The organism is Bacillus sp. FJAT-27001 (assembly GCF_019039175.1).
Classification (GTDB): Bacteria; Bacillota; Bacilli; order Bacillales; family Bacillaceae; genus Bacillus; species Bacillus velezensis.
In genome coordinates, this window is the sequence record NZ_JAHOAA010000002.1 from 948,319 (window position 1) to 1,004,350 (window position 56,032).

Genomic DNA, 56,032 nt, shown 5'->3' on the forward strand with positions numbered 1-56,032 from the left:
TGGAAAAGTATCTGATGCCGGATTGGCCGATTCGTTTGTGGAAGAGTCATTTTTAGAACACGAGCTGATTCATGCGAAGAATAAATCACAAGCCATCATGCAGGAGCAGCGCAATGAACTCAAGGACATCATAAATGAAATCAGCGATATCATTCATCTTGATGTTTTCTCTACAGAAGATGTCGATCAAAATCTGGAATCAGCAGACAAAAAACGGGATGATACCGTAAATAGGCTCGGCAAGCTTGATCACGATCTAACAAAAGAATACGCCGAAACAGAAGCGAACGAACAGTTCATCCAGGCCGACTTTCAGCAGCTCCAAAATGCCACGGGCAAAGGAAAAAACGCCACTCCGCTTCACTATAACGCCAAGGCGTACAGGGAAAGTGACATACATAAGAAAAAAGGCGAGATTGCAAGACATTCAGACACATATTTAACGTTTAAGAAGGAAGAAGCAAAAGAGCGGGAAATCAAGGATCTGAAGAAAAAGCTCGCTGACGGTGTGACCGATCCGGATGAATACTTGGAAATTGCGAAGAAGATCGGCTATGAAAACCTTGAACCTTCCCAGCAGCAATATGTCATTCAGCTTGAACAAGCAAAACAGCTTGAAGAAGTCGGAGAAGTGACTTGGGATATTTTAAAAGGAGCTGGCGTTGGTTTATATGATGTCGGGAAAGACACGGTAACCGGTTTATGGGACTTCATAACCGATCCGGGAGAAACCTTGTCAGCACTGGGTAATGCAGTACTTCATCCAGTTAAAACATATGATGCTGTTTCAGCAGCAATTGAGGAATCATATCAAAAAGATATGGTGAACGGAGATGCTTACTCCAGATCAAGATGGGTGACATATGCGATAGGTACAGTAGTTACCTCTGTGGTAGGCACAAAGGGAGCCGGTTCTCTTACAAAAGCTGACGTAGCAGGAAAAGTCACCTCTAAAGTCAATAAAGCAGGCCAAAAACTGAAAGATGTCTCAATTGCTGATTTATTGCCTTATAATCCCCGTTACGATGTTGTTCCGGCTGGAGGAGTTCCTTATAATGTAGTTAACAGTGAAAATTTAAAGGATCGGTTACTTAGATTAATTGAATCAGCAAATCCTAGAACGGTATTACCAAGGAATAAAGGTCGATGGGAAGGCGCACCTGGTGACGGAAAATGGTATTCCGACATACCTGAAGTAAAAGCAGCGACTAAGGGAGAACCGATTACTTTTAAAAATGGACGTCCTGATTTTACTCCATGGACTGTTGCAAACATTAAGTTTAAGTCTGGTGAATTAAATGGAACGAAAAAAGATTTTAGGCTTGTTTATAAAAAAATTAAAGAGATCAAGGGTTTTAAATCTCAAGCGCAGGCGAAAAAATGGCTGTCACAACAGGGACTTACCCCACACCATTTGGATAGTGTCACAATACAACTAGTGCCTAGTGTGATTAATAACAAAATACCTCATATTGGAGGAGCTTCTGATTTAAGGGGAGGGTATTAGAATGAGTTTCAATAAAATTGAACAAAAGTTAAAAGAATTTACGATAGATACTGAAACAGAATCCAACATTAATACAAACGAGCAGCTCAAAGAAATTGAAAGAAATATAGGTAATCAATTGCCTTCCGACTATAAGGATTTTTTGAAGGGATATGGAGGCTGTTATTTAGAAAGTAAAAAAACAACAGATGAAGTTGAGTACGACGTTTGCTATAAACCTATAGAGAAAGATCCTTGGATGGGTAAGGAAGATGATACACAATTACTAGAGAGCTTCTATGGTTTAGCTAACGATCATAACAGTCTCCAAGAAGCAATCAATACTTATTCTGATCGCTTTCCTAGGAATATTATTCCTATAGCAAGCTCGGCAGGTGGTAATGAAATATGTATGGACATCGACAATGAAAAAGTTTTGTTTTGGGATCACGAATTAAGTCAGCCTGATAAAGACTTTTTCCTAATTGCCAATTCGTTTGAGGAGTTTATCCTAAGTTTAGTAGACGAACCAATTGAAACGGATGATAGTGACAGTGATGTGGAAATTGAGATTTTAGACAATGACTTTGGAAAATTGCTCTTTGGTAAGGACAATTAGCTTTTATTTTTAGGAAAAGTATTGCAAAGTTAAGCTCTCAGAAAGAGAGCTTTTTTATTTTCGATAGAAACTAATTATAAAAAGGGAGAGAGGTTATGGATTCGTACCAAATAAAGAAATTAAAACCCGAAGAATACAATAAGTGTAATAATATTTGGGACATGGAAAAGAAAATGGCTAAGGTGTTTTATGACGAATTAGTAAGCGGCAACAGAATTACTTTTATTTACTCAGTGAATGACGAGTTTATAGGAGAAGGATTGTTAGTTTTTCAAAACAATGACCCGGATTATACCATTCCGGATAAACGCATTTATCTATCTCGTATGATTGTTAAAGAAGGATATCGAAATCGTGGGATAGGTGGCATTATTGTTGATTATTTGATTGATTATGCTAAACAACTAGGATATGAGTTTGACAGGTGGTCACAAATCATAAAATAAAAAGCCCACTCATATGAGTAGGGCTAAATTAATTTTTAACCTCCGACTGGCCTTTCAGCTACCTGGATGTTAGATGGTGAATCTGTACTCAATTGCGTTAAAGCTACCCCACTTAAAATTACAGTTAAAATAGATACGCAAAGCACAATTTTTTTCATAAGATTCCCTCCACCTGATTCATTTTCTGTTCAGCCCAAATTTTTTCATTGAAAAAGCTTGTTGCTTCTTCAAAAGCACCTATTGATTCAAACCTTTTTGCAGCTATGTAGGACAATTCATCTACACTTTCAAGGTCATTTTGTTGTTTTAAAAACTCAATATAACGGATGCAATTATTGAAGTTGTTTTTTAATTCACCGCAATATAGGTTGTATAGGATGCTAATTTTGGCTTCGTATATCTTATTCTCCATTAATATGAGTCTTTCCTGTGCTTTATTGTAAAAATTAATGGCTTTCATTTTTTCGTCAATTTTAAATAGTTCCTTAATCATCATGAATAAAGAATTTATATAATAATTTGAATTCATCCAAGATTCATTTCCAATAGCTTTTTCGAGAGATTTAATGCACTTATCAGGTTTGTCCCAATCAGAATACACGATACTAAGGTTGTGATATAACTGAGCTTCCAAATATTCATCCTGTGTTTCTTGTGCAATGTCTATTGCTTCTAAATAATATGTTTCTGACTCTTCAAACCGTTTCATATCGGAATAGTTTGCAGCCGCAATCATTGTTGAAGTTGCCAGTTTGCATTTATAGTCAGGGTGTCGCTTATATATTGCAATTGCATTCTTGATATAGTGTTGTGCCACAATGCTTTGTTTAACAAGAGTGTATAAGTAGGAGACCTTGGAGTAGAATTCAGCTGCTTCAATTTCATCCGGAATTTCTGCAAGCTTTTTCTCCGCTAATCCATATAAGTTAATTGCTCGATCATAATTTTTGTTGTATGCCTCGTACATTGCTTCGAATAAATAAAAGTTATATTCCAATTTATCGTTCGTTCTTTTTATGAAATTTTCATTCTCTTCAGTGAAACAAGTGTGCTTTTGTAAAGGCTCTCCGCGTGAAGAGTGTAGCAACATTTTGTGTCTTTCTTCTAATAAACTGTAATATGCAAGAACTTCTTGATCCTCTTCCATATCATCGAACAGGCTTTTAATCTCTGAGTAATATTTTATTGACTCATGTACCTTTTGTTTCTTTATAGCAATGTACCAATCATTCAGTGTAGTAGCAACAACTTCTGAAGCGATCTTGCTCATCCAAACCCCTCTTTCTGAAAATTTCAAAAATCCCTCGGGAATAATCATAACATAGTCATTGAAAAAATTGTAAAAGGATGTAGAGATTTAGGGATTTTCCAATTTGAAAAAACGAAAAAAATACCCTCCTCGTTAGAGAAGGGTACGTGTTTAGTTTGCTGTTGCTTTCAGTGAGGCAAGCCACTCATCTAATGTTCCAGAGAAACCTTGTTGAACGGCTAATTCATATGCTGATTTTCCATCTTTACCGGCAGCACCAGTAGCTCCTTTAGCTCCAGTACTGCCTTTTTCACCTTTTAATGAAGCTAACCATTCAAAAGTGATGAATATTCAAGGCGGGAGTAAGGGAAATTAACAAAAAAATGTGAGGGAATGTAGATGAAACGATTTATCTTGGTTATACCTTTATTGGCTGCTGTTATTGTCTCTCCAACTCAAATGAAAGCAAGTCCAATGCCTTGTAGTGCAGTACTCGAACCGGTGAATCAAAAACTGAAAAATGCGAAGGGTGCGGCACTAATCTATAAAGTGCAGTTATACCCGCCAAGTGCTTCAAGAACGAATATGAGTATTCTTGCTGTCCACCTTCCTCAGCCATCTTCTTATGGAAGCTACGACGGTTATGAAGGATTTGCCGCCAAAACAGGGGAGATCAGTTGGCGATTTAAACTATATCCAACTCCCGAGGAAGAGAGCCCTAATTGGGCTGGAAGGATTGATTCCATATCGGCTGAAATGACAAATGTTAAAGTGCAAGTACGCCTTTCAAATTCTAAGACGCAAAAGTTGGGACCGAGTGTATTAACAAACAATGTTCAATCTTGCTATTAGAAATGTAGAGCTCTTATCAAAGAGAGCAATGCGACTGGATCTTTTGTAAATTGTCAAAAAGGTAATTGATCGAGAAATTCTGGTGAAAAATGAAGAAGAGTCCATTAAGATGGAATGTCTGGAGTCAATTCATCATTTGATAGAAGAGAGCCGGCAAAAATCGATATTGCGTTTGATTTTGTACATAGAAAGACGGCATAAAAAGAAATGGTTAGCTAAAAAAAGGCAAAGAGTCAACGCTCTTTACCATCAGGTGTTTTCCTTAAGCGGTCTGCAATATGCTTAATTAAATTCAGCGCAGCAGTCACTAATCCAATAACTAAAACAATTTCAAGTAAGAGGATAAATCCAAAATTTAAACCGCGACTTTCAAAGTAATCATCGGTAAAAAAGAGCAATTGATAAATTCCAAGCATTAGCACAATAAAGGAAGCGCCTATAATCGCCAGAGACTTTTTAGAGAACTCCTTAGTATGGTTGAAATTATAAACCAATAGGAACAAAAATAGACAAGCCATGGCGATCTTATGAGTCAATGAATCACTTGCTGAAAACCCTTGCACAAGTAAGGAGATAATTAATCCGGTCATTCCGATTATTTTATTCAATATATCACCTGCTTTGTATAAGTATGACCTTAGATGTCAGCTTACCAATTAAAGGTGATATTCTCAACATAATGCAGTTTAAACTTAACTTAAAATCGTAATTTTAAGAACAAATTTAGAGTGGATCATGACATGCTGTTTATTATGCTGTAAACAAACGCAACAATAAATAATGGATAAGAGATAACAGCAATTAGTTTTGAAGATTTGCTCTTTTTTTCAAATGTGTATATCAGTGCAAATCCTAAAAAGAATATTGTGACAAACCAAGAAGAATAGGATGGGTACAATGCAATAAGTAAGACAATAAGAGTGGATAACGCAAAAGAAGAGTCAAGTGTTATTTTCTGATCGTTTTTCAAATAAACCGCCTCCTTACACATATTCCCCCATATAAAAACACTTAAACATTATATTAAGTCAGCATGATTAAATGATAAACATTTTACGTCAAGAACAAGATAAAGCAATCCGGCATTTCAAGGACAAGCTGAACATGTCTGAAAAACTGTACATATCCTTAGTTAATGTAAACTGCTTATAGATAAGCAAAATGATTAAGCGGAAAGGCTGTATAGACTTATAGGATCTTATATAAACATTAGATCGCTTAAAGAAGGTGATGTGGTTGATCAGCCAATTGAATATTTCATGATGCAATTGTGCGGTTCTATAATGGTGAAGACCTCGCCATGTTCCATTTGTCTAGGGGGAATTTGTCTAAATTCATAAACATGAAGCGTTTTAGTCTGTTATTTCCTAAAACAGTGTTTTATTCTTGTTACAAATATGCAAGAAGGGCGGTTTGAACTTGTATAGAGTGTTTATAATGCTGTTAATTTTGTTATGTATAACATTAGGGTGTCAAAACCAACATAACAAACATTTTATGGAAGCTGAGCAAACCATGGTCGGCTATGTCATTTTTAAAGGAGAGAATCAAGCAATTCTCACACCTAATGAAAAAGCTGATGTTAAAGACTATGAAAATCTTAGTGAAAAAGAGATTATTGAAAAGTATAGATCGGATATAGTTTTACTGGGACTTAGTCAACTTAACAATAAAGATGACTTGAGCAAAGGGCAAAAAATTCGTATTTGGTATAAAAAATTAAATGAATCTTCACCGCCAAAAACAAACATCTCAAAGTTTGAAAGGATTTAGTACATATTCTGTAATTCCTAGGAATACCGCTGCAAAACTGAAGCGGCATTTTAAACAGAAATAATGTCTTCAAACCTCATCTCATTCTTTATTCGCGGTGGCTTATTCCTGCCCCGAGATTTATTTGACGATTGTTGACTCAGGTGCAGAGAAGGCATATGTCAAGAACACATTTTGAATTACTGGGCACCTTGAATAAAGCCAGCATTCCCATATTCATATGCGAAGAAATCGGTACTGAACGCTGGATAAAGAAAAAAGTTAACCATACATTTGAACAAGCTTGCGAGGCTTTGATAAAGAAAGAACAGTCAAGAGACGAACCATTACATACATATAATACTCCTGTGAAAGCGGGGGTGTAGTTTTGGAACCTTACCAGCGTTATGAGGAATTAAAGAAGAAAACAATAAAGATTGTCCATAAAGATAATTACAGTATCCGCTATATAGATCAGGATGAAGCGAGTAATGACTTAGATGAATTTTATAAACAATTTGCTCAGCATTTATTGGAGGCTGCTTTGGAAAGGAGTGCAGAGTAAGCTTCTTTTTTTGATTTATTTGTAGTAAGTATCTTAATAAACGGCTTTATCGGTACTGATATTAATCACATGTGTCACTTCTTGCAGCAAAGCGGCTTCTGCGACATTTTGTCCGCCGATAAGGTTGGTTTGAATGGCTTCAAAGGGATTATCCTCACATGTCGGAACCTGCTTCAGCGCAGCTGTGTGAAAGACAATATCAACACCTTTCATCACTTGGTTGACTCTTCTGTAGTCACGAACATCGCCGAGCACAAACGACAGTCTTTGTTCATCCGCATATTTTTGTTTCATCACATATTGTTTACTGTCATCTTTGCTGAACACAATGACTTCTTTAGGGGTTAAGAGCAAAAGGCGTTTTACTATTTGGCTTCCGATTGATCCTGTCCCGCCTGTGACGAGAACAGTTTTATCGTGAAAAAACGGTTGTAGCTCTACTGCTTGCTGTTTAGGCATGGCTTATCCTCCAACTCTCGTTTCTCTACCATGCATCATATGTTGAACAATTTCAGCGAGTTAATGAAAGAAACCAATAAATCAAAAATTAGAGAAAAACATTAACCTGATGCGCTTTCATATCGCTTTACCCGATTAATAGACTAGAAATCACAAATAAAACATTGTACTAAATGTTCATTTTAAATATTTGCTCACGTCAATTCTTTCTCTTCATAAATTCTCACATGCGGACAATCTTCACAAAAACTTAACACTGAACTTCCTGTATGTATTTTACAATTAAAGTACACTTTCATAAAAGGAGGAAGGAAAATGAATCATTCAAAAACACTTTTGTTAACCGCGGCAGCCGGATTGATGCTCACATGCGGTGCGGTTTCTTCCCAGGCCAAGCATAAGCTGTCTGATCCTTATCATTTTACCGTGAATGCGGCGGCGGAAACGGAGCCGGTTGATACAGCAGGTGATGCAGCTGATGATCCTGCGATTTGGCTGGATCCCAAGAATCCTCAGAACAGCAAATTGATCACAACCAATAAAAAATCAGGTTTAGTCGTGTACAGCCTAGAGGGAAAGATGCTTCATTCCTATCCTACCGGGAAGCTGAACAATGTTGATATCCGCTATGATTTTCCGTTGAACGGAAAAAAAGTTGATATTGCGGCGGCATCCAATCGGTCTGAAGGAAAGAATACCATTGAGATTTACGCCATCGACGGAAAAAACGGCACATTACAAAGCATTACGGATCCAGACCGCCCGATTGCATCAGCAATTGATGAAGTATACGGTTTCAGCTTGTACCACAGTCAAAAAACAGGAAAATATTACGCGATGGTGACAGGGAAAGAAGGCGAATTTGAACAATACGAATTAAATGCTGATAAAAATGGATACATATCCGGCAAAAAGGTAAGGGCGTTTAAAATGAATTCTCAGACAGAAGGGATGGCAACAGACGACGAATACGGCAGTCTTTATATCGCAGAAGAAGATGAGGCCATCTGGAAGTTCAGCGCTGAGCCGGACGGCGGCAGTAACGGAACGGTTATCGATCGTGCCGACGGCAGGCATTTAACCCCTGATATTGAAGGACTGACGATTTACTACGCTGCTGACGGGAAAGGTTATTTGCTTGCATCAAGCCAGGGTAACAGCAGCTACGCGATTTATGAAAGACAGGGACAGAACAAATATGTTGCGGACTTTCAGATAACAGACGGGCCTGAGACAGACGGCACAAGCGATACAGACGGAATTGACGTTCTGGGTTTCGGGCTGGGACCTGAATATCCGTTCGGCCTTTTTGTCGCACAGGACGGAGAAAATATAGATCACGGCCAAAAGGCCAATCAAAATTTTAAAATGGTGCCATGGGAAAGAATCGCTGATAAAATCGGCTTTCACCCGCAGGTCAATAAACAGGTTGACCCGAGAAAACTGACTGACAGAAGCGGAAAATAAACATGAAAAAAGCAGCTTATCCAAGCTGCTTTTTGATGTGAAGAGCGTTTCATGAGAAAGTCTTGGAACGGATAGCCGCAAGCACAGCCGGAATCTGGTCATACGTGTACGCCGGGACTGTCTCTTGATAATTAAGCGCCGCGGTTTGTTTACGTTCACCCGGGTTTGTCATATAAAAATGGATCTTATCCGCAAAATCCGCAAGCCCGCTGTAAGAAACAAAGGATGAAAACGGGGGCGCGGGAGAAAGGTCTGTCAGCTGAAAGGCCTGACAAGCCGCAATGTCTAAGCTTCTCGTATTTAAACTGATATTTTCGATGCCGCGTCCGTTCTGATTGAGCGCAAACCGATAAGAACGGTGAGGGTTTAAGACCACGTCTGCGCTGTTGTAATATAATGCGGCACGTTCGGGTGCAATCCATTCATCCATTACGAGCACATTTTGCTGCCTGGCGATTTTTTTAGGCAGATGTCTGCGCCATCCCTTCCCGATGATACGAAGCGTATACGGAAGCTTCGCCGCTGCTTTCACCAGTTCAACGCGGTTCGGGTACGGGTATCCGATCAGAAGCAGATTTGTGTGAAGAGAAGCTTCAGCAGGTTGTTTCTTAAAAAGCCGCTGATTAACGGGGATCGGGACATAATATACGTGCTGTAAGCCCATTTGCCGGTAAGCATCAAGCGCGTTTTGTTCTATCGTTAAAACGGCATCGGCAAGCGGGGCGATTGTCATGCTCACATCGAAATAAAAAGGATCCTCCGTCATCCATAGATAAACGGGAATCTGTTCTGTCTTCAGCCATTGAAGCCATTCAGACGGAATACGGTCTCCCGTCATCATCAGACTGATGTCTGGTTTGAATGCCCGTATACTGCGGATGGTATCTTCCTCAAACTCAGAAACAGAAAAAAAGCGGACGGAAGACTGTAAAAAGCCTTCCTCAATCCAGCGGTCAAAATACGTGTATATGCCTTTATATCCTGAACGGATATATAAAACGTTCATATGCTGTTACGAAGTGAACGTGACACTTTCAACTTTGTCGACGTCAAGCAATGTTGTAGCAGAGCCTGCCGGTGTAACGGAATTTTCCTGCGTAACAAAAACGATTCCGTGAATTTCGTCAAAGGCAACAAATTGAACCGGGCCGATCATGTCTCCTGAATCCATCACAATGCTGATGACAGTGCCGGGCTGAATTCTTGCAAAAATCCATCTCGCAGCTAATGAAATACCGCTTCCCAATACAGATTGTGCGCTGAGACTGTCTTTCGCCGCTGCTTCATCTACTTTTGCATCAATTGCCGATTCCAATAATTCTTTTACTTTGTTTTCCACATTATCTCCTCCATCTGTACCGCCAGATAAAGCGCTGTTGTCAAATACAGGGGCTAAAAGAGTTTTCAATAACTCCTTTTTAAGCTCCAAACGATCCTCGCTCATGCGGACATACACCTCCTTTAACAATTTCAACCTCACGTTTATTCATATTCCTGATTGAAGAGATTGGTATAAGTCGAATGCCGTTTTGCTTGTGTTTTTTTCAATATTTAATCAAACAGCTGAATTTTCGAATCAGGCTTTGTTTGCCTATGCGGTTTGTAAGAGTATGACATACGTTGTATAGATTAAAAAATGAAGGAGAGGAATATTTTGGATTCGGAAGAAACTGTAAAACACGGGGGTTTTGAGGAGGAATTTCAGCTCGTACTGCTTCTTCTTCTTTTGTTATCCCGTCAGCCGTCCGGAGATCATTCAGATTTGCGGCGTCAGCTTGTAATGGCAAAAGAGCTTGGGGTTCCTGTATCACGCGTCAATCTGATTAACGGCAGCACACTGCAAAACGTAATTGTCAAAGAAGTGCTGTCAGATTTGGCCGTTTTTCAAAATCCGCTCAATAATACGAGATCAAACGTCGCGATTTCAAGCATCGTCAGCTGGGGTGCTTTTTAATAACGGATATCAGGCTCTGTCTCTTTCGGAGCCGTTTTTTATGTTTTTACAGAAGGGGTGATGGGATGGAAAAGAAGATCTCAATTATCTTAACGAGTTACAACAAACCGGATCTTGTGAAACAGGCGATTGAAAGTGTTTTGCATCAGACCTACAGCAATTGGGAGCTGTTTGTAATGGATGATCATTCAAATGAAGAAACCTCGGCTGCCATCAGTACGTATATAAAAGATCCTCGCATATATTATGACAACAGTTTTATCAATCCTGCCGAACGGCTGAAGTCCACCCGGTATGCCGTTTTGATTAATGATGCGCTTTCACGGGCTAAAGGCGAATACATCACTTATTTGACAGACGACACCGTATTTCATCCGGATAGGCTCAGCCGCATGGCGGAAGCGCTTAATCAATACAGCGAGTTTGATGCCGTCTATTCCAGCCAGAAGGTGATACATGTAAACGGGCGCGGAACAGAACAATTCCACTTCTATCGTTTTGCTGAAGAGGTGCTAGATCAGGCCGCTTTTCTCGTTGATCACTGTTCAGTGATGCACCGGAGATCATTGCTTGAGCGTGTGAAAGAGAAGTTCGGCAGCTTTTGGGACGAAGATGTTATGCATTGGAATCACGGAGACTCTGTTTTTTGGAGCAGGCTCAACACATTTACATCATTTCTGCCGATAAAAGAAGTGTTGGATACGACCTATAAAACACCCCACTCATTTCAGAACACGTATCAATCGCTTCCGTCTGTCCTGATCGACGGATCCTTTGTAAAGGGGACGGATCAGAAAGTATATCAGCTTGACCGAAATAAAAGGAAGCCTGTAAACGAGCGCTGGCATTCGTTATATGAAGGCCGAACCGTCGTCATTCCGGATCCGTTTTTATTTCAATATGAGGAAGAGAACTCCGTCAGTATTCCGAATTTTCAGCTCGTCAGGGATCAGTTTCATGTTTATTTTATAGAAGACGGGGAGAAAAGGCTGGTTGATCATAGCGCATTTCGCTTTTACCGATTTAAACAGCATGACATCCCGGCTTTAGAGCGGGCCGAAATACAATCGCTTCCGGACGGTCCGCCGATCAGCCGGGAGACATCGGGCTGTATTCAACATCTGCCCGGGAGAATGCTGTTTCGCATTGAACGGGAATTTTATGTTTATTTGAGAGGGGTTCTCCATCCGATCAGTCATGACGTAGCGAAACGCTTTTTTGCGAATCAGAAGGCGATACCCATTTTCTTTCAGCAAATTAAACAATTACCAATTGGAATGCCGTTCTATCCGGTGTACGATGAAATTATGAGAAATCTCAATATAACAAAAGGTTGAGAGATGCAGTTGGATGTGTAAGGAAAAGGAGAGCTTTTATGACCGATCAATTTGATAAAACCGAGAAGCAGTATATAGAGCTTACTTCCGGCATTCAGAGGTTCGAGCATTTCAGTGTATATACGGACCCTTTTTTGCCGCAGATTTTTTCGCATAACTTTGTTCAGCTGCACCGTACATTTCCGTTAGACAAACTGCTGCCGTTTTTTTCGTCCGTTCCGGGCTTGCTTCAAGCCAATTATATTCATGTGAAAGCGGCTCCGGAGCACGCGTTTCCGCTTCTTCTGAAACAAAATCTCGTAAAGCAGGGCTGCGTAGTGGAAGATGAGCTGTTTTTTGCAAGGAAACTGGAAAATAGGGACCTGCAGGCCGGACACCCGCTCACTGCTTGGGGGACGGAAAAAAGCCTCGCCGACGGGTCGTCTATTATGAACATCTATGATGCCCTTTACATTGGCGAGGCGGCGGCCGAACAAAAGCTTGAGCGGAAATATCCTTTGTATAAGGACGGAACGGTTATGCTTGTCGTGTGCTACAGCGACGCCTCGCAAACGATTCCGATCGGCTGCGGAGAGCTTTTCATCAACAAAGCAGATAAAACCGCAAAAATAGAAGAAGTCGCAATTCTGGATCAATTCCAACGAAAAGGCTACGGATCGATATTGATGAATGAGCTGATGGCGGCGGCAAAGCTGAACGGCATGGAAACCGTATACCTTGTGACGTCCGGGATGGACGGTGTAAACCGCTTTTATGAAAAACTCGGCTTCAAAAGATTTCGGCGCGTGCATACAATTTTTCATTATTTTCTTACATAGTTGGGCATTCGCATAAACCAATTGGGAGTTGGCCCGCATACAATGCCGTATATCGTAAGAAGAAAGGATGATTTGCGTATGTACGGATACGGATATGGCTACGGTTGCGGCAGTTTTGGCTATGGTTACGGGCACGGCGGCTGCGGAGGCGGAACCAGCACTTTTGTGCTGATCGTGGTATTGTTTATTTTATTAATCATCGTCGGTGCGGCTTTTATTTGTTAGACTGAAAAAAATCCTATAATGAAAATCAGCCTGCAGAGAACATCACTTTCTGCAGGCTTTTTGTTATTTCCATGCTGAAAAATCAGCTTGAAAAACATTTTAATACATACTACCTTTCTGGAGAAGGGGGCGAAAATGTGAACATAACGATTGAAGAATTACCTGAATCAAGAATTGCTTATTTCCGAAACGTCGGAGAGTATGGCGGAAAGCAAAACAAAGAACTGATGGAGTCATTTAAAAACTGGGCGCAATTGAATGGTCTGCTTGATCATTCTGTCATTTTAGGAATTCCGCAAGATCATCCGAATCGTACTCCTAAAGAGAAATGCCGCTATGATGTTTGTCTTGTTATCAATCAAGACCATGTGCCTGAACCAGCCCAGATCGGTACATTTTCCGGAGGGAAGTACGCTGTTTTCTTGCTTGATCATACAAAAGAGGCAGTCAGTGGATTTTGGAACACTATTTTTTCTGAGATCGAAAAAAATAATTTATCAATCAGAGAGAGCAGCCCATTATCGAAAGGTATACTTTACAAAAGGTGAATCATCATTTGTGTGAAATATTGATTCCCATACAGTAAAGAAGACGGGAATTTTCCGCCCTCTGCTTATACTGATTCAGATCAAAAATGATGTGATAATGAGCTGAGCAAAGAATAAAATCAACAATAGGAATAGAATTTCCAGAACGCTTTTCAGGCTGTCGGGACATCTCCGGCAGCCTGTTTTACAGAAAGGTATTTTCTGCAAAAAACTTTCTGAAGGATAAGAATGCGGTTATTCATCTGTTCATACAATGAAGCAAATGGGTTTTCGAGGTGGAAAGATATGGGGAGCTATTTAATCAAACCGGAGCTTGACGGGAATTATCCGTCAGTCAGTCATGGAAAGGGATCATATGTGTATGATCAGGAGGGGAACAAGTATCTTGACGGAGCATCGGGGGCGGTCACTTGCAATATCGGCCACGGCACGGAGGATATTATACAAGCTTTAAAAGAGCAGCTTGACTCTGTTTCGTTTGTGTATCGCTCGCAATTCACCAGTACTCCGGCAGAAGAACTGGCTTTATTTCTGGCGGATCATCTGCCGGGCGGGCTGAATTGGTCATTTTTTGTAAACAGCGGCTCAGAGGCAGTCGAAACAGCGATGAAAATGGCCGTTCAATATTGGCAGGAAAAAGGGCAATACCAAAAATCCGTCTTTCTATCAAGATGGGGCAGTTACCACGGCATTACTTTGGGAGCGCTTTCATTATCGGGGTTCTACGAACGGAGATACCGCTTCACCCAGTTGCTCGAACGGTTTCCTGCCGTTTCAGCGCCTAATATGTATCGTTCAGAGCTGCAGGGAGAGGAATTTGTGAAAGCTGCGGCGGCTGAACTGGAAACGGCTGTTCAGCGGATCGGTTCCTCATTTATCGCGGGATTTGTCGCAGAACCGATTGTCGGAGCAGCCGGGGCGGCCATCACTCCGCCGGCAGGTTATTATGAAGCGCTTGAGGATGTCTGCCGCCGGCACGGTATTTTGTTTATCGCGGATGAAGTCATGACGGGGCTCGGGAGAACAGGGCGGATGCTTGCTTCTGAGCATTGGGGGATCGCACCTGATATCGCGGTGCTCGGAAAAGGGTTAGGCGCCGGTTACGCTCCGATAGCGGCAGCCGTTGCGTCTGATGACATCATTGAAACGATCAAGCGGGGCTCCGGGGTCATTATGAGCGGACATACGTACAGTGCCAACCCATACTGTGCAAGAGCGGCGCTTGAAGTGCTTCGCTATGTTAAGAAACACGAGCTGCTTCGGCAGTCAGAGGAGAAAGGCGTAATGCTGAAGCGGAAATTAGAAGAAATCAAAGAGCGCAGCGGGGTGATTGGGGATGTCCGCGGTAAAGGCCTCCTGATCGGGGTTGAATTCGTTAAGGATAAAACGACGAAGGACGTTTTTTCGAAAAAACAGGCCTTCACCGAAAAAATCATTAAAGCGGCAAAAAAACGGGGCCTGCTTATTTACCCTGCAAAGCCCGGTATTGACAGCGGAGAAGGAGACGCCGTCATCATCGCCCCGCCGTTCACGATTTCATATGCCGAGCTGGATGAGCTGTCAGATCTATTTTCACAGGCCGCAGAAGAAGTTGAAAAAATGATGAAGAAGGATTGAGCTGATATGTCTATTTTTCATAAAAAAATCGATATTCATGAAGCAATTGCCGATGTCAAGGACGAATCTGTCATCATGTTCGGCGGTTTTGGGGGAGTGGGTTCACCTCCGTCATTAATCGAAGCGATTTTGGAAAGCGGCGTTAAAGAGCTGACCGTCATCTGCAATGATGCCGGATTTCCGGAAATCGGCATCGGCCCGCTTATCGTTCATAAGCGGGTAAAAAGGCTGATCGCTTCCCATATCGGCTCAAATCCTGTCGCGGGCAGACAAATGACTGACGGAGCGCTTGAGGTGGAATTTTCGCCGCAAGGGACGCTTGCTGAACGGATTCGCGCAGGCGGAGCGGGGCTAGGCGGTATTTTAACTGATATCGGCATTGATAACGCAACCGTTTGTGAAAACAAAAAAACCGTAACGATTGACGGAAAGTCCTATTTAGTTGAAAAAGCGCTGACGGCTGATTTCGCTTTTGTGTCGGCACATACTGCTGATGAATTCGGGAATCTGACGTTTGACAAAACGGCGCGCAACATGAACCCTCTGATGGCTGCGGCGGCCGAAAGAACATTTGCTGAGGCGGCAGAGATTGTGCCTGCCGGCGAACTTGACAGCGAGCATATTGTAACGCCGGGCGTTTTCGTGGAGGGGGTCGTGCAAAGTGAAGGAGTGAAGTGGAGATGGGCTTGGGAATAGCGGAAAGAGAGAGTATCGCGAGGCGGGCCGCCAGTGAAATTACCTCAGGTATGATTGTCAATCTGGGGATCGGCATTCCTTCTTTAGTGCCGAACTTTCTGCCGGCCGGCATGGAGGTAATGCTGCAGGCGGAAAACGGCGTCCTTGGGATCGGCGGCAGTCCGGAGCGCGGAGAGGAGGATGAGCTTTTATGCAATGCGGCCGGGTTTCCTGTCAGTACAGTTAAGGGTGCTTCCTATTTTGATTCAGCTCTGTCTTTTGCCATGATCAGAAAAGGGCTGATAGATATTACCATTTTAGGCGCGCTCCAAGTCAGCAGGACAGGTGATCTCGCCAATTGGCTCGTGCCGGGAAAAAAAGTGCCTGGAATGGGCGGGGCGATGGAGCTTGCCCAAGGCGCGAAAAAAGTGGTTGTCGTCATGAGCCACACCGATCAGAAAGGCCGGCCGAAGCTGGTCGAAAGCTGTTCATTGCCGCTTACAGCAGCGGGCTGTGCAGATCTCATCATTACAGAGAAAGCCGTCATCAGCATAGATGATGGGGCTTTTGTTCTTGAGGAACTGCTGAATGGCACGACCATAGACGATGTCATTCAAACAACGGATGCCGAGATCAGATTGGGAGAATGTTTTCTTAAAAGGGGGCCTGTCCATGGATCAATTAGAAAAGAAAGTCACTGAGTGGGCGGAAGAAAACACAGCAAAAGCGGTAAGCCTGCTGAAACGGCTGATCGGGGAAAAAAGCACGTTCGGCCATGAATTTAACGCACAGGCAGTCGTTTTAGAAAAACTGAGACAGTTTGACATGGATATTGATGTATGGGAGCCGAGTGTCAAACATTTGAAAGAGCATCCTTATTTCGTATCGGAACGCGAAGACTTCCATGAAAGCCCGAATATCACAGCTGTAAAGAAAGGGGCCGGGGGCGGAAGATCACTGATACTGAACGGACATATTGATGTTGTCCCGGAAGGAAATCCCGCCGCATGGACGTATGAACCGTTTACCGCTGTTGAAAAGGACGGCAAAGTTTACGGCCGCGGTTCAACGGATATGAAAGGCGGCAATACAGCCCTCTTGTTTGCGTTAGAAGCGCTTGAAGCCTGCGGGATTACGTTAAAAGGAGATGTCCTGTTTCAAAGTGTCGTAGATGAAGAGTGCGGCGGCGCGGGAACGCTGTCGGCTGTTATGAGGGGCTACAAGGCTGACGGGGCGCTTATTCCCGAACCGACTAATTTAAAGCTGTTTGTTAAGCAGCAAGGGTCTATGTGGTTCCGCATTACGGTAAGGGGATTGTCCGCACACGGCGGCACCCGCTATGAAGGGGTGAGCGCCATTGAAAAAAGCCTGCATGTCATCACAGCCCTTAAAGAGCTTGAACACGTCCGCAACGCCCGTATCACAGACCCGCTTTATCGGGACGTTCCGATTCCGGTTCCCATTAATATCGGCACCGTCCAAGGGGGAACGTGGCCATCATCGGTAGCTGACCGTGTGGTGATAGAAGGCAGGTGCGGAATAGCGCCGGATGAAACGCCCGAAGCAGTAAAAGAAGAGCTCGCAAGCTGGCTGAAAGATTTGGAGTACCGGGATGAGTGGTTTAAACACCACCCGGCGGAAATAGAATGGTTTGGGGCTCAGTGGCTTCCGAATGATCTCCCGGATGAGCATCCGCTGATTTCCGCTCTGGAATCTTCTTTTGAGAAAATGAAAGGGGCAAAACCGGTTCGTGAAGCGTCCCCGTGGGGAACGGACGGAGGGCTTTTGCAGCACGCGGGACAGACGCCGGTCATCGTCTTCGGGCCGGGAGAAGTCAAAGCGGCGCATCAGGCGAATGAATACATTGAAATCCGGGCGTTAATCGATGCCGTCAAAATCATTTCTCTTTTTATCATGGAATGGTGCGGGGTGGCAGATGGGGGTGACGGAGCTGATAAAGGAACTGAGGGCTGAAAAGGGAGCGGCCGAGATTGATGCAGACCGTTTCAATGAGCGGCTCAGAGTCATTCGTTATGACGGACAGATCACGGCGCTTATTCCGGCCGTTTTGGCAGAAGCAAAGCAAGAAGGAGCCCAAAAGGTAATTTTCTTTGCCAAGCGCGGCGATGAGCCGGAATTTGTCAAGCATCTTTTTATTGTTGAGGGTGTCATAGACGGGTATTACAACGGGCATGAGGCTGTTGTGATGGTGCGCTATTTAGCAGAGGAACGGAGACGGTCAGATTCATATGTATCAGAAGATTCGACTGTTGACCGTTTATATGAGACACCGCGGCGGGGACTGACTCAGGCAGAAAGCGCGCTGATGTTCAGAAAAGCGGACGAAGATGATGCAGACCTTTTAACGCACTTATATAAACATGTTTTTCTTACCTATCCGACTCCTGTCTTTAATCCCCTTTATATTAAAAAAACAATGAGAGAAAACACCATCTATTATGCCGCATTCGATCAGGATCGTCTCATTGGGGCGGCAAGCGCAGATATCAATCCGGTATTGGGGCACGCTGAAATGACCGATTGCGCGGTTCTGTCAGATTACAGGGGGAACTCCGTAACGGCACACTTGTTTAAAGCGTTGGAGCAGGAACTCGCGGGCCGGGGAATCATCCATCTTTTTTCCTTGGCCCGTGCAGCGTCTTACGGGATGAATGCCGTTTTGTACCATGCGGGATACGGCTACAGAGGCAGGCTTGTGAACAACTGCCGCATTTCAGAAGGGCTCGAAAATATGAATATATGGTGCAAGACTTTACGTTTGGCCATTCATAAGGAGGAATTCGTTTGACAAACAAATGGTTTCAGCCGAAGCGTCATTGGAAGGAGATTGAATTGTGGAAAGATGTGCCGGAAGACAAGTGGAATGATTGGCTGTGGCAGCTCACCCATACTGTAAGAACCGTCGATGACCTGAAAAAAGTCATTCATTTGACCGAAGAGGAAGAAGAAGGCGTCAGGATGTCTGTAAAAACCATTCCCCTGAACATTACGCCTTATTATGCTTCTTTAATGGATCCCGATAACCCGAGATGTCCGATCCGCATGCAGTCCGTGCCGCTGTCAGAAGAAATGCACAAAACGAAATATGACCTTGAAGATCCGCTGTTTGAAGATGAAGATTCACCGGTTCCCGGTCTTACGCACCGCTATCCCGACCGCGTTCTTTTTCTGGTGACAAATCAATGCTCGATGTATTGCCGATATTGCACCAGAAGGCGTTTTTCCGGACAGATCGGAATGGGGGTGCCGAAAAAACAGCTCGATGCGGCAATCGCTTACATCCGGGAAACGCCGGAAATCCGTGACTGCCTGATTTCCGGCGGAGACGGGCTTTTAATCAACGATCAGATTCTGGAATATATTTTGAAAAACCTGCGTGACATTCCCCATCTTGAAATTATCCGGATCGGAACGAGAGCGCCCGTTGTATTTCCGCAGCGGATAACGGATAACCTTTGTGAGATTTTGAAAAAATATCATCCGGTCTGGCTGAACACTCATTTTAATACGAGCATCGAACTGACGGAAGAATCGGTTGCGGCGTGTGAAAAGCTCGTTAACGCAGGTGTTCCGGTCGGTAACCAGGCCGTTATTTTAGCAGGCATTAACGATTCGGTGCCGATTATGAAAAAACTCATGCATGATTTAGTGAAAATCCGCGTGCGTCCGTATTATATTTATCAATGTGATTTGTCAGAGGGAATCGGCCATTTCAGAGCGCCTGTGTCAAAAGGGCTGGAAATCATTGAAGGACTGAGGGGCCACACAACGGGCTTTGCCGTGCCGACCTTTGTCGTCGACGCCCCGGGCGGAGGCGGTAAAATCGCCCTGCAGCCGAACTACTTGCTCTCCCAAAGTCCGGAGAAAGTTGTGATCAGAAACTTCGAAGGGGTGATTACATCTTATCCCGAGCCGGAAAACTATATCCCGAATCAAGCCGACGACTATTTTGAATCTGTTTTTCCTGGAACGATGGCCAAACGCGAGCCGGTCGGACTGAGCGCCATTTTCGCGGACAAAGAGGTTTCGTTCACACCGGAAAATGTATCGAGGATCGACAGAAGGAAAACGTTTACATCAAACCCTGATCATGAAACGCTGAAAGACCGCAGGGAAAAGAGAGATGAATTGAAAGAAAAGAAATTTATTGCACAGCAAAAGAAAGAGCAAAAAGCAGGATCGGAAGTCGGAGGTGAATCGCCGTGAAGCCATGCGAGTGGTGCGGCAATCAGAAGGCGTCAGCTTGTCAGGCGGCTGTGTACTGGGAGCTTCCTGACGGTACGAGGGCCATAGAAATTACAGAAACACCCTCATTCGCCTGTTCCTCCTGCGGCATGACTTATCAGGAGGAAGCGGTCATAGCGGAAATCGAAAATCAGCTTTTTTTAGTCAATGCAAAAAAATTACCGGAAACACTCACATATCAAGAGCTGATGGAGACAGAACGGATCTTGAAACGGAATTATTTTGACTTCTCCTAGTCTTCTTTTGTTGTAATTTCACACTTGAATTGTATAATAGTACAACAAAAGACAGTCATCAGGAGGGGAAACCCATGAAATCCTTTTATCACTATTTGATGAAATACAGGCATCCCAAGCCGCAGGACGCAATCAGCCAGTTTGCGAATCAGGCATACGAAGATCACGGCTTTCCGAAAACGTCAAGCGATTATCACGAGCTCAGTTCTTATTTAGAACTGAGCGCCGACTATTTAGAAACGATGGCGACATTTGATGAAGCTTGGGAAAAATATGAGACCGAGGTGCATCACGCCTGACGAAAAACCGCACATTGTGCGGTTTTTTTCTGTTGAAATGACTCGCTTATGAGGTGCCGTATGATCAAATCCCGCAACGCCGTCCGTTTTGATCAGCACGTAAACACATCTTCCTGACGGCACGTATCATAAGGCAGTAGAATGTATAGCTGCAGAGTTCACCGGATCAGGCCTGCTGCCGGCGGGGTCCCGGGTAAGGAACCGCTTTTCACGGAGAAATAATCAAACATTTAAATGAAGTGAGGGGAATCAAATGATCCATTAGGTAAGCCTGATGAGGCACTGACGTTTGGACGGAAAAGGGAATTTTATGTGACAAGGTTGAAGCGGATTGAAGTTGTGCCTTGCAAATATGCAGCCGGAATTGGATCTCCCTACACCTTCGATGATGTGTTTCACGGCAAATCTTGAACATCACGGCGGTGATATTGTCAACATGCCTTCGGGCCGGGTATTTACCTTTGCGTCATAGAGAAAAAAACAAAGACTCATAAAAAATAGAAGCTTTTTGTCTCAGCACTGTTACTGCTCAGTCGATCGAGAGCGGAATGTCATCGGACGCTTCTGTTACGGTAAGCGAAAAAACGCACAAGCATGTTGCGGTTTTTGACATTTTGAACAGGTTCAGAAATAGATATTTCCTGTGGTTTTCATGCCCATGCGAAATGATGGCGGCCGGCATACGATAGCGTATGACAGTCCGCGGCAAGGGGGAGACAGCATGAAGCCAGATAAACCGAAATTTCAAGTGGGAGACATCGTGGTCGTCGTGATGTACGGAACCGTCGGCACCATTACGAAGGTTCATCAAATTGATAAACATTATCTTTACGAAGTCAATCATAATGAAGTGCTTTATTTTGAATCGTCCATCCAGCTTTATAAAGATTATGAGGGCGTGATCGTCGATATGGAGAAATTGGATATTGAATATGAATTTCTGATCGGCGACGTAGTATATGTAAAGGACTACGGAAAGGAATTATTCCGTGTCATCGGCCACAGAACTGAAATATGGAGATATTTAGAGGATGGCTGGGAGGATATTATTTATGAGCTGACTCGGCTGAAAGACGGAGAGTGGCTTGAAACGGAGGAAGAGGATCTCACGCTGGTTCTGAGAAAATATGAAATGGATCAGTTTGTGCATCAGCTGCTGTTTGTCCACTATGTTGGGGAAGCATCTCATGAGATCGGCGAGGATACCGTCGCGTCTGCTCTTCTTCAGTTTGAAGGCGATGCTGATGATCCCGATGCCCTGCATGTGCTGGCGGTATCGATTGTAGATGAGCTGCTTGATATTTATAACGATTATAAGATTCTTTATCATTTGTTCGGTGACGAAGAATATAAAGATATGATGAATTTTGTGCTGGAAAGCCTGCGGGAGCATTTCAGCTAGCCGGCAAAAAAACGGACGGTGACATATAAAAACCAGGGCAGACAGCCGGCAAAGATGACAAACGACATTCCTTTCAGCACTTTTTTCAATACGATATCAAATCCATCTCCGTCCAATAAAGCCATCATTTTCGTCATCATCTTTTCTCCCTCCGGGGCTTGTTTTTTAAAAGTATATGAGCGGACAAAACGTTTAGAACTTTCGGGTATAATTTGAACGGTTTTTTCATAAAACATAAAAAAGGAGGCGGTGTTTGCATGAAAGAAATAGATCTTGTGATTGACACAGAAGAAATAGCTGATTATTTTTACAGTCAGCTTGCTATGCGCGGGTACATACCGAGTGAAGAGGAAATCTTCGAAATAGCCGACATCACCTTTGATTATTTATTAGAAAAATGTATGATAGACGAAGAGCTTGATGAAGACTGAAACTGCGGAACCGAAGTGAAAAAGCTTCGGTTTTTTCAATCAGCTCGGGAGAATGAAACATGGGGGGAAAACGTTGTACAAGCCAGCAAGTCTTTTCGCATTGTTTATTCTGCTCGCAGCAGCGATCCGGATAGAAGCCGTCCGGATTTTTGATGAGCGTGTCATAGAAGCGGCTGTCAGGATCAGGGCTGCCTGGCTGAATGAATTGATGTTATGGATAACGGAGCTCGGCACGACCGCGGTGCTTTTGCCGCTTCTTCTTTTGACAGGCGCGGCTCTGTATATGTACAAAAAAACGCCGGATGTTGTTTTTTTGCCGCTTCTCTTTCTCATTGAACGGATTGTAAACATAAAAATAAAAGAATTGATTGAAAGAGCCAGACCCGCTTTTGAACCGCTCGTCCATGAAACCTCATACAGTTTTCCGAGCGGCCACTCCATGAATTCGGCAGTGATGTATCCCGTCATCGCTTACTTTTTGATCAAGCATGTTCCGTTTTTCACGAAAAGAAAACGGGCCGTCACCGTCTTTACCGGGGTTCTCGTCATTCTGATCGGATTCAGCAGAATTTATTTGGGCGCGCATTTTCCGACGGATGTGCTTGCCGGATTCAGTCTCGGACTTTGCCTCGTTTCGCTTTTTGCGCTTCTTGACGAAAAGTATCACCCGTTTCGACAAAAATAGAGACAGGAAAAATGAGAAAAAACGCTAATACTATTAAGAAATAAGAGGGAGGGATCTTGATGCTGTTATCGCTGCCCGTGTTTAAAAAAAAGACTTGCGCCTATGATGTGACGATTTTTCAAACACCCCGCTACGGCGAGAAAAAGGGATACAGGGTCGTCTATCGGACAGAGCTGGCCGCTGACAATCATCAAGACGCACTGGAAAGGGCATTTTCTGTTTTTAATGTGCCTGATACGGTCCCAAACGACTATCAAGCCAGATTCATAGCGACCGGAGATGTCATACTCATAGACGAAGGAAGAAAAGGAAAGACGTATTACAGGCTTAACCCTGCGGGATGGAGCAAAATTAACCGGCTGCTCGTCCAGCCGAGGTAAGACGGGGCCGGCTGAATCTTCAGCCGGCTTCCGTATTGTCTGGGAAAGACTGTGTTAAGGCTTCCGTTTAGCGGCGGAATGCTCTTTTCCATGCGCTTCATCAGCTGCAATGACGTCTGAAACGGGCACGTGATTGTTCTTTTTCTGGCCGGTCACCCGGTTGCGCTGTTTTTTGCCCATTATGTTCACTCCTTTTTCTTTAGGCTTGTCATCCCGCATATTCTGCCCAAGATCGCCCTGATCATGCTGATGATTGTCTCTTACCGTTATTCAGTGTACAATGGGTGGGAGTTTGAATAGGCAGGAGGAAAAGGAAATGAGTGTACATATAAACGCAGAAAAAGGTCAAATTGCGGATACAGTGCTTTTGCCGGGAGATCCGCTCCGAGCGAAATTTATTGCGGAAACTTATCTTGAAAATGTGGAATGCTATAATGAAGTCAGAGGAATGTACGGATTTACGGGTACATATAACGGCAAAAAAGTATCAGTCCAAGGCACCGGCATGGGTGTTCCGTCTATCTCTATTTATGTGAATGAACTGATTCAGAGCTATGATGTTCAAAACTTAATCAGAGTCGGCTCATGCGGAGCCATCCGTAATGACGTGAAGGTGCGTGACGTGATTTTGGCTATGACGTCTTCAACGGATTCACAGATGAACCGTGTCGCCTTCGGCAGTGTAGATTATGCTCCTTGCGCAGACTTCGAACTGCTTCATAAAGCGTACCAGGAAGCGCAAAAAAACAATCTTCCCGTAGCGGTCGGAAGCGTATTCACCGCCGATCAGTTTTACAATGAAGACTCCCAAATCGAAAAGCTTGCCAGATACGGCGTTCTCGGCGTAGAGATGGAAACGACTGCTTTATATACGCTTGCCGCTAAATACGGCAAAAAAGCGCTGTCTATCCTGACTGTAAGCGATCACGTATTAACGGGAGAAGAAACAACGGCAGAAGAGCGTCAAACGACTTTTCATGATATGATTAAACTGGCGCTGCATACTGTATCGTAAACTTGAGATGAGGGTTATGCTGATTAAAGCAGCCCTCTTCTTTATGCATCGCCCTGATTCAAAAAAAGAAAGGTAAGTGTAAAATGAAGAAATCCACTAAATGGTTCTCGCTCGCTGCCGCTCTCAGCGTAACCGCAATCGTGGGAACCGGCTGCAGCATTTCAGGCGGCGACAGCCACAAGGACACAAAAACAGCAGCTGAAACAAAACAATCAGATGACACATCAAGCAAAAAAACAACGAAGGCAGAAAACAGCGATTTTGTATTGGAGAGCAAATATTTTAATGATATTAAAGAAGTGAACGGGCTTGAGACCATTCAAAACCCGACAAATACACTTGCGCTCGTGAATAAGACATACACGCTGCCGGGAGATTATAAACCGAATGATCTCGTGATCCCGAAAGTTGAATTTTCTTTTACTGAGAAAATCGAGAAACGATATATCCGCAAACCTGCCGCCGATGCTTTGGCGGAACTATTCAGCGCCGGGAAAAAAGAAGGTTATGACCTGGTTGCCGTTTCAGGATACCGCTCTTATGACAGACAGAAAGTTATTTTCGATAATGAAGTCAGTCTGAAAGGTGAAAAAAAGGCGAAAGAAGCCGTCGCATATCCAGGGCAAAGCGAACACCAGACGGGGCTTGCCATGGACATTTCCAGCAAAAGCAACGGATATGAGCTGAATGAAGCGTTCGGAAACACGGCGGACGGCAAATGGGTGAAAGACCATGCGTATGAATACGGCTTTATCATCCGCTATCCTAAAGGCAAAGAAAATGTCACAAAGTATGAGTATGAACCATGGCATTTACGCTATGTAGGCAAAAAAGCGGCAAAAGCCATCCATGACCATCAATTAACGCTTGAAGAATATTTTAATGAAGTAAAGAAAGTGTAATAAGAAGAAGCCCGCTTGAAAAATAGAAAGCGGGCTTTCTTTATTACCAGAAGAGTAAACCTCCAAGCGCAAATCCGGTAATGAAACCAAGGCCGATACCGTAGGCTGCTCCCCAGCCTCCCCAGCCTCCCCAATAGCCGAACCCGTATCCTCTGTGACGGCCGCCGACAGGGGCGATATACACTTTGCTGTTAGTCACCCGTACGATTCTTCCGACGTGGACTCTGCCGTTTCGTTCTGTAATTCTTGCTACTTTTCCCTGGTGCTGCCGGCAAAGATGATAATAGTTTTGCATCTTTTCTCCTCCTATCCAACCTATCTTTCTATGTCAGCTTATGATAGAGTGCGGTAAAAAGGTTGGACGAAAACAGGAGGACAATCGCCGTTTTACTTGTAAGCGACAAAAGCGCAGTGTCCCATATATTCACGGTACGTCTGCATAAGCTCGTAATGAGCCGTCAGCGTATCGTAGTGAACCGGCTGAATAACGGGCGATAAATCCATTTCTGTAGTCGGCTCCTGCGCATTGTTTTCATAGACAGCAGGAATGAAATCCGCTTTCTGAAAGCCTTGCTGAAGCAATCTCTGTTTCCATGCCGTTTCATCCTGCAATACGGTAAAACCGTAGAAGTCTTTTATCTGCGTGATGGCGTTTTCCGGCATGGGCTTTTGTAAAGCAGCTTCAATGCCGATCAGCATACCCCCGGGTTTAAGGACCCGCAGGATTTCAGACAGCGATGAATCAAGATTTGAAAAGGTGAGAACTGATTCGGAAAGAACGGCGGAAAATTGATTTTCAGCAAACGGAAGCCGCTCAAGCTCCGCCAAATAGCCCGGAATGGTTAAGCCTTCAGCGGCAAATCGTTTTGCTGCTTTTTCAAGCATAAGGGGATCCTTATCAACACAGGTGACGGGGTACAGCAGGTGGCCGAGATAAGCGGCCGTCTGTCCCGTTCCGCAGCCGGCGTCAAGAATCGGTTCGCCAGGAGGGGGAGCCGCTTTTGTGAGAACGGCTTTGGAAAAAGCGAGCCCGCCGGGGTGAGCCCCTCCGACTCCGAATAAGGACAGCATTTCTAAATATTTGCTCAAAGGCCGAATCCTCCTTTTTTCCTCAGCATATGTTGAGAGAAAAGCATAGGTTTGGGTAAACGGGAAAGAAGGGCGCCTCACGTTTGAAGTTGACGAATGAGCGTTCGTCTATGATAATAATGTAAGAATAAAAAGGTGGTGTTTTCTTGAAGCGGCAATTTAAACTGTTTTTTATTATATTGATCACCGCGGTCGCAGCCTCGGCGCTTACGTTGTTTATCACGGGCAATACGACCATTTTCGGACAAGGCTCGGCTGCTTTGACGAACAGCAAATTTGAGAAATTCAATAAAGCCTACGAACAGATTAAAAGTGATTACTATCAAAAAACAGATGACAGCAAATTAGTAGACGGAGCGATAAAAGGCATGATCAGTTCCCTGGATGATCCATATTCTTCTTATATGGACCCGCAGGAAGGAAAGTCTTTTGAAGAAACAATTTCCGCTTCGTTTGAAGGCATCGGCGCACAAGTGGAAGAAAAGGACGGCAGCATCCTGATCGTATCGCCGATTAAAGGGTCACCCGCGGAAAAAGCGGGGGTTAAACCGAATGACCAGATCTTGAAGGTCAACGGCAAAAGCGTTAAAGGCCTTAATGTAAACGAAGCCGTCGCATTAATCCGCGGCAAAAAGGGAACAAACGTCAAGCTCGTGCTGCACAGAGCGGGTGTCGGCGATCTGAACCTGTCGATCAAACGTGACACCATTCCGGTTGAGACGGTGTACTCTGAAATGAAAAAAGGAGACATCGGCGAAATCCAAATCACATCCTTCTCCGAATCGACGGCAAAAGAGCTGAATTCAGCCATTGACAGCCTCGAAAAACAAGGAGCGAAAGGATACATTCTCGATTTAAGGGGCAACCCGGGCGGACTGATGGATGAAGCCATCAAAATGAGCAACATGTTTATCGATAAAGGGAAAAATATCATGCAGGTCGAATACAAAGACGGCACGAAAGAGGTCATGAAAGCGACGAAAGAGCGCAAAGTGACAAAACCGACAGTCGTCCTCGTCAATGACGGCACCGCGAGCGCCGCGGAAATCATGTCGGCTGCGCTGCATGAATCATCGGGCATTCCGCTGATCGGCGAGAAAACGTTCGGAAAAGGAACCGTGCAGACGGCAAAAGATTACAGCGACGGTTCTACCGTTAAACTGACAATCGCTAAATGGCTGACAGCGGACGGAGAGTGGATTCATAAAAAAGGCATCAAACCGCAATATCAGGTTAAGCTTCCTGAATATGCGAGCCTGCCGTATTTAGATGCGAAAAAAACATACAAATACGGGGATTCCGGAACCACCGTCACCAATGCGCAAAAAATGCTGAAAGCGCTGGGGTACAGCGTGAAAGTAAACGGCACGTATGATAAAGCATTTGAACAAGCAGTTAAACAATTCCAAGCAAAAGAGAAACTGAAACAAACAGGCATTATAACGGGAGACACAACGGCAAAATTGATGACGGATCTGCAAAAACAGCTTGCGGACAACGATACACAAATGAAAAAAGCCGTTGAAACATTAAATAAGAATATGAAATAGTAAAAAACACCCGATGCGCCGCTCGCGCATTGGGTGTTTTTTGTTTGCGAAAAGCCCGTCTTATGTCGTTTCCTGTTCAAAAAGGTGGCTGTTCGCCTGAATGAAAAACTGTGATTGCTCATAGTGATAGGTGACTTTTGAGAAGTCAAACGGCTGGCCGTTGGTTAAATGAAAAATCGTTTCAACGCATAGCTTAGGCGCTCCTGTAAACAGACCTAAGTACTCCGCTTCTTCCTCATTTAACATCCCCGCGTACAGATATAAATCTGAAAAACCGCGCTTTAACCCGAGACCTTCTCGAATATAATCAAATATTGATTCTGCCACGATCTCTTTATTCAAATACGTAATAATCGATTTGTTGTAAAATGACTCTTCGATACACAATGTCAGCCCGTCAATATATCGGATTCGCTTGACATAATACACGTCGCCGTCAGGCGGCATATTCAGATTTTGGGCAGCCTCAGGCGTGGGTTTTCTCACTTCCAGCGCTAATAATTTGGAAGTGACATTAAAATCTTCAAGTGATTCTTTAAATCCCTGATTAGAAAGCAGACTGATATACCCTTTTCTTTTATTCCGTCTGACAAAAATGCCGCTTCCCCTCACTTGAAACACAATCCCCTTTTTTTCTAATAAATCTAAGGACTTGGTGATCGTGCTTTTGCTCACGTTAAACCGGCTCATTAAGGTTTGCAGCACAGGCAGTTTATCCCCTTGCTGCAGCTGATGTTCTTCTATGTATTTTTCAATATCTATCGCGATTTGCTGGTATTTTAACATATACATTCCTCATTCATTTATTGTCCCGCTTCTTTCAGAATTATAGCATAATCGTTTTTAAAAGCCATTTCGTAAATTAACTATAATTGTTTATGTATTGATAAATTATACCGGTACAATTATAATGAAAACGTATAATATGAAAATAAAGGCAGGCATTCTTCTGCACTTGCGAAGCGGATGCTTGAAGCGGCTGCAGTGCATTTATTCGGCATGCAAGCGGCAGTCAAATAAAGGAGGATATAAACGATGGGGACATTGCCAAAAGATTTTTTATGGGGAGGCGCTCTGGCCGCCCACCAATTTGAAGGGGGATGGAATAAAGGCGGCAAGGGACCGAGTGTAGTGGACGTCATGACGGCAGGCGCGCATGGTGTGCCCCGGAAAATAACAGATACAATTGAAGAGCGGGAATTTTATCCGAATCATGAAGCGATCGATTTTTATCATCGTTATAAAGAGGACATCGCATTATTCAGCGAGCTGGGTCTGAAATGTTTAAGAACGTCCATCGGCTGGAGCAGAATTTTTCCTAAAGGTGATGAAGCCGAGCCCAATGAGGAAGGATTGGCTTTTTACGACCGGGTGTTTGATGAATTGCTGAAACATGGGATTGAACCGGTAATCACGTTGTCACATTTTGAGATGCCGCTGCATTTGGCGAGAGAATACGGCGGTTTCAGAAACAGAAAAACAGTCGGATTTTTTGTAAAATTCGCTGAAGTGTGTTTTGAACGCTATAAACATAAGGTGAAGTATTGGATGACGTTTAACGAAATCAATAATAAGATGGATGTGAATAATCCGATCTTTTTATGGACGAACTCGGGCGTCGCCGTCAAAGAAAACGAAAACGCAAAAGAAGTCATGTATCAGGCCGGCCATCACGAACTGCTGGCAAGCGCATTGGCTGTTTCGAAGGGAAGAGACATCAATCCCGAGTTCAGGATCGGCGCGATGGTATCACATGTTCCGATTTACCCGTACTCATCTCACCCCGATGATGTGATGCTGGCTGAAGAAACGATGAGACAGCGTTTTTTCTTCCCGGACGTGCAGGTTCGCGGATATTATCCAAGCTATGCGTTAAAAGAATTTGAAAGAGAAGGTTATCAGATACACTTTGAAGACGGTGATGAAGAGATTTTGAAAAACGGCCGAGTGGACTACCTCGGATTCAGCTATTACATGTCTACAACCGTAAAAAGTGATGTATCAAACGATAATACCGGGGATGTCGTAAACGGAGGATTGCCAAACAGCGTGGAAAATCCTTATATTACAGCGAGTGATTGGGGCTGGGCGATTGACCCGACCGGTTTACGGTACACATTAAACCGCTTATACGACCGCTACCAGATTCCATTATTTATCGTGGAAAACGGATTCGGCGCCATCGACACATTAGAAGAGGACGGTTCAATTCATGACACTTCAAGAATTGAATATTTATCGTCACATATAAATGCTTTGAAAAAAGCAATCACATATGATGGTGTGGATGTAATGGGCTATACACCATGGGGAATTATTGATATCGTGTCATTTACAACCGGAGAAATGAAAAAACGCTACGGCATGATTTATGTTGATCGGGATAATGAAGGCAACGGTTCAATGAGGCGGCTTAAGAAAGACTCATTTGAATGGTATAAAAAAGTGATTGAAACAAACGGTTCATATGTATCCTAAAGGTGTAAAAAGGGAAGGCTTCACCGTTGTGTGAAGCCGGCTTTTTATTAGTAATTTTGAAAGCGTATTCATTCAAGTGGGAAGGAGGTGAGTGTCCGGCTTTTCATTTAGAATCGCTTATAAAAATAAGGAAAGGGATGGTGGTTCATGTTTTTTAAAAAAGGTCTGCACATGACGCTGGTTTTTCTTATGTTTTTCTTTTTCATATCAAGCAGCATGGAAACCGAAGTGTATGCGGCTGATCGGAAGGCTTCAGACAAAAACAAAGTAAGGGTGTGGTTCAGTTCTGAAAAAGATCCGGCTTCCCGTACGTGGTATGACGGGCCGCTAGAAGTGAAATACGCCTTAGACGAACAAACACCGCTTACATTGACAAAAAAGAAGGCTTCTGACTCCTCCACTGTGTATATTGATCCGTCGCGCCGCTATCAAAGTGTGTTAGGCGTAGGATCGTCCCTGGAAGAATCCACAATCCATAATTTATCAAAAATGACACCCGCAAAAAGAAAAGAAGTGCTGAAAAAACTGGTTGATCCCAAAGATGGTATCGGAATGGACGTTATGCGCATAACGATCGGGACATCTGATTTTACGGCACAGGAGTTTTATACGTATGACGATATGCCTGAAGGCCAAACAGATCCTAAGCTCCGTCATTTCTCGATCCAAAAGGATATTGATTTACACATTACAGCAACCATCAAGGAAGCGCTGGCGATAAATCCGGAACTGAAAATCATTGCCTCACCGTGGAGCCCGCCGGCTTGGATGAAAACGAATGAAAACCTCAAGCGGGGAAAGCTGAAAGATAAATATATCGGCACACTGGCCGTTTACTTCCGCAAATTTATTGAGGCGTACGAAAAGCAAGGAATTCCGATTTATGCGCTGACCCTTCAAAATGAACCTTTGCTGGAAATCGACTATCCGAGCATGTATATGCCGCCGTCTCAGCAGCGTAAACTGGCACTGGCCTTAAAAAAAGAAATGAAACAACACGTAATTGACACGAAAATTTGGATTTATGATCACAATGCGAGCGGGGCGTGGAACTATATTCCGCCGATTTTAGATGATAAAAAAGGAAACCGGGCGGCAGACGGCATCGCTTTTCACGATTATGACGGTGACCTTTCCGTCATGTCGGAAATCGGAAAGAGATATCCTGATAAATCTATTCACTTAACGGAGCGGTCTGTCTGGGGGACGGCAGGGGCGGACCGGATCGCGCAGTATTTCCGCAATGGCGCGTCGAGCTACAATGCGTGGGTGACGATGCTCGACAGTCAAATCAAGACGCATCATTGGATAGGCACCCCAGACCCGACGCTGTTTATTCAGGATGCTAAAAACCCTGACCGCTATTGGAATATCCCGATCTTTCATATGACAGGCAACTTTTCAAAATTTATCGACCGGGGAGCAAAGCGGATAGAAAGTAATTACGGCTCCAAAAACACAGTCTCGAATGTATCGTTCCTTAATCCTGATCAATCCATTGTGACAGTCGTAATCAACCAGACATCTTCAGAACAAAAATTCCATGTCGTTTCAGAAAATCGGCAGTTTGAAGCCGTCATCCCGGCTAAAACCGTGGCTACCTACAAATGGAAGCGAAAAAAGTAAAAAACCGGCACATTTACGTGCCGGCTTCTTTCTGTTAAGCGCCTTTTTGGTTCAGTTTATCAGAAGGCGCTTTATTGAATAAACCGTCTTTGACGGCGTTTGAAGCCGCTTTTTTTACAAAAAACGGGTTAAGGATAATAACGGCTGCCATGTTAGCGGTCAAACCCCAAAACCCTTCATATATACCGTGGGCGGATTGGGTGATATTTACCGTGAATGTCACGATAAGACCGACGAGAAGACCGATAATTGTCGCTTCTTTCGTTTGATTCTTCCAAAACAGACTGACGGCGATAGCCGGAAAGATCTGAACCATGCCGGAAACACCGAGAAGCTGAAGGGTAACGAGCGCAGTCGGGAACAGCATACCGAATAAAAGCGCGAGCCCGATGACGACAAATACCATTGAACGGGTGATCATCGTCAGTTTGCTTGGTGACACATTCGGGTGAATCAAATCCCGATATAAGTTATTCGCAAATAAGTTTGATGCTCCGATGGCCATGATAGAGCAGGGAATCAATGACGCAAGGGCAATCGTGGAGTAAGCAAAGCCCTGTGCGACTCCGCCGTAAGACGTTTGAATCAGCTTCAATAAAGCAAGCCGCGGATTGGTATCTTCCGGCAGGACAAGAAACGCGATAAAGCCGAGAAAAATAACAAGAATCAAAACAATATTATAAAGCGGCAGAAACATGCTGTTTTTGCGGACGGCATCTGCGCTTTTTGCCGTAAATACGCCGGTTGCCGCATGCGCCCACATAAAGAGCGCCAGCGCAGATACGATGGAAGCTGTGATAAACCAAGGAATTCCTTTCGGCCCCGAGTCCGGAATCGTCAGCATTTGCGGCGCTTTTTCAGCCAAAGTGTGAATCATCGGCGTCCAGCCGTGAAAATGGATCAGCGGGAGTGACACGACCATAAACAGCATAATCACCCACACGAGAATGTCTTTAATAATCGCCGTAAACGTCGGCCCTTTAATTCCGCTGAAAAAAGTATAAAGCGCTACAAGAATAAAAGAGATGATGACGACCATATTGACATTAATGACACCCGTTCCGGCCACCTGAAGCGTATCTTGAATTCCGCTCAGCTGGAGACAAATATAAGGAATGAGCATAAGAACGCCGACAATGGCGACAAGACTGGCCAAAAGTTTACTGTCAAAACGCTCACGGGCATAATCGGCAAGCGTCGTTAATTTGTGTATTTTTGCCACTTTCCACAACTTTGGCAGAAAGAAATAAGCGATAAAATACGCCAAAACAGAATACGGGATTGCAAAAAAAGCAACGCTTCCCCCTGTGTAGGCTGTGCTTGTTAAGCCTAAAAACGTATAAGCCGTATAGAGATCCGCGCCGACTAAAAACCAGACGAGGAGCCCCCCGAACCGTCTGCCGCCGACAGACCATTCCTCAACAGAAGTGCGTGATGATTTGTCTCTCCCGGCTATAAAGCCGATACAGACAACGGTTAAAACGATGACGGCTGTAATGATCAATGCTGTTATATTTGCGGGCATCAGTCCAGTCCTCCTTGTTTCTTCTGCAGCCTATAAATAAGAAACGAACATAATGGAGTGACTGCGATCCATAAAAGCAGCCAGAAATGAAAAAAAGGCAGCCCGATAATGATCGGATGAACCCGATTAGCGACTGACAGCAGGGCCAGCTGGCTGAAAGGGATTAAGATGAGAACGAAAATTAGTGCTTTTCTGACCATTTACTTTCCTCCTGAAACTTGATAATGCTCCTTATCATAGCAGGTGTCAGATAAGATCACAAGATATTTTTCAGAAAAAAAAGAATTCTATTACTTTTTTAACTGAAACACTTTAGTTGCATCTTCATTCATATTAAATTAGAATAGTTAATATCTCGAAATCAAGATATTTAGGAGTGAATGCATTGAATACACAAGGATTGCACCATGTTACCGCATTTGCAAAAGATCCTGCTGAAAATCTTCGGTTTTATACTGAAGTGCTGGGTTTGCGGCTCGTTAAAAAAACCGTTAATTTTGACGACCCGGCCACTTATCACTTTTATTTCGGCAACCAAAACGGAGAGCCGGGTACGATCATTACATTTTTTCCTTTTCAGGGAAGCCGCCCGGGAACCGTGGGAAAAGGGCAGGCCGGAAGAATTTATTTCTCCGTGCCGAAAGGAGCACTCGGGTTTTGGAAGCGCCGGCTTGAAGAAAACGGCTTGTCTGTAAAAGAACAGATCATGCTGTCTGAACAAGTGCTTCTCTTTAATGATACAGAAGACCTGCCGCTTGCCATAATGGAAGATGAAAGAAGCGGACAGAGTGAATGGACTCCTGCGGGCATTACTGAAAAAGAAGCGATCACAGGCATGAGAGGTGTTCTTCTGTACTCGTACCGTCCTGAAGCAACCATTCAATTTCTCATAGAACGCTTCGGTTATTCAAAGACAGGAGAAGAACATCAGATTGTCAGGCTGCAATCGGAGGCGCGGATCGGACATATTATAGATGTTGATCTCGCGCCGAAAGAAGCAGGTGTCGGCGGTTACGGGACGGTTCATCATGTCGCTTTCCGCACTAGCAAAAAAGAGCAGGCGGAGTGGAAGGGTATTCTTGCTGATTCTCATCTTGCTTCATCTGACATTCTTGACAGGTCTTACTTTACATCAATCTATTTCAGGGAAAGCGGCGGCATTTTATTTGAAATGGCAACCGATGAACCGGGCTTTATGACGGATGAATCCTTTGAAAATCTCGGAACAGAGCTGAAGCTTCCGGAATGGCTGGAAGAGCATCGCAGCCAGATTACAGCTGTTTTGCCCAAAATGGAGAAAGGAGAATGATGATGAAACATGTGTTTGAACAGGGAACGTCAGAAAATGTTCTGCTGCTTTTGCACGGAACGGGAGGAAATGAACATGATCTTCTGTCGCTCGGACGTTTTATCGATCCGAAAGCAAGTCTGCTCGGGGTCAGAGGATCAGTGTCGGAAAACGGCATGCCCCGTTTTTTTAAGCGGCTGAAAGAAGGCGTATTTGACGAGAAAGATTTAATTGAACGGACGGAAGAATTAAAGAATTTTATTGATGAAGCGGCGCAAATGTACGGATTCAGCAGAGAAAACGTGATTGCTGCCGGCTATTCAAACGGCGCCAATATTGCAGCAAGTCTTTTGTTTCATTATAAAGATGTACTGAAAGGAGCTGTTCTGCATCATCCGATGGTGCCGATACGCGGAGTGAAGCTGCCTGATATGGAAGGGCTGCCTGTGTTTATCGGTGCGGGAAAACGCGATCCCCTATGTACAAAAGAAGAATCGGAGGAGCTTTATCAGTATCTGACAGCTGCTCATGCATCCGTTTCTCTTGTTTGGCAGGAGGGCGGTCATCAGCTCACACAGCAGGAAGCAGAGCAGGCAAGAACCTGGTACAGTGAGCGATTCCTATAAAAAACCCTTAGTCTGCTTAAGCGGACTAAGGGTTTCTTTCATCTTACAGCCAAGTTGACACTTTAGATACAGGCAGCCGGTTGCTTTTATGCGCCGGCTTAACGGCTTTACCGATTGAAATCAGCATGACGGGCACGAAACGCTCGCTCACGTCGAATTCCTTAACGAATTGCTCTTTATTGAATCCGCCGATCGCGCAAGTGTCGTAGCCTTTTGCTTTAGCGGCAAGCATCAGCTGCATCGCTGCTAAAGAAGCGTTTAAAAATGCTGAATCACGGGCAAACTGATCATTTTGGTATGCACCGTTAATCTGGCCTAAAAGCGTTTGTTTAATCTCTTCTGTGATATTGCCTTGCTCAGCCAGTTCAGCATAAACGTCTTCACCATTTTCATTTGCTTTTAAATCGCCTAATACGGCAATAACTGCTGATGAATCAATAATCTGTTTTTGATTAAAAGCAACCGGAAGCAGGGCAGCTTTTGCTTCATCACTGTGAAAGACTTGAAAATGCCAATGCTGAAGGTTCCAGGCGGAAGGCGCTTGCGTTGTGATTTCAAGGAGTTCTGTTAATTCCTCTTTTGTAATGACCGCGTCTTTATCGTATTCTTTAACAGATGCGCGTTCCTTTAAAACGTCTAATACGGATGTCATCATGTTTCCTCCTTCGGATAAACGTGTTATCATAATAGAAAAGTTAGAAGCTTACTAAATGTAACTCGAAAACTAATTTTAATGGATCACAAAAAACTTGTCAATTCATAGATGAAGGGATGAACTCACGTGGGATATACAATGTGTCCTAAAATGGAATCCGCTTTTTCTCTTTTGGGAAAGCGCTGGAACGGCCTCATTATCCATGTACTGATGGACGGGCCGAAACGATTTAAAGATATGACCGAAACGATACCGACAATCAGCCAAAAAATGCTCGCGGAGCGGCTCAAAGAGCTGGAACAAAATGAAATCGTCGAGCGTCAGGTGCTGCCTGAAACACCTGTCAAAGTCATTTATAAACTGACTGATAAAGGCTTGGCTCTGCAAGCCGTTTTTCAGGAAATGCAAAAATGGGCAGACAGTTTTTGCGAGCCCGGGGGTTCTGCCAACGACACATGTGATGAATAACAAAGGCTGCCCAAGGCAGCCTTTTCTTAATGATCATGTTTACTCTTCATAAAAACCATTAATATCAAAATTGTTCAGATTGAGGTTCAAGCCTTTTAATTGCTTTAATAAAGCATCGAATGTAAGGAAATGATCATTTTTACATTCCGCCGGGACATCATTTGGAGAAAATAGTTTCATTCCTCCCTCAATCCACTGTTTCCGGTATAACTGAAATGCCGCTTCAATTAAATGATCAGGCGTTACAATAAACCCTAAGCTTATTTCATGGTCCTCGCTGTAGCCGAATTCAAACCCGCAGCAGGGGCAAATATCAAATGTTTTTTGATATTCGCCGTTATAAACGGGACTTGTCTCTAATCCTTTAAATCCGCATATCAAACAAGGGTACAACTCACTAACCAACATACATCCCTCTTTTATTCAGTTTGCAATCATTCAGAACAAGCGGGGAGGCCTTTTACAGTTTCCCGGTTAAAAACTGAGCCTCACCAAGCCCGAAGCTCCAATCGGCGTTCCCGTTTTCTGTAATGGAAATCATGATGTCCTCGGGTGATATGCCGCATTCTGTTTTAAGCTGATCAGCCATCAGTTGATATAACGATTCTTTTTGATGTTCGGTGCGCGCTTTGCTGACAATGCTGATGATGACAAGATCTTTGCTTCTTTTGAAACCGAGCCCGGTATCTTCAATGATAAGCTCATGAGGCCGATGCTGGTGAACGATCTGATAACGGTCCGTTACAGGGACGTCAAAAGCTTTAACCATGGCGTAATGGGCGGTATCCAGTAATTTTTTTAATGCTGCGTCATCCCGGCCTTCAATAACGTCAAAACGAAGTAATGGCATATTTTATTCCCCCTGATGGTTTTTTATCATGTCGCAACTTGTAAAAAAGTATAACAGTTAATCAAAATGTAATCAAATTATAACCAAAATATTTATACATTAATGCAATATCACAGAGAGGCACATGTTGTTACAATCGCCCAATCAATTTCCTCATTTTATGAATACGCTTAAGAATAGGCAGACATAAAGGAGGAAAAACATGTACCCTCGTCATGCATTGTATCGCGGGAATTTCGGTCCTGCCGGATTTCCGGCGAGAAGTCCTTTTTTGTTCGGCGCTCCTTTATTCGGCGGATTTTTAGGCGGTCTTCTCGGAGGCGTGATTGCCACAGGCTTTACAAGACCCCGCTATCCGTACGGGTTCGCCGGTTACGGATACGGAGGCGTCCCATACGGCGGTTTCGGGCCGGGAGCCGGCGGTTATCCGCCATTTTATTAAAGAAAAAACGGCCTGCATCGCGCGGGCCGTTTTTTTATCTTAAAATCTCCACTTCCGATAGATTGTAGTCTTCCTGTTTTGAAAACATAACTTCAATCATCCCGTCTTTATAGACTGCTTTTGTTCCTTTCCGTTTGACGAGGCTCGGAAGGACGATTTCTTTTTTTCCTTCTCCCAGACTGCTGTTCTCTACAACGAGGCTGTGTGACGTATGCTTAATCCTGATACGGTCGAGTTCCTCTTGTTCGGCGGGAATTTTCGCAAAAACATGATCGGATGTTTCAAAAAGGTCAATTTCCGGCTTGGGCGGTTCCGCTTCGACCGGATCGGCCTTTTTGGACATTGGGTCGCGAAAAGGGAACTGTCCGGCATAACCGGCGCCGAATACGCTTTCCATCACTCGGTTGACATATGTCTCGACATCTTTCGGATCAGCATTTTTAAACGTTTCTTTAGAGAACTGATTTTGGAAGGGAAAATATCTGTTCCAATCAAACACGGCATCTCACCCTTTCTTAACGGACAACATAGTATATGCCCGCCGGAAGCTTCCCGTGATATAATATAATCTGTTTACAGAAAGGAAGGGGAAGGCCGTGCAAGGGAATAACGCAAGAAAAGGAATCATTTATACCGCTTGTTCTTTCGTCATGTGGGGGCTGTTTCCGGTCTATTGGAAACTTCTTGAACAAATACCCGCATTGGACATTTTAGCTCACCGGATTTTATGGTCATTTGTTTTCATGTGTGTGCTTTTAACTGTGCTTAAGAAGTGGAAAACCGGATGGCGTGAATTGCGTCTTTTGAAATCGGAAGGGGGCCTGCTGGCGCTTTTTTTCGCTTCCGTTTTAATTTCCGTTAATTGGTTTGTGTACATATGGGCCGTCAATCACGGCTTTTTGCTTGAAGCAAGTCTCGGGTACTACATTAATCCGCTCGTTTCCGTTCTTTTGGGCATCCTATTCTTAAAAGAAAAGCTTAACAAGATGCAAACAGCAGCCGTTTCTATTGCCGGGGCGGCCGTGATCATATCTGCGTTTCAATATGGCGCGGTTCCTTATATCGCATTGCTGCTTGCATTCAGCTTCGGCCTGTACGGCTTATGTAAAAAAAGAACCCGCATGTCCAGCACGATCGGACTGACGCTGGAGACGCTTTTGATTACCCCGGCTGCACTTATTTATTTAGGATATACAGCTGACGGGAGCACTTCCGGGTCCTTGGGGGCAGGAACATGGGCGCTCCTATTTTTCGCAGGCGTATTTACGGCCCTGCCGCTGTTGCTGTTTGCAGAGGGGGCAAAGCGTCTGCCGCTGTATCAAGTCGGCATTTTGCAATATATAGCGCCGACCATTACCCTTATGCTCGGCGTATTTGTGTATCATGAACCGTTTTCCGGGCAAAAAGCGTTTACCTTCATTTGTATATGGGCAGCATTGCTTTTGTTTACCTTTTCACAGATAAAATGGAAGCGGCCGATAAAAAGCCGCTAAGCCTTTCGCTTTCCAGCGATAGCTTAAATTATGTATAATCATTACGAGTATGTAAAGGAGCTGTACAATGGGCACTGATAAAGACATAGCAAAAGCCTATCAGGCACTGTGGAATAACCGCACTCTCCCGGCTTCAACTCTTGAAGAAGCGGAGAAGGCAATTGATCTTGAACTGCTTGATCAAAGAACACATCCGAGGCTCCGGAAGTCACCCGAGGAAAAGTTTGCTCTGGCGGTGCAGCGAATTGTAGATTCCCGGCTGCGGCCGATTGAGAAATATGAATTGGTTGAACTACATACGAAGCGTTTGCAATTTTTAAAAGAAGAAAGAGGGGAGCAGCTATGAAAGCGATCATAAAAGAAGATGTGCAAACTTCTTTAGAGCGATATGCCGATCGTCCTGTATATATCCATTTGGAAACAACGACCGGTTCTTATTCAGCGCATCTGAATGAGAAAAACATGACGGTTGTAGCCTATATACGCAATGCAAAAGTGACGTACCATCAGGCGAAAATCAAAGGAAACGGCCCGTACCGCGTCGGTTTGAAAACGGAAGAAGGCTGGATTTACGCAGAAGGTCTGACTGAATATACAGTAGATGACGAAAACCGCTTGTTAATGGCAGGGCATCTGCCGGGCGGAAAATTGGCGATTTCGCTTCAAATCAGCGAAAAGCCGTTTACAGTTTAAAGAAAAGGGTGAAAATCATGAAAGAACATGTACTCGTCATCCTGCCTCACCCTGATGATGAATCATACGGAGTGGCAGGGCTGATTGCTTTACACAGACAAAAAGATATTCCCGTTACGTATGCATGCGCAACGCTTGGCGAAATGGGGCGGAACATGGGAGACCCTTTTTTCGCGAACCGTGAAACACTGCCGCTGTTAAGAAAACAAGAGCTGATCGACGCATGCAAAGCAATGGACGTTACTGACCTGAGAATGCTCGGGCTTCGTGATAAAACACTTGAATTTGAAGATGACGAGTGGCTCGCTGATATGATGGAAGAGATTATCGACGATGTAAAACCGAGTCTGATTGTCACATTCTATCCGGAGCACGGCGTCCATCCGGATCATGATGCATGCGGCGAAGCGGTTATCAGAGCGCTTTACAGAAAGAAAAAAGAGGACCGCCCGCGCACGCTTTGCATGGCAATCACCCGCAACAGGGAGGAAGCCGTCGGCAAGCCTGATGTTATTCTTGATATTAAAGAGGTTGCCGATATTAAAATGAATGCCTTAAAAGCGCACCGCACCCAAACGGAAGGCATGCTGAGAGAGCTGGAAGAAAAAATAAAAAATAACGAGCCGGTTCTTCAGACATGGTTTGAAGAAGAAGTGTATTGGACATATCCATGGAAAGACTGATAAAAAAAGGGATAAGGCTGAAATGCCTTATCCCTTTTTTTGTGTCAGATCGGAAGCGATCGCTTCTGCAAGCGAAGACCTTATTGATAAATTTGAAAAACTCAGTCCCAGCTGCACTGCGGTTTGGGCGATTTCAGGACGGATTCCGGATAATGTCGCTTTCACGCCGAGCATTCCGAGTGATTCAATTAAGGTGAAAAGCTGTTGGGCAACCATAGTGTCAATCATGGCTACGCCCGATAAATCAATGTACAGCTGCGTGATGCGCTTCTCTGAACACTGGTGCAGCGTATTCTCCAAGATCATTTTTGCTCTTGCCGTGTCAATATCCCCGATCAGCGGCAGCAGTCCGACATTGTCAAAAAGCACAATTACCGGCGAGCTCAGCTCGGTAATCAATTCTTTTTGCGCTTCAAGCTGAATGTTTGTGTTTTTATACATTTCCTCTATGAAAATATGAATGACCACATCAAAAGATTTAATCAGCGTATGGAATATATCTTCGGCATCTTCTTCTGTCACGGTGTCTGAATGAAGTCTGGTAAACTGCTTGACATGGCCGACATACAAATCACGAACTCTGATAAACTCGCGAATAATATAATGGATGGGAGTTTTTAAATGTTCTTTATCCCGTGCGGCTTCAAACGCCCACTTTTCCAATGCCGCTGTATATACTTCCTTCTCTTCAGAAAAAATCCGATTGAGTTGATAATTAAACGCCAGATTTTGTTTTTTCAGATTTGTGAGTACAGCCGGGTCAGTAGAAGCATAAACAGAATCAGGATCCGTTTCATGAAGCGTATCAAACCATGTCTGACTGATGTCCTCCGCCCGTTCAGTTAAATAATCGTACAGCAGTTTATGTTTTGGCATTGCTGCTCCTCCTTTATAAAATCGTCATTTTTTTCACATAACGCTTTTGCAGCTTCATCAGTCTGAAGAATAAACCGACAGCTCCTGCGGCAAGTCCCGCAATTAAACCGATCCAGTAGCCGTATGCCCCGAGGCCCGTATAAGTGCCGACTGCGTAACCGACCGGAAGCCCGATAATCCAATACGACACAAAAGCCGCGCCGAGTGTATAATTGACATCCTTATATCCTCTCAGAGCGCCTTGTATCGGAGCTGCTACGGCATCAGAAAGCTGGAAAAACAGCGCATAGATTAAAAAGTGCTGCGTCAACATGAGCACCGCCGGATCTGATGTATACATTCCGGCGATTTGCGGTCTGAACAGCAAAATGAAAGCCGCCGTGCATAAAGAAAAACAAAGGGCCATCACAATGCCGATATAGCTGTATGACCGGGCATCCCTGTAGCGCTTTGCGCCTGCTTCAAATCCGACTAAAATGGTCATGGCCATGGATACGCTGAGCGGCAGCATATACAAGAGGGAAGCAAAATTCATTGCCGCTTGGTGGGCTGCAATCGTCACCGTCTGAAAATGGCTCATAAGCAGTGTGACAGCCGCAAAAATGCTCGTTTCAAAAAATACCGCAAAACCGATAGGCAATCCGATTTTCAAAAGCTTCCTGCATTCAGACGGAGAAAAACGGTACAGTTTCCGAAATACAGAGTACCCGGCAAACGGCTCAAATCTGCAGACGATAAAAAAGCTGATGGCGCAAATACACCAGTAAGTCAGGGCGGAAGCGAGCCCCGCCCCGACTCCTCCCAATGCCGGCATGTTGAATTTCCCGAAAATAAATACATAATTTAAAACAAAATTAATAGGCAATGAGCAAAGCGTAATAAGCATTGTGACTCGCGTTTTGCCGAGTGCGTCAATAAACGAGCGCAAAACGGTGTACACAAACAAAGGAAAAATACCGAGGGATAAAAATCCTAAAAAGTGTTTTGCGATCGTCCGGACACGAGGTTCCAGGCCCAAATGTCCCAAGATCATATCAACGGTGAAAAAGCCGATCAGGATAACCGCCGCACTGAGAACGGCCGCTACATAAACGGCCTGGATGACGGAAAACGGCACTTCCTTTTGTCTGCCGGCTCCAAACAGCTGCGAAACAACGGGCGTAACGGCCATTAATATTCCTGCAAGGCCCGTATAAACCGGCGTCCACAGGCTTGAACCAATTGCAACCCCGGCTAAATCGGCAGCGCTCACTTTCCCTGACATCACCGTATCCAAAAAGGTGATCAGGGAAAGGCCCGCCTGTGTGATTAAAATCGGAATGAAGATATGTAACAGCTGTCTGACCTTTTGGCCGATCGTGTTCGTTTCTCTCAAGTTAGGTTCCCCGTTTCTTTATTTTAACGAGAGAAATTATAACATTTTATGTATAAAAAGCAATGAAAGCCGGCCTACTCTTTTTTGTCCGGTTTCGGCTTTTTAAACATCTTGGCATAAATGAATGAAAGTGAAATGACCCCTAAAAAGGTGCAGATATATTGCATCAGCCGTGCGAATTCCATATGATGTGCGCCTCCTTTCATGATTATGGTGCACACAGCGGCGCATATCCATGCGCGCGATGCAGAAAATAAGGGAAAGGAGCTGATGTGACATGCGCCACACTCAAATGACGGAAAGCGCGTTTACCGCTGCCGTTCAAACGTATTTGAAACAAATTACGGAGGATGCCGGAATGATACTGCGGACATTGGATGAAAAAGACCAATGCCTTCTTTGCGAATTAGATGAACTGGGACATACGTTTCAGGAAATGCAGGCTGTCGCTTCGTCGTTTTACCTGCAGTCATATATCGAACACTTTACGCCTTCCTATACAGAGCTGGCGAGGGCCGTGCAGCATCTGGCGGAAGAAAAACACGGAGCGCTGATTGTGATTGAACGTGCAGATCCGCTGGACGGAATGATACAAAAAGGGACCAGCCTGCATGCCGAGATCAGTGCAGCTTTAATTGAGAGTATTTTTTATCCCGGCAATCCGCTTCATGACGGAGCCGTATTGGTCAGAGAAAACCGGGTTGTATCAGCAGCCAATGTGCTCCCGCTCACAACAAAACATGTCGATCTCAAATACGGGACGCGCCACAGGGCCGCGATGGGACTTTCGGCCGTGACTGATGCACTCGTGCTCGTTGTTTCAGAAGAAACGGGAAAAATGTCCTTTGCTAAAGACGGCGGACTGTATCCGCTTGTTTCGCCGCGGGCGCTTCATACGAAATAATAAGAAAATGGGAATATTGTACCCATTTAATATTAATAAGGTGAACATCTTTACCTTTTTCTGTATTGATGTTATCGTTTAAATATACATAAAATTTAAAAGAATAGGGAGTGGAAAGATGGCAAATGTATTGATGATCGGCTTTCCGGGAGAAGGCCATATCAATCCGTCTTTAGGCGTCGTAAAAGAACTGAAGGCAAAAGGGGAACATGTCGTATATTACGGCGTGAAGGAATATGAGAACAAAATCGCGTCAAGCGGAGCGGAATTCCGTGAATATGAAGATTTCCGAAAAGATGAATTCGGAAAAAATGCAACGGGTGATGAACAGCGGGACGCTACCGAGTTTTTGCTATTAATGATTGAGACTTCCAAAAAAGCCGCACTCCGTATTCTTGAGGAAGTAAAAGATGAATCCTACGACTACATCCTGTATGATCATCATTTTCTGGCAGGAAGGCTCGTGAGAAACCAGCTGAAACTGCCGGCATATTCACTTTGTACGACATTTGCAATGAATGAAGCATTTATTAAAGAAGTGTTTTCAAATACAAACCTTGTATCAGAGGAATCATCTCATTATCCGGCTTATACCGAAGCGGTCAGCCGGCTCAATGAAGAATTCAGCGCAGACATTAAAACGCCGTATGATATTTTCTCAAATGACGGCAGAAAAACCATCGTATTTACTTCAAGAGCGTTTCAGCCGAAAGAAGAAGAGTTTGGCGATTCTTATCTCTTTGTCGGTCCGTCCATAACCGAAAGGGCGGCGGCTCAAGATTTCCCGTTTGAACAGCTTGAAGGAGAAAAAGTCCTGTTTATTTCCATGGGTACGATTTTTAACAATCAGAAGGAATTGTTTAATAAATGCTTAGAAGCGGTCAGAAACTTTAACGGAAAAGCCGTCATGTCAATCGGCAAACATCTTGATCCGGCGGAGCTTGATGAAATTCCTGAGAATGTCATTGTCAAGCCTTATGTTCCGCAGCTTGAGATCCTGAAGAGAGCAGACTTATTTATCACTCACGGCGGGATGAACAGTACGAGCGAAGGGCTTTACTACAAAACCCCGATGATTGTCATTCCGATGGGCGCAGATCAGTTCGCCGTCGGAAGCCAAGTGGAAAACACGGGCGCGGGCAAAATGTTTAAAAAAGAAGATGTAACAGCGGAACTGCTCACTGAAGCAATAAAAGAATTGAGCGAAAATCCTGAATATCAGACAAAAGCTTCTGAAATCGGAGAATCCCTGAAAGCGGCCGGCGGAGCACAGCGTGCAGCGGAATTGATAGCAGAAGACGTGAAAACTGCCGAGACCCGGGTTCTGTAATCAGCCGTCACCCGCTTCCTTTAAAGGAAGCGGGCTTTTTTTGATTGTTTTTCGGGAGGATTTTTCACGCCGTAAAGAGAATTGTATGAAAAACAGACAAGAAAGGTGGAATGTCGCGGAAAAAAGCCATGTTATGAAAATGATTCCAAAGTCTTTTGTGAAATGTTCTCAATTTATGTAAAATGTGTGGCATTGGTGATGATCTAAGGCCAAATGAATCGGAATTAATGTCGACTTCTGAATGAATCCTGCATAACAGGCGGCGTCCAAAGAAAAGGAACGTCCCTTTCAGCAATGATAAATAGGAGGTTTTTCGTTATATGAAGAAAAAAATCGCAGCCGGACTGGCTGTATCTGCAGTAATGACTTCAACCTTCGCCGTGCATCCCGCTGAAGCAAAAACCATTCAAGTAAAAAGCGGCGACTCTCTTTGGAAGCTTTCCCGGCAATATCATACAAGTATTTCAGCCCTGCAGGCGGAAAATAAACTGAAATCAACGATACTCCACCCAGGACAGCGGCTGCACATTCCCGGCGGCAGCGGCACACATAAAACGGGGCAAAAGGGAAAACGAAGCACGGGTGCCTACACAGTTACATACGGAGACTCGTTATGGGTGATCGCAAAAAAATACAAAATGAGCGTTTCTGAGCTGAGAAGCCTGAACCGTTTGAGTTCAGATGTCATCTATCCGGGCCAGAAACTGAAAATTAAAGGGTCTGCCGGCGGCACGGACGGAGGCGGCAGACAGACAAAGCCTGATAAAGGCGCATCAGGGACTTACACTGTGAAGCCGGGTGACTCGCTGTGGAAAATCGCCAATCAAACCGGCATCACCATCGCCGAACTGAAAAAGCTGAATCAATTAACATCAGACATGCTGTATCCGAATCAAGTGTTAAAGATCAAAGGTTCTTCACATAACGGAAACAGCGGCACAACACCGCCATCTCATTCAAATCCTTCTGAGAAGCCATCCACTTACAAAGTAAAAGCAGGCGATTCCCTCTGGAAAATTGCTAATCGGTTCGGCATCACCGCTCAGCTCATCAGAGAAAAAAATAAATTGACAACTGATGTGCTTCAAATCGGACAAGTTCTGGTGATTAACGGAAAGGGAAAAACAGAAGATCCTGTGCGGCAGCCGGATAACAAACCGGCAAAACCAAACAAGCCGAATACTCCCGAACCTCCGGTGACAGGGTCAAAGATTGACAGAATGATAGGCGAGGCGAAAAAACATGTCGGCGTGCCTTACCGCTGGGGAGGCAATACGCCTGCGGGCTTCGATTGCAGCGGTTACATCTATTACCTTTTAAATAAGGTAAGCTCTGTTTCCCGTCTGAGCACGGCCGGATATTGGAATACGATGAAACATATCAGCCAGCCGTCAGCAGGCGACTTTGTCTTCTTTACGACATATAAAGCGGGCCCTTCTCATATGGGAATGTATTTAGGCGGAGGAGATTTTATTCACGCAAGCTCCTCCGGGGTTGAAGTTTCAAACTTAAGCAATCCGTATTGGAAAAAAGCTTATTTAGGAGCGCGCAGTTATTTTTAAAAAAAGCCTTTCGGGGCTTTTTTTGTTTACCATTTTTACGTTTTGACAAGACTGATGGGTAAAAAATAAGGGGGAGGAAGCATGAATCGTCTCTTGCTTTTTCTCATGCTCGCATCAATTACGCTTTGCGGCTGCGGGGGGAGACCCGCTCCTGTTCCGCCCAAAAAACATGGGGAAAGCCGCGCATTGGAAGCATCTGCATACCGTGAGCATGCCGGACTCATCAATCAAAACGGAAAAACGATCGGATATATCGAAGTGAGGGAATCTGATGATGAAGGGTCAGACATTCATATATCAGCGGGGCATCTGCCGCCCGGCACTTCTCTCGGGTTTCATATTTATGAAAAAGGGACATGTCAGGCACCTGATTTCGAATCAGCCGGCGGTCCGTTCAACCCTTTGAACAAAGAACACGGCTTCAACAATCCGATGGGTCATCACGCCGGGGATCTCCCCAATCTTGAAGTGGGGGCTGACGGTAAAGTGGATGTCATTATGAACGCGCCGCAAACTTCATTAAAAGAAGGGAGCAGACTCAGCCTGCTCGACCGGGACGGAAGCGCGTTCGTCATTCATGAACATACGGACGATTATTTGACAAACCCGAGCGGAAATTCCGGAGCCAGAATCGCCTGCGCTCCCCTGACAAAAAGCGCCCGCAGGGAATGAGCCCTTTTGTATTGAGTATACAAGGGCTTTTTTAGTATACTCGGTTATGGAATACAAATGGAAAGGAAACATCACCTATGACTTCAGAATTACAGCACCTATCACTTCCGGAAGATATACAAAACAAACTGCAGGCTTATCAAAATCATCCCGTTTCCCAAGAATTCCGGGATTTAATCGGATCATCAGGCTATGAGGCCGAAGATAAAGCGATTGTATTCGATGCCGTCATTGCTTTGACAATGGGAAAAAATATCTTATTAAAAGGACCGACGGGTTCAGGGAAAACAAAATTGGCGGAAACGCTTTCGAACTATTTTCATAAACCGATGCACAGCGTCAACTGCTCCGTAGACCTCGATGCAGAAGCGCTTGTCGGCTATAAAACGATTGAAAATGAACAGGGACAGGCGACAATTGAATTCGTTCCCGGACCTGTAACAACCGCAATGAACGAGGGACATTTTTTATACATTGACGAAATCAATATGGCAAAGCCTGAAACCCTTCCGATTCTAAACGGCGTGCTAGATTACAGAAAAATGATGACAAATCCCTTTACAGGAGAAGTGATTAAGGCAAGCGAAGGATTCGGTGTTATCGCCGCGATTAATGAAGGATACGTCGGCACCGTTCCGCTGAACGAAGCCCTTAAAAACCGTTTTGTCATCATTGATGTTCCGTATATTAAAGGAAGCCTCCTGAAACAGGTGCTGACCTCTCAGTCTGTCTTAAAAGATGAGAAATTAATTGAGCGTTTTATGACGCTGTCTTCTGATTTAATCGCACAAGCGCATAACGGACAAGTGTCAGAAGAAGCGGCGTCCATCAGGGCTCTCATTGATACGTGCGACTTGGCTGCGTACATCCCGCCGAAACGGGCGATTGAAAGAGGCATCGTAGAAAAACTTGACGATGACAGGGAAAAAGCCGCTGTCAGAAATATTGCAGAAACGCTGTTCGAATGAGGGATATACAATGAAGTTTATCAAATTTAACGACAGCACGATTGATTCGTTTTTGTTCATGATGCTGACTGACCTGGCCAAAACACTGACCAGAAGCAGTGAAGTTGAAGTGGAATACGGCGTGCAGTCTTACTACAATCCCTTTGAAAAGAAAATTTACATGAGCCACTTTTGGAAAGACCGATCAGCCGGGGATATGGAAGCCGGCCTGAAAAGCGATGTCTATTTGCGCGCTGTCGGAACACGCAGCAGCTCATTTCGGGAATTTGCGGGGTTTTTAAATGACGTTCACCGGCATTTCACCCGCCAAAGCTTTGCCAAGCAGCTGTTTATGCTGCTTGAGGATATCAGAATTGAAGAGCTGACCAAAAAAGAACGGCCGGGAACGAAACGTGTTTTTCAGAAGCGGAGGGAGATGTACAGGAAATATTTCACGACGCAGCTGACATTGAATTTAGAACGGAGCATTTTCACCGACGCTTTGTATTGCGCGATGTTTGTCAAGCTGACGGCTGAGTCTCCGCTTGAAGGCATTCCTTCCATGCATGAACATATTGATATGATGATACCGTATATTGAACGTCAGCTCATCCGGGTGTATGAGGCGGATTCTACGGAACAAATCGCAAGAATAACGGAAGACCTCATGGAAGGCCTTGATGAAGTGCTTGAGAAAGATATGCTGAACACGTACTTTTTTCTGCCGGAACTTGATTACGAAAAAGCGGCTGAAGAGCCTTTATTCGAAAGCGTAAAAAAAGCGCCTTCGTTAAGTGACGATCTCACGCTCCCTGAGTCTTCCGACGGAGATGAAGAAATCCTTGAAGAGAAAATGAATACGTGGCACCGGGAAACCGAAGCGCCGTCAAAAAGTTTCCTTCAATTTGATATTGAGCACGGCGCGAAATCAGATCTTGGGAAAGACGCGGCCAGAGAAGGCGATGACGGTGACCAGGCGCTCGGCTCCGTTCAAGGTTCCGCACGTCAGACGAAAAGAGAGGATTACTCCAAACTGGAAGCGCTTGAATCCATTCAGGATGAACATGAGGGCGCGGGGCTGGCTGACGGAAAAGAAAACAAATTTGCCTTCCCGGTTTATCAAACGCCTCATAAAGCGTCTCCTGAAGAGGAGCAGTCTTATAAAGAACAGGCAAAAACGATAGAATCATATCAAAAACGCCTGAAGCAGATGATACAAAAAACACTTGAGCACAAAAAAACGCTCCCGCGGACCGACCTTCACGCAGGCCGGCTGAATCGCAAACTGATCCGCTATTTTACGGAGCGGAACCCGCGCCTTTTCTTTAAAAAGCAGGACCCGTCTTCAGACATTGACGCCGTTTTTACATTGCTTGTCGATTGTTCGGCCAGCATGTTCGACAAAATGGATGAAACAAAAAGAGGGATCGTTCTTTTTCATGAAGCCTTGAAATCAGTGTCCGTACCGCACCAGATCGTCGGATTTTGGGAGGATACAAACGAAGCGACCGAAACGAGCCAGCCGAATTTCTTCAATACCGTCATTCCGTTTGAAGAGTCGCTGCTGCAGGCGGCGGGTCCGCTGATCATGCAGCTTGCGCCTGAAGAAGATAACAGAGACGGATACGCCATCAGACAAATGACGAAACAGCTGATGCGGCGGAGTGAGGCGCAAAAATTTTTAATCGTGTTTTCAGACGGAGAGCCGGCAGCATTCGGATACGAACAAAACGGCATTGTCGATACGAGCGAGGCTGTCATCGAAGCGAGAAAAAAAGGGATAGAAGTCATAAATGTTTTTCTGTCCAATACTGCGATAGAAGAATCCCAGGTGAAAACCATTCAGGATATGTACGGAAAGTACAGTATTTTTGTTCCGGATGTCGATCAGCTGCCCGATGTGCTGTATCCGCTCTTGAAAAAACTGCTTCATAAAAGCATAGGATAGGCTTTTTCCTATGCTTTTTCGCTTTTTATTTTAAAATGATTTAATTTTTTCGGTATTGATCTGTTTTTTTTACTATTTTGTGAACAATCAAGGTAGAATCCAAACGCAATCAGTGGTAAAATATCCTTGGAAGCGTTTTTATTACATAATTTTGGGCACAGCGTTCAAAAGTTATTTCAAGATAGTGAATTGATCACTTGATTATCTAGGTTGGGGGTAATATTCAAATGTTTCAAAATAATATGAAACAAAGAATGAATTGGGAAGATTTTTACGGACCGAACCTCGGCTACGCACTGGAGCTGTACGACCAATATGCTGAAGATCCGGACAGCATTGATCCGGATCTGAAAGACATGTTTGACGAACTCGGCGCTCCGCCAAGCCAAATAAAAGAGGCATCGGGAACAAAGGAACAGGGACGCGTCACCGCAGATCTGATTCAAAAGATCGCAGCAGCAGTTAAACTTGCAGAAGATATTCGAACCTATGGCCATCTGAACGCTTCCGTCAATCCGCTCAGAAAGGATCCGAAAAAGAGCGAGCTCTTTCCGTTATCCGAGTACGGGCTTACAGAAGAAGAAATGAAAGCAATACCCGCGTCTGTCATCTGTAAGGACGCACCTGCCAATATAACAAACGGCTTAGAAGCCATCCAGCATTTACGCAATACCTATAAAAGAACCATCTCCTTCGAGTTTGACCATGTGCATGATTTCGAAGAGCGCGCATGGATTACAAAAATGGTCGAATCCGGAGAACTGTTCCGGAAAAATTCACCGGAAAAACTGTCAGCCGTTTTAGAAAGACTGACGGAAGTAGAAGGATTTGAACAATTTTTACACCGGACATTCGTCGGTCAGAAGCGTTTCTCAATTGAGGGATTAGACGCGCTTGTGCCGGTTCTTGACGACATTATCGCCCAGTCTGTGAAAGCGGGCACAACCAATGTCAATATCGGGATGGCGCACAGAGGCCGTTTAAATGTGCTTGCGCATGTGCTCGGCAAACCGTATGAGATTATTTTCTCAGAATTCCAGCACGCGCCGAATAAAGACCTTGTGCCGTCTGAAGGATCGACCGGCATCAGCTACGGCTGGACGGGCGATGTAAAATACCACCTCGGTGCAGACAGACAGCTTCAGGATGCTGAAACCAAAAGCGCGCGGATTACGCTTGCAAATAACCCGAGCCATTTGGAATTCATCAATCCGATTGTTGAAGGAAGCACGCGGGCGGCACAGGAAACAAGAACGCAAAAGGGGTACCCGGTTCAAGACGAAACAAAATCGCTCGCCATTTTAATTCACGGTGACGCAGCGTTTCCGGGAGAAGGCATTGTCGCCGAGACGCTGAACTTAAGCTCTCTGAAAGGCTATCAGGTCGGCGGGGCCATTCATATCATCGCCAATAATATGATCGGCTTTACAACTGAAAGCGATGAATCACGATCCACGAAATATGCCAGTGATTTGGCGAAGGGCTATGAAATTCCGATCGTTCACGTCAACGCGGATGATCCGGAAGCATGCCTGTCAGCCGTTAAATTTGCGGTTGAATACCGGAAGCGGTTCAATAAAGATTTCTTAATCGATTTAATCGGGTACAGACGGTACGGCCACAATGAAATGGATGAGCCGTCAACGACACAGCCGATGCTGTATGACGCCGTCAGAAAACACCCGACTGTCAAGCGGATCTTTGCGGAAAAACTCGTAAGTGAAGGACTGATCAGCGAGGAAAAAGCGCAAAACATCGAAACGACAGTGACAAAACGAATTGAAGACGCCTATAAAAAGGTGCCCGCCAAAAAAGAAGACGCCGTACGGGAAATTGAATTGCCGGAACCGGTGTCCAACGGTTTTCCAGACGTTGACACAGCCATTGATTTTGATGTTCTCCGCAAGCTGAACGGCGAACTTATCAACTGGCCGGAATCTTTTAACGTGTTCGGCAAGCTGAAAAGAATCCTGGAAAGACGTGCAAAAGCGTTTGATGATGACCGTAAAGTTGAATGGTCATTGGCTGAATCGCTTGCGTTTGCTTCCATTTTGAAAGACGGCACGCCGATCCGGCTGACCGGACAGGATTCAGAGCGCGGAACGTTCGCTCAAAGAAACCTTGTGCTGCATGACAGCGAAACAGGAGAAGAATTTGTTGCCCTCCATCACTTAGACGACTGCGCTGCTTCATTTACGGTGCATAACAGCCCGCTCTCTGAAGGATCGGTTCTCGGCTTTGAATATGGATACAACGTGTATTCGCCTGAAACGCTTGTGATGTGGGAGGCGCAGTACGGGGACTTTGCCAATGCGGCTCAAGTCTATTTTGATCAATTCATATCTGCAGGACGGGCAAAATGGGGACAAAAATCAGGACTGGTCATGCTGCTGCCTCACGGTTACGAAGGGCAGGGCCCTGAACACTCCAGCGGCCGCGTCGAGCGGTTCCTGCAGCTGGCGGCGGAAAACAACTGGACGGTGGCCAACCTGACAAGTGCGGCTCAGTATTTCCATATTTTAAGAAGACAAGCGAAAATGCTGCTTCGTGAGGAAATCCGCCCGCTTGTGATCATGACGCCGAAGAGCCTGCTGCGCAACCCGAATACGGTATCTGAAGTGCAGGAACTGAGCGAAAGCCGATTCAAGCCTGTCTATGAGCAGTCCGGTCTTTCCCATGCTTACGAAAAAGTGACTCGCGTCGTATTATCAAGCGGAAAAGTGTCAATTGATATCAGCGATCACTTCAACAAAATGGAAGGCGATAAGGATTGGCTTCATATTGCCAGAATCGAACAGCTGTATCCGTTCCCGGCAAAAGATACGAAGGAGCTTTTCGCCAAACTGCCGAACCTGCAAGAGATCGTTTGGGTTCAGGAAGAGCCGCAGAACATGGGGGCATGGAGTTATATCAGCCCGTATCTGACGGAAATCGCGCCAAAAGGAGTAAATGTCCAATACATCGGCCGAAGAAGACGATCCAGTCCCGCAGAAGGAGATCCGACAGTCCACAAAAAAGAACAGGAACGCATTGTATCTGATAGCTTGACTCGCAAAAACTAAGGGGGAAATGAAAAAATGGCGGAAATTAAGGTACCTGAATTAGCAGAATCAATCTCAGAAGGAACGATAGCCCAATGGTTAAAGCAGCCCGGTGATTATGTAGAACAGGGTGAGTACTTGCTTGAACTGGAGACGGATAAAGTAAATGTTGAATTGACAGCAGAAGAATCGGGTGTTCTAAAAGAGGTATTGAAAGATTCGGGTGATACCGTCCAAGTAGGAGAAATTATCGGTACCATTACAGAAGGCGCTGGCGAAAGTTCTGCACCCGCCCCTTCAGAAAGTGCTCCAGCCAATGAACAAACGAAAGAGGAAGCAAAAGCTGAACCTGCTGCACAAGAAGTCAGCCAGGAAGCACAATCAGAAGCGAAATCCAGAACGGTAGCGTCTCCGGCTGCACGCAAGCTGGCAAGGGAAAAAGGAATTGATCTATCACAAATTCCGACGGGAGACCCGCTCGGCCGCGTGCGCAAACAAGATGTGGAAGCTTATGAAAAACCGGCTTCAAAACCTGCGGCACAGCCGAAACAGCAGGCTCCAAAAACACAGCAAAGCTTTGACAAACCTGTCGAAGTGCAAAAAATGTCCCGCCGCAGACAGACGATCGCGAAACGATTGGTTGAAGTGCAGCAGACTTCTGCGATGCTGACTACATTTAACGAAGTTGATATGACGGCCGTTATGAATCTAAGAAAACGCCGTAAAGACCAATTCCTTGAGCAAAACGAAGTAAAACTCGGTTTCATGTCGTTCTTTACAAAAGCCGTCGTGGCTGCATTGAAAAAATTCCCGCTCCTTAACGCTGAAATTCAAGGCGATGAGCTGATCGTGAAAAAATTCTATGACATCGGTATTGCTGTCGCGGCTGAAGAAGGGCTTGTCGTCCCAGTCGTGCGTGACGCTGACCGCCTGACGTTTGCCGGCATTGAAAGAGAGATCGGCGAACTTGCGAAGAAAGCGCGAAACAATAAATTAACATTAGGTGAGCTGCAAGGAGGCTCCTTCACGATCACAAACGGAGGTACATTCGGATCGCTTATGTCAACACCGATCCTAAACAGCCCTCAGGTTGGGATCTTAGGTATGCACAAAATTCAGTTGCGCCCAGTAGCGATTGATGCGGAGCGCTCTGAAAACCGTCCGATGATGTACATCGCTTTATCATACGATCACAGAATTGTAGATGGTAAAGAAGCGGTCGGATTCCTTGTCACCATTAAAAACCTGCTTGAAGATCCGGAACAGCTGTTGCTGGAAGGATAATTTGAGACAGACAAAAAGTACACTGCCCTTACAAGCAGTGTACTTTTTTTATTGAGAGAAGGGGAGAATTTATATGAAAAGCTGTTATCCGCTTGAGATCGAATTTGAATATAATGAAGAATTGCATTCTATCACTCCGGTTCTTCTGCAAGACGAACATGACACGATATTAATAGACTGCGGATATCCCGGTTTTACAAACCATCTTCAACATGCCGCTGCCCGGCATGGAATGTCGCTTCATTCATTGACAAAAATCATTGTAACGCATCACGACATAGACCATATCGGCTCACTCGCTGCATTATACCGTTTACATCCGGATGTCAGCGTGACAGTACATGAGCGTGAAGCCCCGTATATTGACGGCTCTAAAAAATCTTTACGGCTTGAGCAGGCTGAATCAACGTTTTGTTCATTGCCAGAGGATGCAAAGCCTTATGCAAAACAGTTCATCCGCTCGCTTCAATCAGTCGAATCGGCTCCAGTTCACCGGACAGTTACTGACGGCGAGCTGCTGCCTTGGTGCGGAGGCATTCGCGTTGTAGCCACGCCGGGTCATACACCCGGCCATATCAGTCTTTATCTGCCTGCCGAAAAAACTATGGTCACAGGTGATGCGGTCGTCATTGAAGACGGAAAGCTGAACCTTGCTAATCCCGGCTATACGTTACATATGGATGATGCGGTCCGTTCTGTGCAGCGGCTGCTCGATTATGATATCCGCCAATTGATTTGTTATCATGGAGGTTTATTTCAGGGGGATGTAAAAAAAGCGCTTTTGCGTCTGTTTCGTGATCTGCAGAATAAACAAGGATAGGAGCGGCAGCAGCCTATCCTTGTTCAGTTATGAAAACGGAATCTTTGCCGTTTCTTCTTCTTCGGCGCTGTTTTTCTCTTTTTTCTTAGACCAGTAGGTGGCAAGAACAGACCCCGACAGAT

66 protein-coding genes and 2 pseudogenes (1 of these 68 cut by a window edge) are annotated in these 56,032 nt (G+C 44.6%); 47 read left to right on the top strand and 21 right to left on the bottom strand.

What is annotated here, in order from left to right; genetic code table 11:
• The 3 genes from BGM27_RS09715 to BGM27_RS09725 form a co-directional block, all read left to right on the top strand.
• Nucleotides 1-1,507: T7SS effector LXG polymorphic toxin (locus BGM27_RS09715; protein WP_254122798.1), on the top strand; the 1,507-nt coding region annotated here is incomplete at its 5' end.
• Nucleotide 1,508: 1 nt separating this feature from the next.
• A complete protein-coding gene (locus BGM27_RS09720) occupies nt 1,509-2,105 on the top strand; it encodes an SMI1/KNR4 family protein (RefSeq protein WP_007407917.1) in 597 nt (198 codons plus the stop codon).
• A 95-nt stretch (nt 2,106-2,200) separates the two neighbouring features.
• A complete protein-coding gene (locus BGM27_RS09725) occupies nt 2,201-2,551 on the top strand; it encodes a GNAT family N-acetyltransferase (protein ID WP_007407918.1) in 351 nt (116 codons plus the stop codon).
• Between the two features lie 35 nt (nt 2,552-2,586).
• Here the strand turns inward: BGM27_RS09725 and phrK are convergent, their stop codons facing one another.
• Nucleotides 2,587-2,709: a phosphatase RapK inhibitor PhrK gene (gene phrK, locus BGM27_RS09730; RefSeq protein WP_016936664.1), complete on the bottom strand. Its 123-nt coding sequence runs from the start codon at nt 2,707-2,709 to the stop codon at nt 2,587-2,589.
• A complete protein-coding gene (locus BGM27_RS09735) occupies nt 2,706-3,821 on the bottom strand; it encodes a Rap family tetratricopeptide repeat protein (protein WP_007407919.1) in 1,116 nt (371 codons plus the stop codon). Before BGM27_RS09735 ends, phrK begins: the two co-directional genes overlap by 4 nt.
• A gap of 378 nt (nt 3,822-4,199) precedes the next feature.
• On the opposite strand from BGM27_RS09735, the gene BGM27_RS09740 reads away from it, so the two are divergent.
• Entirely contained in the window at nt 4,200-4,652 is a 453-nt protein-coding gene (locus BGM27_RS09740) for a YoqH family protein (RefSeq protein ID WP_007407920.1), read from the top strand.
• Between the two features lie 233 nt (nt 4,653-4,885).
• Here BGM27_RS09740 and BGM27_RS09745 read toward each other — a convergent pair whose 3' ends face one another.
• Together BGM27_RS09745 and BGM27_RS09750 are read right to left on the bottom strand one after the other, a co-directional pair.
• Nucleotides 4,886-5,260 (bottom strand): YoqO family protein, encoded by a 375-nt coding sequence (locus tag BGM27_RS09745; protein ID WP_007407921.1) that lies wholly within the window; start codon nt 5,258-5,260, stop codon nt 4,886-4,888.
• Nucleotides 5,261-5,385: 125 nt separating this feature from the next.
• Nucleotides 5,386-5,622, bottom strand: coding sequence for a hypothetical protein (locus BGM27_RS09750; RefSeq protein WP_007407922.1), 237 nt, complete (start codon nt 5,620-5,622; stop codon nt 5,386-5,388).
• A gap of 467 nt (nt 5,623-6,089) precedes the next feature.
• On the opposite strand from BGM27_RS09750, the gene BGM27_RS09755 reads away from it, so the two are divergent.
• The 3 genes and pseudogenes from BGM27_RS09755 (at nt 6,090) to sprB (ending at nt 6,969) form a co-directional block, all read left to right on the top strand.
• A complete protein-coding gene (locus BGM27_RS09755) occupies nt 6,090-6,425 on the top strand; it encodes a DUF3221 domain-containing protein (RefSeq protein ID WP_232321924.1) in 336 nt (111 codons plus the stop codon).
• A gap of 191 nt (nt 6,426-6,616) precedes the next feature.
• Nucleotides 6,617-6,790, top strand: a pseudogene (locus tag BGM27_RS09760) (hypothetical protein); the annotation flags it as partial.
• Between the two features lie 2 nt (nt 6,791-6,792).
• The gene (gene sprB, locus BGM27_RS09765; protein ID WP_007407925.1) at nt 6,793-6,969 is read left to right on the top strand and encodes a recombination directionality factor SprB; all 177 of its coding nucleotides are present in this window, start codon (nt 6,793-6,795) and stop codon (nt 6,967-6,969) included.
• 33 nt (nt 6,970-7,002) lie between these two features.
• Here the strand turns inward: sprB and BGM27_RS09770 are convergent, their stop codons facing one another.
• The gene (locus BGM27_RS09770) at nt 7,003-7,428 is read right to left on the bottom strand and encodes an SDR family NAD(P)-dependent oxidoreductase (protein ID WP_003153663.1); all 426 of its coding nucleotides are present in this window, start codon (nt 7,426-7,428) and stop codon (nt 7,003-7,005) included.
• A gap of 315 nt (nt 7,429-7,743) precedes the next feature.
• Here BGM27_RS09770 and phyC point away from each other — a divergent pair, with 315 nt between their 5' ends.
• Complete coding sequence (phyC, locus tag BGM27_RS09775; protein ID WP_007407926.1) at nt 7,744-8,895, top strand: 3-phytase; 1,152 nt, start codon at nt 7,744-7,746, stop codon at nt 8,893-8,895.
• A 49-nt stretch (nt 8,896-8,944) separates the two neighbouring features.
• Here phyC and BGM27_RS09780 read toward each other — a convergent pair whose 3' ends face one another.
• A complete protein-coding gene (locus BGM27_RS09780) occupies nt 8,945-9,901 on the bottom strand; it encodes a CgeB family protein (protein ID WP_007407927.1) in 957 nt (318 codons plus the stop codon).
• 6 nt (nt 9,902-9,907) lie between these two features.
• The gene (locus BGM27_RS09785; RefSeq protein WP_007407928.1) at nt 9,908-10,339 is read right to left on the bottom strand and encodes a hypothetical protein; all 432 of its coding nucleotides are present in this window, start codon (nt 10,337-10,339) and stop codon (nt 9,908-9,910) included.
• Between the two features lie 210 nt (nt 10,340-10,549).
• On the opposite strand from BGM27_RS09785, the gene cgeC reads away from it, so the two are divergent.
• From cgeC to BGM27_RS09855, 14 genes and pseudogenes are all read left to right on the top strand, one after another.
• Nucleotides 10,550-10,849, top strand: coding sequence for a spore maturation protein CgeC (gene cgeC, locus BGM27_RS09790; protein ID WP_007407929.1), 300 nt, complete (start codon nt 10,550-10,552; stop codon nt 10,847-10,849).
• 65 nt (nt 10,850-10,914) lie between these two features.
• Nucleotides 10,915-12,186, top strand: coding sequence for a glycosyltransferase family 2 protein (locus BGM27_RS09795; RefSeq protein WP_007407930.1), 1,272 nt, complete (start codon nt 10,915-10,917; stop codon nt 12,184-12,186).
• Between the two features lie 38 nt (nt 12,187-12,224).
• Nucleotides 12,225-13,004 (top strand): GNAT family N-acetyltransferase, encoded by a 780-nt coding sequence (locus BGM27_RS09800; protein WP_007407931.1) that lies wholly within the window; start codon nt 12,225-12,227, stop codon nt 13,002-13,004.
• 78 nt (nt 13,005-13,082) lie between these two features.
• A complete protein-coding gene (locus BGM27_RS09805) occupies nt 13,083-13,229 on the top strand; it encodes a YjcZ family sporulation protein (protein WP_014418145.1) in 147 nt (48 codons plus the stop codon).
• A gap of 137 nt (nt 13,230-13,366) precedes the next feature.
• A pseudogene (locus BGM27_RS09810) lies at nt 13,367-13,815 on the top strand (AraC family transcriptional regulator).
• Nucleotides 13,816-14,062: 247 nt separating this feature from the next.
• Nucleotides 14,063-15,394 (top strand): aspartate aminotransferase family protein, encoded by a 1,332-nt coding sequence (locus BGM27_RS09815; RefSeq protein ID WP_007407934.1) that lies wholly within the window; start codon nt 14,063-14,065, stop codon nt 15,392-15,394.
• 6 nt (nt 15,395-15,400) lie between these two features.
• A complete protein-coding gene (locus tag BGM27_RS09820; protein WP_007407935.1) occupies nt 15,401-16,090 on the top strand; it encodes a CoA transferase subunit A in 690 nt (229 codons plus the stop codon).
• Nucleotides 16,075-16,770, top strand: coding sequence for a 3-oxoacid CoA-transferase subunit B (locus BGM27_RS09825; RefSeq protein ID WP_007407936.1), 696 nt, complete (start codon nt 16,075-16,077; stop codon nt 16,768-16,770). The genes BGM27_RS09820 and BGM27_RS09825 overlap by 16 nt, the downstream gene beginning before the upstream one ends.
• Nucleotides 16,742-18,043, top strand: a complete 1,302-nt coding sequence (locus BGM27_RS09830) for a peptidase (RefSeq protein ID WP_007407937.1) — start codon at nt 16,742-16,744, stop codon at nt 18,041-18,043. The genes BGM27_RS09825 and BGM27_RS09830 overlap by 29 nt, the downstream gene beginning before the upstream one ends.
• On the top strand, nt 18,006-18,878 hold the full coding sequence (ablB, locus tag BGM27_RS09835) for a putative beta-lysine N-acetyltransferase (protein ID WP_020954041.1): 873 nt from the start codon (nt 18,006-18,008) through the stop codon (nt 18,876-18,878). The genes BGM27_RS09830 and ablB overlap by 38 nt, the downstream gene beginning before the upstream one ends.
• Entirely contained in the window at nt 18,875-20,296 is a 1,422-nt protein-coding gene (gene kamA / locus BGM27_RS09840) for a lysine 2,3-aminomutase (protein WP_007407939.1), read from the top strand. Before ablB ends, kamA begins: the two co-directional genes overlap by 4 nt.
• Nucleotides 20,293-20,571, top strand: coding sequence for a YokU family protein (locus tag BGM27_RS09845; RefSeq protein WP_007407940.1), 279 nt, complete (start codon nt 20,293-20,295; stop codon nt 20,569-20,571). The genes kamA and BGM27_RS09845 overlap by 4 nt, the downstream gene beginning before the upstream one ends.
• Before the next feature lie 74 nt (nt 20,572-20,645).
• Complete coding sequence (locus BGM27_RS09850) at nt 20,646-20,870, top strand: YozE family protein (protein ID WP_007407941.1); 225 nt, start codon at nt 20,646-20,648, stop codon at nt 20,868-20,870.
• Between the two features lie 721 nt (nt 20,871-21,591).
• Nucleotides 21,592-22,272: a hypothetical protein gene (locus BGM27_RS09855; protein WP_003153690.1), complete on the top strand. Its 681-nt coding sequence runs from the start codon at nt 21,592-21,594 to the stop codon at nt 22,270-22,272.
• Here BGM27_RS09855 and BGM27_RS09860 read toward each other — a convergent pair.
• Nucleotides 22,269-22,412: a hypothetical protein gene (locus tag BGM27_RS09860; protein ID WP_007407942.1), complete on the bottom strand. Its 144-nt coding sequence runs from the start codon at nt 22,410-22,412 to the stop codon at nt 22,269-22,271. The genes BGM27_RS09855 and BGM27_RS09860 overlap by 4 nt on opposite strands.
• Nucleotides 22,413-22,529: 117 nt before the next feature.
• Between BGM27_RS09860 and BGM27_RS09865 the strand changes: the two genes are divergently transcribed.
• From BGM27_RS09865 to BGM27_RS09875, 3 genes are all read left to right on the top strand, one after another.
• Entirely contained in the window at nt 22,530-22,703 is a 174-nt protein-coding gene (locus tag BGM27_RS09865) for a YozD family protein (RefSeq protein ID WP_003153696.1), read from the top strand.
• Between the two features lie 73 nt (nt 22,704-22,776).
• On the top strand, nt 22,777-23,388 hold the full coding sequence (locus BGM27_RS09870; RefSeq protein WP_007407943.1) for a phosphatase PAP2 family protein: 612 nt from the start codon (nt 22,777-22,779) through the stop codon (nt 23,386-23,388).
• 59 nt (nt 23,389-23,447) lie between these two features.
• Nucleotides 23,448-23,768, top strand: a complete 321-nt coding sequence (locus BGM27_RS09875; protein ID WP_003153700.1) for a YodL domain-containing protein — start codon at nt 23,448-23,450, stop codon at nt 23,766-23,768.
• Between the two features lie 54 nt (nt 23,769-23,822).
• On the opposite strand, the gene BGM27_RS09880 is transcribed toward BGM27_RS09875, so the two are convergent.
• Nucleotides 23,823-23,948, bottom strand: coding sequence for a hypothetical protein (locus BGM27_RS09880; protein WP_003153701.1), 126 nt, complete (start codon nt 23,946-23,948; stop codon nt 23,823-23,825).
• 136 nt (nt 23,949-24,084) lie between these two features.
• On the opposite strand from BGM27_RS09880, the gene deoD reads away from it, so the two are divergent.
• Both deoD and BGM27_RS09890 read left to right on the top strand, forming a co-directional pair.
• On the top strand, nt 24,085-24,783 hold the full coding sequence (gene deoD / locus BGM27_RS09885; RefSeq protein WP_003153702.1) for a purine-nucleoside phosphorylase: 699 nt from the start codon (nt 24,085-24,087) through the stop codon (nt 24,781-24,783).
• An 83-nt stretch (nt 24,784-24,866) separates the two neighbouring features.
• Complete coding sequence (locus tag BGM27_RS09890; RefSeq protein WP_007407945.1) at nt 24,867-25,685, top strand: M15 family metallopeptidase; 819 nt, start codon at nt 24,867-24,869, stop codon at nt 25,683-25,685.
• A gap of 43 nt (nt 25,686-25,728) precedes the next feature.
• On the opposite strand, the gene BGM27_RS09895 is transcribed toward BGM27_RS09890, so the two are convergent.
• Together BGM27_RS09895 and BGM27_RS09900 are read right to left on the bottom strand one after the other, a co-directional pair.
• Nucleotides 25,729-25,980: a hypothetical protein gene (locus BGM27_RS09895; protein WP_007407946.1), complete on the bottom strand. Its 252-nt coding sequence runs from the start codon at nt 25,978-25,980 to the stop codon at nt 25,729-25,731.
• Nucleotides 25,981-26,072: 92 nt separating this feature from the next.
• On the bottom strand, nt 26,073-26,774 hold the full coding sequence (locus BGM27_RS09900; protein WP_007407947.1) for a class I SAM-dependent methyltransferase: 702 nt from the start codon (nt 26,772-26,774) through the stop codon (nt 26,073-26,075).
• A gap of 146 nt (nt 26,775-26,920) precedes the next feature.
• On the opposite strand from BGM27_RS09900, the gene ctpA reads away from it, so the two are divergent.
• A complete protein-coding gene (gene ctpA / locus BGM27_RS09905) occupies nt 26,921-28,324 on the top strand; it encodes a carboxy-terminal processing protease CtpA (protein WP_007407948.1) in 1,404 nt (467 codons plus the stop codon).
• Nucleotides 28,325-28,384: 60 nt separating this feature from the next.
• Here the strand turns inward: ctpA and BGM27_RS09910 are convergent, their stop codons facing one another.
• Complete coding sequence (locus tag BGM27_RS09910; RefSeq protein ID WP_007407949.1) at nt 28,385-29,110, bottom strand: GntR family transcriptional regulator; 726 nt, start codon at nt 29,108-29,110, stop codon at nt 28,385-28,387.
• Nucleotides 29,111-29,359: 249 nt separating this feature from the next.
• Here BGM27_RS09910 and bglA point away from each other — a divergent pair, with 249 nt between their 5' ends.
• Nucleotides 29,360-30,802, top strand: a complete 1,443-nt coding sequence (bglA, locus tag BGM27_RS09915) for a 6-phospho-beta-glucosidase BglA (RefSeq protein WP_007407950.1) — start codon at nt 29,360-29,362, stop codon at nt 30,800-30,802.
• Nucleotides 30,803-30,949: 147 nt separating this feature from the next.
• The gene (locus BGM27_RS09920; protein ID WP_007407952.1) at nt 30,950-32,428 is read left to right on the top strand and encodes a glycoside hydrolase family 30 protein; all 1,479 of its coding nucleotides are present in this window, start codon (nt 30,950-30,952) and stop codon (nt 32,426-32,428) included.
• A gap of 34 nt (nt 32,429-32,462) precedes the next feature.
• On the opposite strand, the gene BGM27_RS09925 is transcribed toward BGM27_RS09920, so the two are convergent.
• Entirely contained in the window at nt 32,463-33,953 is a 1,491-nt protein-coding gene (locus BGM27_RS09925; RefSeq protein ID WP_007407953.1) for a sodium:solute symporter family protein, read from the bottom strand.
• A complete protein-coding gene (locus BGM27_RS09930; protein WP_003153716.1) occupies nt 33,953-34,153 on the bottom strand; it encodes a DUF3311 domain-containing protein in 201 nt (66 codons plus the stop codon). The genes BGM27_RS09925 and BGM27_RS09930 overlap by 1 nt, the downstream gene beginning before the upstream one ends.
• A gap of 185 nt (nt 34,154-34,338) precedes the next feature.
• Here BGM27_RS09930 and BGM27_RS09935 point away from each other — a divergent pair, with 185 nt between their 5' ends.
• Nucleotides 34,339-35,262, top strand: coding sequence for a ring-cleaving dioxygenase (locus BGM27_RS09935; RefSeq protein WP_020954040.1), 924 nt, complete (start codon nt 34,339-34,341; stop codon nt 35,260-35,262).
• Nucleotides 35,263-35,264: 2 nt separating this feature from the next.
• A complete protein-coding gene (locus BGM27_RS09940) occupies nt 35,265-35,867 on the top strand; it encodes an alpha/beta hydrolase (RefSeq protein ID WP_032865122.1) in 603 nt (200 codons plus the stop codon).
• Between the two features lie 43 nt (nt 35,868-35,910).
• Here BGM27_RS09940 and BGM27_RS09945 read toward each other — a convergent pair whose 3' ends face one another.
• Nucleotides 35,911-36,519: a nitroreductase family protein gene (locus BGM27_RS09945; RefSeq protein WP_003153727.1), complete on the bottom strand. Its 609-nt coding sequence runs from the start codon at nt 36,517-36,519 to the stop codon at nt 35,911-35,913.
• A gap of 129 nt (nt 36,520-36,648) precedes the next feature.
• On the opposite strand from BGM27_RS09945, the gene yodB reads away from it, so the two are divergent.
• The gene (gene yodB, locus BGM27_RS09950; RefSeq protein ID WP_012117759.1) at nt 36,649-36,990 is read left to right on the top strand and encodes a transcriptional regulator YodB; all 342 of its coding nucleotides are present in this window, start codon (nt 36,649-36,651) and stop codon (nt 36,988-36,990) included.
• Between the two features lie 39 nt (nt 36,991-37,029).
• Here yodB and BGM27_RS09955 read toward each other — a convergent pair whose 3' ends face one another.
• Together BGM27_RS09955 and BGM27_RS09960 are read right to left on the bottom strand one after the other, a co-directional pair.
• Complete coding sequence (locus BGM27_RS09955) at nt 37,030-37,398, bottom strand: hypothetical protein (protein WP_020954038.1); 369 nt, start codon at nt 37,396-37,398, stop codon at nt 37,030-37,032.
• A 52-nt stretch (nt 37,399-37,450) separates the two neighbouring features.
• Nucleotides 37,451-37,840 carry a tautomerase family protein gene (locus BGM27_RS09960; RefSeq protein ID WP_007407958.1) on the bottom strand — a complete coding sequence of 130 codons (390 nt, stop codon included), beginning with the start codon at nt 37,838-37,840 and terminating at the stop codon, nt 37,451-37,453.
• A gap of 202 nt (nt 37,841-38,042) precedes the next feature.
• Between BGM27_RS09960 and BGM27_RS09965 the strand changes: the two genes are divergently transcribed.
• Entirely contained in the window at nt 38,043-38,282 is a 240-nt protein-coding gene (locus tag BGM27_RS09965; RefSeq protein ID WP_003153736.1) for a hypothetical protein, read from the top strand.
• Nucleotides 38,283-38,316: 34 nt separating this feature from the next.
• Here the strand turns inward: BGM27_RS09965 and BGM27_RS09970 are convergent, their stop codons facing one another.
• Nucleotides 38,317-38,781, bottom strand: coding sequence for a hypothetical protein (locus tag BGM27_RS09970; RefSeq protein WP_003153738.1), 465 nt, complete (start codon nt 38,779-38,781; stop codon nt 38,317-38,319).
• 97 nt (nt 38,782-38,878) lie between these two features.
• Between BGM27_RS09970 and rarD the strand changes: the two genes are divergently transcribed.
• The 4 genes from rarD to bshB2 all read left to right on the top strand — a co-directional run bounded on the left by rarD (nt 38,879) and on the right by bshB2 (nt 41,151).
• Nucleotides 38,879-39,775, top strand: coding sequence for an EamA family transporter RarD (gene rarD, locus BGM27_RS09975; protein ID WP_007407959.1), 897 nt, complete (start codon nt 38,879-38,881; stop codon nt 39,773-39,775).
• A gap of 67 nt (nt 39,776-39,842) precedes the next feature.
• Nucleotides 39,843-40,121: a hypothetical protein gene (locus BGM27_RS09980; RefSeq protein ID WP_003153742.1), complete on the top strand. Its 279-nt coding sequence runs from the start codon at nt 39,843-39,845 to the stop codon at nt 40,119-40,121.
• Nucleotides 40,118-40,468, top strand: a complete 351-nt coding sequence (locus BGM27_RS09985; protein ID WP_007407960.1) for a YojF family protein — start codon at nt 40,118-40,120, stop codon at nt 40,466-40,468. The genes BGM27_RS09980 and BGM27_RS09985 overlap by 4 nt, the downstream gene beginning before the upstream one ends.
• 17 nt (nt 40,469-40,485) lie before the next feature.
• Nucleotides 40,486-41,151 (top strand): bacillithiol biosynthesis deacetylase BshB2, encoded by a 666-nt coding sequence (gene bshB2 / locus BGM27_RS09990; RefSeq protein ID WP_007407961.1) that lies wholly within the window; start codon nt 40,486-40,488, stop codon nt 41,149-41,151.
• 27 nt (nt 41,152-41,178) lie between these two features.
• Here bshB2 and BGM27_RS09995 read toward each other — a convergent pair whose 3' ends face one another.
• Nucleotides 41,179-42,027: an STAS domain-containing protein gene (locus BGM27_RS09995; RefSeq protein WP_007407962.1), complete on the bottom strand. Its 849-nt coding sequence runs from the start codon at nt 42,025-42,027 to the stop codon at nt 41,179-41,181.
• Nucleotides 42,028-42,040: 13 nt separating this feature from the next.
• Nucleotides 42,041-43,402 (bottom strand): MATE family efflux transporter, encoded by a 1,362-nt coding sequence (locus tag BGM27_RS10000; RefSeq protein ID WP_007407963.1) that lies wholly within the window; start codon nt 43,400-43,402, stop codon nt 42,041-42,043.
• A gap of 277 nt (nt 43,403-43,679) precedes the next feature.
• Here BGM27_RS10000 and cdaS point away from each other — a divergent pair, with 277 nt between their 5' ends.
• From cdaS to BGM27_RS10045, 9 genes are all read left to right on the top strand, one after another.
• Complete coding sequence (gene cdaS / locus BGM27_RS10005) at nt 43,680-44,306, top strand: sporulation-specific diadenylate cyclase CdaS (protein ID WP_007407964.1); 627 nt, start codon at nt 43,680-43,682, stop codon at nt 44,304-44,306.
• Nucleotides 44,307-44,424: 118 nt separating this feature from the next.
• On the top strand, nt 44,425-45,636 hold the full coding sequence (locus BGM27_RS10010; RefSeq protein WP_020954037.1) for a macrolide family glycosyltransferase: 1,212 nt from the start codon (nt 44,425-44,427) through the stop codon (nt 45,634-45,636).
• A gap of 320 nt (nt 45,637-45,956) precedes the next feature.
• Nucleotides 45,957-47,198, top strand: coding sequence for a C40 family peptidase (locus BGM27_RS10015; RefSeq protein ID WP_007407967.1), 1,242 nt, complete (start codon nt 45,957-45,959; stop codon nt 47,196-47,198).
• An 81-nt stretch (nt 47,199-47,279) separates the two neighbouring features.
• Entirely contained in the window at nt 47,280-47,870 is a 591-nt protein-coding gene (locus BGM27_RS10020) for a superoxide dismutase family protein (protein WP_007407968.1), read from the top strand.
• Nucleotides 47,871-47,947: 77 nt separating this feature from the next.
• On the top strand, nt 47,948-48,838 hold the full coding sequence (locus BGM27_RS10025) for an AAA family ATPase (RefSeq protein WP_003153758.1): 891 nt from the start codon (nt 47,948-47,950) through the stop codon (nt 48,836-48,838).
• A 10-nt stretch (nt 48,839-48,848) separates the two neighbouring features.
• Nucleotides 48,849-50,765 carry a vWA domain-containing protein gene (locus tag BGM27_RS10030; RefSeq protein WP_007407970.1) on the top strand — a complete coding sequence of 639 codons (1,917 nt, stop codon included), beginning with the start codon at nt 48,849-48,851 and terminating at the stop codon, nt 50,763-50,765.
• A gap of 227 nt (nt 50,766-50,992) precedes the next feature.
• Complete coding sequence (gene sucA, locus BGM27_RS10035) at nt 50,993-53,827, top strand: 2-oxoglutarate dehydrogenase E1 component (protein ID WP_007407971.1); 2,835 nt, start codon at nt 50,993-50,995, stop codon at nt 53,825-53,827.
• Between the two features lie 15 nt (nt 53,828-53,842).
• Entirely contained in the window at nt 53,843-55,090 is a 1,248-nt protein-coding gene (gene odhB / locus BGM27_RS10040; protein WP_007407972.1) for a 2-oxoglutarate dehydrogenase complex dihydrolipoyllysine-residue succinyltransferase, read from the top strand.
• Between the two features lie 73 nt (nt 55,091-55,163).
• The gene (locus tag BGM27_RS10045; RefSeq protein ID WP_007407973.1) at nt 55,164-55,910 is read left to right on the top strand and encodes an MBL fold metallo-hydrolase; all 747 of its coding nucleotides are present in this window, start codon (nt 55,164-55,166) and stop codon (nt 55,908-55,910) included.
• 27 nt (nt 55,911-55,937) lie between these two features.
• Here the strand turns inward: BGM27_RS10045 and BGM27_RS10050 are convergent, their stop codons facing one another.
• Nucleotides 55,938-56,032, bottom strand: partial view of a bile acid:sodium symporter family transporter gene (locus BGM27_RS10050; RefSeq protein ID WP_007407974.1) — the 3' end only. Its footprint extends 877 nt past the window's final position; 95 of the gene's 972 nt are visible here — the last part of the coding sequence; its start codon lies off the right edge, out of view; the stop codon is at nt 55,938-55,940.

Excerpts from the sequence above, each read along its gene's own strand:
- BGM27_RS09720 (WP_007407917.1), top strand. The coding sequence starts at position 1,509 with ATGAGTTTCAATAAAATTGAACAAAAGTTAAAAGAATTTACGATAGAT.
- BGM27_RS09725 (WP_007407918.1), top strand. The coding sequence starts at position 2,201 with ATGGATTCGTACCAAATAAAGAAATTAAAACCCGAAGAATACAATAAG.
- phrK (WP_016936664.1), bottom strand. The coding sequence starts at position 2,709 with ATGAAAAAAATTGTGCTTTGCGTATCTATTTTAACTGTAATTTTAAGT.
- BGM27_RS09735 (WP_007407919.1), bottom strand. The coding sequence starts at position 3,821 with ATGAGCAAGATCGCTTCAGAAGTTGTTGCTACTACACTGAATGATTGG.
- BGM27_RS09740 (WP_007407920.1), top strand. The coding sequence starts at position 4,200 with ATGAAACGATTTATCTTGGTTATACCTTTATTGGCTGCTGTTATTGTC.
- BGM27_RS09755 (WP_232321924.1), top strand. The coding sequence starts at position 6,090 with ATGCTGTTAATTTTGTTATGTATAACATTAGGGTGTCAAAACCAACAT.
- BGM27_RS09770 (WP_003153663.1), bottom strand. The coding sequence starts at position 7,428 with ATGCCTAAACAGCAAGCAGTAGAGCTACAACCGTTTTTTCACGATAAA.
- phyC (WP_007407926.1), top strand. The coding sequence starts at position 7,744 with ATGAATCATTCAAAAACACTTTTGTTAACCGCGGCAGCCGGATTGATG.
- BGM27_RS09780 (WP_007407927.1), bottom strand. The coding sequence starts at position 9,901 with ATGAACGTTTTATATATCCGTTCAGGATATAAAGGCATATACACGTAT.
- BGM27_RS09785 (WP_007407928.1), bottom strand. The coding sequence starts at position 10,339 with ATGAGCGAGGATCGTTTGGAGCTTAAAAAGGAGTTATTGAAAACTCTT.
- BGM27_RS09795 (WP_007407930.1), top strand. The coding sequence starts at position 10,915 with ATGGAAAAGAAGATCTCAATTATCTTAACGAGTTACAACAAACCGGAT.
- BGM27_RS09800 (WP_007407931.1), top strand. The coding sequence starts at position 12,225 with ATGACCGATCAATTTGATAAAACCGAGAAGCAGTATATAGAGCTTACT.
- BGM27_RS09805 (WP_014418145.1), top strand. The coding sequence starts at position 13,083 with ATGTACGGATACGGATATGGCTACGGTTGCGGCAGTTTTGGCTATGGT.
- BGM27_RS09815 (WP_007407934.1), top strand. The coding sequence starts at position 14,063 with ATGGGGAGCTATTTAATCAAACCGGAGCTTGACGGGAATTATCCGTCA.
- BGM27_RS09820 (WP_007407935.1), top strand. The coding sequence starts at position 15,401 with ATGTCTATTTTTCATAAAAAAATCGATATTCATGAAGCAATTGCCGAT.
- BGM27_RS09825 (WP_007407936.1), top strand. The coding sequence starts at position 16,075 with ATGGGCTTGGGAATAGCGGAAAGAGAGAGTATCGCGAGGCGGGCCGCC.
- BGM27_RS09830 (WP_007407937.1), top strand. The coding sequence starts at position 16,742 with ATGGATCAATTAGAAAAGAAAGTCACTGAGTGGGCGGAAGAAAACACA.
- ablB (WP_020954041.1), top strand. The coding sequence starts at position 18,006 with ATGGGGGTGACGGAGCTGATAAAGGAACTGAGGGCTGAAAAGGGAGCG.
- BGM27_RS09850 (WP_007407941.1), top strand. The coding sequence starts at position 20,646 with ATGAAATCCTTTTATCACTATTTGATGAAATACAGGCATCCCAAGCCG.
- BGM27_RS09855 (WP_003153690.1), top strand. The coding sequence starts at position 21,592 with ATGAAGCCAGATAAACCGAAATTTCAAGTGGGAGACATCGTGGTCGTC.
- BGM27_RS09860 (WP_007407942.1), bottom strand. The coding sequence starts at position 22,412 with ATGATGACGAAAATGATGGCTTTATTGGACGGAGATGGATTTGATATC.
- BGM27_RS09865 (WP_003153696.1), top strand. The coding sequence starts at position 22,530 with ATGAAAGAAATAGATCTTGTGATTGACACAGAAGAAATAGCTGATTAT.
- BGM27_RS09875 (WP_003153700.1), top strand. The coding sequence starts at position 23,448 with ATGCTGTTATCGCTGCCCGTGTTTAAAAAAAAGACTTGCGCCTATGAT.
- BGM27_RS09880 (WP_003153701.1), bottom strand. The coding sequence starts at position 23,948 with ATGGGCAAAAAACAGCGCAACCGGGTGACCGGCCAGAAAAAGAACAAT.
- deoD (WP_003153702.1), top strand. The coding sequence starts at position 24,085 with ATGAGTGTACATATAAACGCAGAAAAAGGTCAAATTGCGGATACAGTG.
- BGM27_RS09890 (WP_007407945.1), top strand. The coding sequence starts at position 24,867 with ATGAAGAAATCCACTAAATGGTTCTCGCTCGCTGCCGCTCTCAGCGTA.
- BGM27_RS09895 (WP_007407946.1), bottom strand. The coding sequence starts at position 25,980 with ATGCAAAACTATTATCATCTTTGCCGGCAGCACCAGGGAAAAGTAGCA.
- BGM27_RS09910 (WP_007407949.1), bottom strand. The coding sequence starts at position 29,110 with ATGTTAAAATACCAGCAAATCGCGATAGATATTGAAAAATACATAGAA.
- bglA (WP_007407950.1), top strand. The coding sequence starts at position 29,360 with ATGGGGACATTGCCAAAAGATTTTTTATGGGGAGGCGCTCTGGCCGCC.
- BGM27_RS09920 (WP_007407952.1), top strand. The coding sequence starts at position 30,950 with ATGTTTTTTAAAAAAGGTCTGCACATGACGCTGGTTTTTCTTATGTTT.
- BGM27_RS09925 (WP_007407953.1), bottom strand. The coding sequence starts at position 33,953 with ATGCCCGCAAATATAACAGCATTGATCATTACAGCCGTCATCGTTTTA.
- BGM27_RS09930 (WP_003153716.1), bottom strand. The coding sequence starts at position 34,153 with ATGGTCAGAAAAGCACTAATTTTCGTTCTCATCTTAATCCCTTTCAGC.
- BGM27_RS09940 (WP_032865122.1), top strand. The coding sequence starts at position 35,265 with ATGAAACATGTGTTTGAACAGGGAACGTCAGAAAATGTTCTGCTGCTT.
- BGM27_RS09945 (WP_003153727.1), bottom strand. The coding sequence starts at position 36,519 with ATGACATCCGTATTAGACGTTTTAAAGGAACGCGCATCTGTTAAAGAA.
- BGM27_RS09955 (WP_020954038.1), bottom strand. The coding sequence starts at position 37,398 with ATGTTGGTTAGTGAGTTGTACCCTTGTTTGATATGCGGATTTAAAGGA.
- BGM27_RS09960 (WP_007407958.1), bottom strand. The coding sequence starts at position 37,840 with ATGCCATTACTTCGTTTTGACGTTATTGAAGGCCGGGATGACGCAGCA.
- BGM27_RS09965 (WP_003153736.1), top strand. The coding sequence starts at position 38,043 with ATGTACCCTCGTCATGCATTGTATCGCGGGAATTTCGGTCCTGCCGGA.
- BGM27_RS09980 (WP_003153742.1), top strand. The coding sequence starts at position 39,843 with ATGGGCACTGATAAAGACATAGCAAAAGCCTATCAGGCACTGTGGAAT.
- BGM27_RS09985 (WP_007407960.1), top strand. The coding sequence starts at position 40,118 with ATGAAAGCGATCATAAAAGAAGATGTGCAAACTTCTTTAGAGCGATAT.
- bshB2 (WP_007407961.1), top strand. The coding sequence starts at position 40,486 with ATGAAAGAACATGTACTCGTCATCCTGCCTCACCCTGATGATGAATCA.
- BGM27_RS09995 (WP_007407962.1), bottom strand. The coding sequence starts at position 42,027 with ATGCCAAAACATAAACTGCTGTACGATTATTTAACTGAACGGGCGGAG.
- cdaS (WP_007407964.1), top strand. The coding sequence starts at position 43,680 with ATGCGCCACACTCAAATGACGGAAAGCGCGTTTACCGCTGCCGTTCAA.
- BGM27_RS10010 (WP_020954037.1), top strand. The coding sequence starts at position 44,425 with ATGGCAAATGTATTGATGATCGGCTTTCCGGGAGAAGGCCATATCAAT.
- BGM27_RS10015 (WP_007407967.1), top strand. The coding sequence starts at position 45,957 with ATGAAGAAAAAAATCGCAGCCGGACTGGCTGTATCTGCAGTAATGACT.
- BGM27_RS10020 (WP_007407968.1), top strand. The coding sequence starts at position 47,280 with ATGAATCGTCTCTTGCTTTTTCTCATGCTCGCATCAATTACGCTTTGC.
- BGM27_RS10025 (WP_003153758.1), top strand. The coding sequence starts at position 47,948 with ATGACTTCAGAATTACAGCACCTATCACTTCCGGAAGATATACAAAAC.
- BGM27_RS10030 (WP_007407970.1), top strand. The coding sequence starts at position 48,849 with ATGAAGTTTATCAAATTTAACGACAGCACGATTGATTCGTTTTTGTTC.
- sucA (WP_007407971.1), top strand. The coding sequence starts at position 50,993 with ATGTTTCAAAATAATATGAAACAAAGAATGAATTGGGAAGATTTTTAC.
- odhB (WP_007407972.1), top strand. The coding sequence starts at position 53,843 with ATGGCGGAAATTAAGGTACCTGAATTAGCAGAATCAATCTCAGAAGGA.
- BGM27_RS10045 (WP_007407973.1), top strand. The coding sequence starts at position 55,164 with ATGAAAAGCTGTTATCCGCTTGAGATCGAATTTGAATATAATGAAGAA.